Genomic DNA, 56,926 nt, shown 5'->3' on the forward strand with positions numbered 1-56,926 from the left:
ATAGCAGGCCGCTGTATCGGACGAATGTTCCGATCCACAATCCCCACCTGGGCAGGCACTCAGCACCGCCAGCAGATCGACCTCCGCAAAGAGATCGAGGTGATCGCCTTTGCGCACAGGACTGGCCTTCATGAAATACTGGCCCGTATCGCGGGTAAAGCCTGTGCACATGAACACGTTCAGCACATCGTGCACACGCGGTTCGGCCTCGGTCAGGCTCACGCCTTGATCATCTGCCAAGGCACGCGTCAGGTTTGAATGACAGCAATAGTGGTAGTGATCCCCGCCCAAGGCACGGCCCGTGTAGGGGTCGCATCGCGTGCCGATCACGTCATGCACACGCCCACCAAATTCATCCGCGCCATACCATGCAAGGCTGTCCACTACGACGGTCGCCATTGGACGCAGATAGGGGAAACAGGACCAGAGCTGATCGCCTTCGGTCACATGCGTACCGTGGAGTGCGCGCGTTTTCCCAGAATAGAACCGCTCGTCCAGATTCTGCGCGTTGAACAGGTTCAAATCACCGACCTGAGGCCCCTCAGGGCAGCCGATGCGCAGGAACGACCCAGCAGGCACGCGGATCGTCGCGGCATCGCGAGGCGGCACGATGACCACGGGCCCTTCGACAGCCGAGTCGAGCGCCGCGCGATACAAATCCATCGCTGGGCGTGGCAAAGTTTCGGTCGGGTAACAGATTACCGGAGCGATAGCGCGCCGTTTTTCTGCATCTTCTGGGATATTTGACACGTTTTGAACCTATCTGAGTGATCGACCCTCAATATCCCGCCCAATTTGATCCCAATCAAGTTTATTCCCCCGCTTTGGATTCAAATGGCCACAGTTCCCAATTTGGAGTGCCACCCAATGTCTTACGTATCCGAAATTGTTGATCACGTCCGTGAACAGGCGCGCATCGAACAAGATGCCATTAACCCAGATTTGAACGCGGTGAACGAACTGCACCTCACACGTGGTGAAATGCGAAAGATCGCAAACATGCCAGCCGAGCAGGTTGAGCGAATGGAAGCGATGGCTGGGCTTTTTGACGTGAAGGTCGACAGCCTACGCGCCTCTGGTGAACAGATTGAAGTTGCGCGTCGCTGCGCCTATTGCGGCAAAAACGGCGCCTGCAAATCCGCTCTGGCCAAGGGTGCCTCTGCCGAAGATATGACCTTCTGCCCGAACGCGAGCACCTATCGCGCACACCGCAACGGATAAAACAATAAAGCCCCGGATCATCCGGGGCTTTTTAGTCTAAAGTCATGGCTGGATCATGCGTCGTAATAAGCGAACATTTGATCCAATACGGGTAAATTCCGCACAGCTTTGATCTTCTTAGGTTTTTCGTAAGTGTAATATCCAATCCACTGCTCCATCGCGTCAGTCGATAGAACGATTTTTGCAGCAGCCTCTGGATTTCGAATGGCGATGTTCATCATAGGCTCCAATCACTCGATACTCCGCCCTGACCACATCATAGCACTATACGAACGAGTATTAACTTATCTTTTTGCATATGCAGCATGATTACGCTGCATGGCAGAAACGCAAAAGGCCCTGCACATGGCAGGGCCCTCACCTTTAGCGTGCAATCGCTGGCAATTAGCCTTGGCGATCGACCAACATCTTCTTGATGCTCGCAATTGCCTTCGCAGGGTTAAGACCCTTCGGACAGGTTTTTGCGCAGTTCATGATGGTGTGGCAGCGGTAGAGTTTGAACGGATCTTCCAACTCGTCCAGACGCTCGCCGGTTGCCTCATCACGGCTGTCGATGATCCAGCGATATGCGTGGAGCAGCGCAGCAGGTCCGAGGTATTTATCAGAGTTCCACCAGTAGCTCGGGCAGGAGGTCGAGCAGGATGCGCACATAACGCACTCATACAGACCGTCGAGTTTCTTGCGATCCTCGATCGACTGGCGCCATTCTTTTGCCGGCCGGTTGGTTTTGGTTTCCAGCCATGGCATGATCGACGCGTGCTGTGCGTAGAAGTGGGTGAGGTCAGGAATAAGGTCCTTGACCACTGGCATGTGCGGCAGCGGGTTGATCTTAACGTCGCCCTTGATCTCATCGAGACCGTAGATACAGGCCAGCGTGTTGATCCCGTCGATGTTCATCGCGCAAGAGCCACAGATACCTTCACGGCACGAACGGCGGAACGTCAGGGTCGGGTCGATCTTGTTCTTAATGTAGATCAGGCCGTCCAGAACCATCGGACCGCAATCGTCCATATCGACGAAATAGGTGTCGATGCGCGGGTTTTTCCCGTCGTCAGGGTTCCAGCGGTAAATCTGGAACGACCGGAGGTTCGTTGCACCTTCGGGCTTGGGCCAGGTTTTGCCGACGGTCAGACGGCTGTTCTTGGGAAGCGTAAGTTGAACCATGGGTTTAGGCTCCTGCGATTAAGGTCATGCCCCCGCGCCGCCCGTTAGTGCGCGAGACGCACAGGCGGTCGTGGAGGAACGGCTGAGAATATTGGACACCATGTAATTGGTGTCTGCGGTAGGTCCGGTTACGGCCGCTGCGGCAAGAGCCGTCAGTTCTACATCGGTCGAGTTTTCGATGATGCAGGTGGTCATAGCCGTGGCGATGGATTCGGGGATCGTGTGACCTCCGGGCAGTTCGGTGTTCATCACAATGGGGACCACAACAGCGCGAGCGGCGTCAGTTTTTGCCTCTGCCGTCATCTCTGCCATGTTGTCAGTGGTGCATCCTGCCAGAGCGGCAACGATGGTCCCTAGTGCGATAATCCGTTTCATGCCTGTCATCCTTTTCATTCACGCAGGTCCGGCTGTCGGATTGGGTCCTGTCCAGTGAGGTCAACGACACAACGTTCGTAGACCAGCATTGGATCGGCACCGCGTAGGTAATCGGACGAAACCCCGATTGACCCACCAACATAGCCCCCTGTGGACGAGTTTACGCCAAGCGTCAGATGTCCGGTAGGACCTTGCGCCATACGCGCCCGCTCTTCGCATCTTTCCGCCGCCTTTTCGGGCGACATCGGACCACAGGCAGACAAGGCCAGAAGGCAGAGGATCAACGCAGCACGCAATATCCTACCCCCCCTTGCAAGGCCGCCCCACCTGGCAAACAGCTGGTGGACGACGCGACAGGCACAGTCGACGTTTGCGGCGCATCGACGATCCAGACCGCTTCGGGCGTAGCCCCGACAGTCCCGCCAACACGCGCAACACACTGGTTAAACGCGCCCTCGAGGATACCCCGCGAAACCGAACGGCCAAACAGGGCACCAGCGCCAGACGACGAATAGTTCGGACGGTTCAAGGCCGCGTCATATTGCGCTTGGCATTCCGCGACCGAGGTCGCTGGCGTCATCGACAGGACCTGCTCGCCACAACCAGCGAGCAAGGGGCCTGCGACAACAGCCAATGCAACAAACGCGAACCGCATTAGAACGTCCGTGCTTTCGGCGCGATCTTCTTGAGGCTGATACCGCCTTCCGCTTCAGTGGTGAGCGGATCGACGACAACCGGACGATATGTCAGGTCCACCTTGTTCCCATCAACGCGGGAAATGGTGTGCACACGCCAGTTTTCGTCGTCACGGGTCGGGAAGTCCTCGTGTGCGTGCGCACCGCGGGATTCCTTACGTGCCTCAGCGCCATGGATGGTGGCCAGAGCGTTCGGCATAAGGTTTGCCAGCTCGAGCGTTTCCATCAGGTCAGAGTTCCAGACCAAGCTGCGGTCGGTGACCGACAGGTCATCCATTTTCGCAGCGATGGCGGTCATCTTCTCGACGCCTTCTTTCATGGTTTCAGCGGTACGGAACACAGCTGCATCCGACTGCATTGTTTTCTGCATCTCGAGACGCAGTTCCGCAGTTGCCATGTTGCCCTTCGCGTGACGCAGACCGTCGAAACGATCGAACGCTTTGTCGATGGACGCTTGGTTCAGGGTCGGGTTCGCGCTGTCTGGGTTCACAACCTTACCAGCGCGGATCGCAGCCGCACGACCAAACACAACGAGGTCGATCAGAGAGTTCGAACCCAGACGGTTTGCACCGTGAACCGAAGCACAGCCAGCTTCACCAACAGCCATCAGGCCCGGAACAACAGCGTTCGGGTCTTTCGCGGTCGGGTTCAGCACTTCGCCCCAGTAGTTAGTCGGAATACCGCCCATGTTGTAGTGAACCGTCGGCAGAACCGGGATCGGCTCTTTGGTCACATCAACACCAGCAAAGATTTTCGCGGACTCGGAAATACCCGGCAGACGTTCTGCAAGAGCCGCCGCAGGAAGGTGGTTGAGGTGCAGGTGGATGTGATCGCCATCTTTACCTACGCCACGGCCTTCGCGGATTTCCATGGTCATCGAGCGGGAAACGTAGTCACGCGGTGCGAGGTCTTTGTACTGGGGCGCATAACGCTCCATGAAACGCTCGCCTTCGGAGTTGGTCAGGTAACCGCCTTCGCCACGTGCACCTTCGGTGATCAGACAGCCGGAGCCGTAGATACCAGTCGGGTGGAACTGAACGAATTCCATATCCTGCAGAGCCAGACCAGCGCGAGCCACCATGCCGCCGCCGTCACCCGTACAGGTGTGCGCCGAAGTCGCAGAGAAGTATGCGCGGCCATAGCCACCCGTTGCCAGAACGACCATCTTTGCATTGAAGACGTGGAACGTGCCGTCGTCGAGCTTCCAGCACACAACGCCAGTGCACTGACCGTCTTCGGACATGATGAGGTCGATCGCAAAGTATTCGATGTAGAACTCTGCGTTGTTCTTCAGCGATTGGCCGTAGAGCGTGTGCAGGATCGCGTGACCGGTGCGGTCAGCCGCAGCACAGGTGCGCTGAACGGGTGGGCCGTCACCGAATTCAGTGGTGTGACCACCGAACGGACGCTGATAGATTTTGCCTTCTTCGGTGCGCGAGAACGGAACGCCGTAGTGCTCCAGCTCGTAAACCGCTTTGGGGGCTTCGCGTGCGAGGTATTCCATCGCATCGGTATCACCGAGCCAGTCAGAGCCCTTAACAGTGTCAAACATGTGCCACTGCCAGCTGTCCGGACCCATGTTGCCCAGCGATGCCGCGATACCGCCCTGCGCCGCAACAGTGTGCGAACGGGTCGGGAAAACTTTGGAGATACACGCAGTGCGCAGACCCTGTTCGGCCATGCCGAGGGTCGCGCGGAGGCCAGCGCCGCCAGCGCCGACAACTACCACGTCGTATTCGTGAACTTCGTATTCGTATGATGCCATCGGTCGTATTCCTTACAGAGCCAGCTTCGCGAGCGCGAACAGGCCCGTTGCCATCAGAGCATAAGTGAAGGCGGTCATGAAAATAACTGACGCCTTGCGGGCGGTGCCGCGGGCGTAGTCTTCGATCATCATCTGGAAACCAGCGTTAAAGTGTTTCAGGCCGAAAACCAGAACGAGGCCCGTTAGGATCGCAGGGATCGGACGAGCAAAGGTCGCCTGAACAGTCGCATAGTCGCTGCCCAGCGCATGGCCAAAGATATAGAGGAAGGTCGGCACGATCAGCGCGAGGCCAACAGCGCTCACTTGCATGTAGCGGTGATGCTCGGTGCCAGTGCCCGAAGCGCCTTTGCCTACGGCACGTTTACGGTCGGTTAGATAACGCATCCCGTTCTCCTTACACGATCACGATGGTCAGGATGGTCAGAACGACCGACCCGATGATGCAGGCCCAGCCCAGCTTTTCAGCGGTTGGGATGTCCATCCCGTGACCCGCATCAAAGTAGAGGTGACGCAGACCAGCGAGGAAGTGGTACCAGATGCCCAGCGCCGAGAGGGTCATCACAACGTCACCCACGAAAGAGGTCAGGATAGCGTTTGCAAAGTTAAAGTAGCTTTCCGACGTCGCTGCGGCGAACAGCCACCAAACGACCAGAAGCGTCGAAACGATCAGTGCGTTACCGGTGATGCGCGTCAGGATCGACGTCATCGAAGTCAACTGTGGCCGGTAGTACGGGCCGATCATGAAAGGCGAAAGCGGACGTTCAACGCCCTTGGATTTTTCAGCCATGTGGGTCCCCTTTGGATTTGGGCAGCCATGCACGCAGGCGCACACGGGCCATCGCTGTCTGTTCTGACGTATAATTCCCGCTCTGTCACGCTATCCAATCAGGGTGATACCCCAAAAAATGTCTGTTTTAGCGTTAACAGAACGGTTTGTGATCACGTAATTTTAACCTGTGATCACAAAACCAATTCCCGACAGAAACTATAAAGAAACAGAGGCGCGACTCGCGTCACGCCCCTGTTTTGCGTTTTAGATCGGCATCAGCGCCCAATAGTCGAGGTCAAGGAGGACACCTGGAAGATATTTACCATCCTCGCCCTTCAACTGACCAACCGACCCGTCACTGGTCGCAACCAACCGCAGACGAATGGCGCCAACGCCCGGCACATCGGTCTCTGCCTTATCCAGAACTTCGGACCACGCCTTAACCGTTGTCCCCGCGAAACACGGGTTCGCATGAGCGCCACCGTTCAGACCAACGATCATCTGCGCGTTCGCCAGACCATTGAACGACAAAGCCCGCGCCATCGAAATCACGTGGCCGCCGTAGATCAAACGACCTTCGGGGCGGAAGGTCAGGTCAAAGTGGACCTTGGCCGTGTTCTGCCACAGACGCGTTGCGATCATGTGTTCAGCTTCTTCGATGGTCACACCATCAACGTGGTCGATCACTTCGCCGATCTCATAATCACCCCAACGGTGTGCTTCACCAGCAAGGCCAAAGTCATAGTCGTCAAAGGTCAGACCTTCGGGAACGACCAGATCCTCAACCGATAGAACCTTTTTCAGGTCGGGTAGAACAGCTTTGGGCGCTGGTGCATCGAGGTTGCCCTTGCGGACCATGACCCAGCGGACATACTCCAGCACAACCTCGTCGTTTTGGTTGAACCCGCGTGTGCGCACATAGACGACGCCTGTTTTCCCGTTGGAGTTTTCCTTTACCCCGATCACTTGGGATTCCGACCGCAGTGTATCACCCGGATAGACAGGAACCAGCCAGCGTCCTTCGGCATAACCAAGGTTCGCAACCGCATTCAACGATACGTCAGGCACAGTTTTACCAAACACCACGTGGAACGCGATTAGATCGTCCAAGGGCGATCCATCCAGACCGCAATCCGCAGCAAAAGCGTCCGACGAATACAGCGCATGACGCGCTGGGTAGAGCGCGTGATAGAGTGCGCGTTCGCCTTCGGCCACGGTGCGAGGCACCGCATGACGGATCACATCACCGACTTTGTAGTCTTCGAAGAAGCGGCCTGAATTGGTTTTGGTCATAGCTGTCCTAACTTCATGTCTGGGGAATAGTCGGCGTCCACGTCTTTCACGACGGCTTGACCACAGCGCATCACGCCGCGGGCCGCATCAAAGGAATAGGTGGGATCGCCATGCAGGCGCCAACCCTTGGAGAGGGCTTCGGTCACCTTGTGGCAGAAAGCCGAGGTGTCATCCTCGGAGAGAAAACGATAGGCAATCATTGGGTCGCGTCCTGTGCTGGCCGCGACCCGTTAGGCAGCGGCATTAACCGAAGGGCATATAGCCCAGCAGGATATGGATATAGGCGATCACGCCGTAGACCAAGAGTGACCCGAACGCCGCGCCGATCTCTTTGCCCTTGGGCGCAGGTGCTGGTTTTTCCCAAACGGGGTTCTGTGCGTTGATCAGCGCGATGGACACCACCGCCCAGATCAACATGCCGCCAAACAGCACGACCGAGGCCCAGTCGCCATTGGCGAGAAGGTGCGCGACCGACCACAAAATGACGCCGATCAGCATCGGATGACGCATCTTGCGCGCGATGACAGTTTTCATGCCCGATGCCGCAAAGAGATACATCGACACCAGCATCAGCGTGTTGTTCGCATTTTTGCCCCACGCGGGTGGCGCATAGGCCAGATCGGCCCACCACATGCGATAGCCAACAATCATCAAGCCGACAGACACAAAGAGCAGGATCGCGATCGGACCGCGCCCTTTGTCGCCCATAGCCGCCCGCTGTTCGGGTGCCAGTCGTTTGAAGAGATGTGCGCCGCTCCATAGCAATACGCCCAATATCAGTAGAATCATTCCGCCCCCTTTGGGCGGAACGCTCCGCCCGAATTAACTATCCAACGCGGCGATTGCCGCAGCTTTGGCAAGAGTTGCCCGCGCCGTCACAATATGCAGGTTTTCAACGATCTTGCCATCAACAACCGCAACACCAAGCCCCTGCGCCTCAGCTTCTTCAAAGGCCGCAATCTGACGCTGGGCCAGTTCAATCTCGGCTTCGGTCGGGGCAAAGGCCGCGTTTGCGATGTCGACCTGTGCAGGGTGGATGAGCGATTTGCCGTCATAGCCCATGTCACGGCCCTGTTCGCACTCGACCTTTAGGCCTTCGTCATCTTTGAACGCGTTATAGACGCCATCAATGGTGATCACGCCATAAGCCTTCGCCGCCAGTAGCGCAGCTTGCAGCGCATAAAGCAGCGGTTCACGACGTTCAGCCTTGCGGGTGTTGAGGTCTTTGGCGAGGTCATTGGTACCTAGCACGAACCCTTCGATCGACGGGTGCGCTGCAATAGAGGCAGCGTTGATGATCCCCAGCGGGGTTTCCATCATCGCCCAGATTTTCTTATCCCCGATGATCGCGGCCAGCGCGTCAACGTCAGCGGTCGAATTCACCTTGGGAAGTAGAACCGCATCACACTCCATCTCGAGCGTTTCAGCAGCGTCGTCTTTGCCCCATTCGGTATCCAGACCATTGATCCGCACGACACGGTATTTGTTCCCGTAGCCGCCCTGATACAGCGCCTCTTTCAGCGTGTGGCGTGCGTTTACCTTTTCATCGGGCGCAACAGCGTCCTCAAGATCAAAGAGAATTGCGTCGACAGGAAGCCCCCGCGCCTTTTCCAAAGCACGCTCTTTCGAGCCAGGGATATACAGAGCTGAACGGAACGGACGGTCGGTCATGATTCTTCCTCGCAATAAAGTTGCGCAAAGATGACCTCATCCATTCGATTCATTCAACAGGCTTTTTGCCGCATCGCAGCGATACTTTGGGATGAGACGGTTAAATCTGCCCGAACCCGTCCCACAGCAGCTTTACCGAAATCAGCAAAAGCGCGCCCGTTACGATTTTGAAAAACGCCGCATCGGGGAGGATCCGCACCAAACGCGCACCAATCAGAACAGAGATCGCAGCAGGCACCATGAGGAACCCTGCAATCTTTAAGCTGCTAAAGTTCACCTGCCCGAGCATCACGTAAGGGACCATCTTAATCCAATTGATGTAGGCAAAGGCGATGGTCGACGTGCCTGCAAAGGCGAGCTTTGACAGTTTCTGCGGCAGAACCCAAACCTGATAGGGCGGCCCACCTGCGTGGCTCACAAAGCTGGTAAAGCCCGTCAGGACACCCCAAAACAGACCCGATGGCGTATGGGGTGCCTTTGCCGGAACCTCGCGATTACGGCGCCAAATAAGGTTGAGGGCGAACACTAAGCCGATCAAACCCACGAGGATCGTCACCCACCCTTTGGGCGTGATGCTAGCCGTCAAACCACCAATCGCGACCCCGACAGTGGCCCCAGCACAGATGATCACGATGACCCGTTTGTTAAATTCATGCCGATAGGTCCAGACACCAACCACATCCGAGACGATATAGACGGGCAGCAAGAGACCAGCCGCAACCACGGGATCGATAACGAGGGCGAGGAGCGGAACGGCGAGGTTGCTGACGACAGGCAAGCCGCCCTTACTCATCCCGACGGAAATCGCCGAAAGAGTCGCCAAAACCCAAAAAAGAGTCCCGTCCATGCTGTTTTTCCTAGAATCACCCGTGTGATTCCCTGTGAAAATCCGCCACGGCATACCATTGTGTGCCGTTTTTTAGCGCAAACATCCTTTTAACAACAGGCGAAACCCTTTGCCGCATCGCAGCACTCTTGATTGCGGCGTTCCAAAAGACTACCCCTTGCGCCGACCACAACCCCTATCAAGGACGGAAAAATGGCTCGACCCAAGATTGCCCTTATCGGCGCTGGCCAGATCGGTGGCACCCTCGCCCACCTCGCAGCGATCAAGGAACTCGGTGATGTTGTTCTCTTCGACATCGCAGAAGGCACCCCGCAGGGCAAAGCCCTCGACATCGCTGAATCCGGCCCGTCGGAAGGCTTTGACGGCTCTTTCAAAGGCTCGAACGACTACGCTGACATCGCTGGCGCAGACGTTGTTATCGTGACTGCTGGTGTTCCCCGCAAACCGGGCATGTCCCGTGATGACCTGCTGGGCATCAACCTCAAAGTTATGAAATCGGTTGGCGAAGGCATCAAAGCTCACGCACCGGACGCATTTGTAATCTGCATCACCAACCCGCTCGACGCGATGGTTTGGGCTCTACAGCAGTTCTCGGGCCTGCCCACCAAGAAAGTCGTCGGCATGGCTGGCGTTCTTGACTCGGCTCGTTTCAGCCACTTCCTCGCGACCGAATTCAACGTCTCCATGAAAGACGTTACTGCATTCGTTCTCGGCGGCCACGGCGACACCATGGTTCCTTCGGTTCGTTACTCGACCGTTGGCGGTATCCCGCTCCCGGATCTGGTAGAGATGGGCTGGACCACTCAGGACAAACTGGACGCAATCGTTCAGCGCACCCGTGACGGCGGCGCAGAGATCGTTGGCCTGCTGAAAACTGGCTCCGCATTCTACGCACCGGCAACTTCGGCTATCGAAATGGCTGAAGCTTACCTCAAAGACCAGAAGCGCGTTCTGCCTTGCGCAGCATACTGTGACGGCGAAATCGGCGTTAAAGGTATGTACGTTGGCGTTCCGACCGTAATCGGCGGCAACGGCATCGAACGCGTCATCGACATCAAGCTCAACAAAGAAGAGCAAGAGATGTTCGACAAGTCGGTTGATGCGGTCAAAGGTCTGATCGAAGCATGTAAAGCAATCGACCCGTCGCTGTCCTAATCGACACGACATTTGAATTGCAAAGGGCGGTCTTCGGGCCGCCCTTTTTCTATTTGCGACTCTTCACAGTCGAATCCGCCTTTACACGCATGGCGAATGCCGCAACGCAACATTTGTGATCACACCCTTAAAACCTGTGATCACAAATGTCGGATTTTACCGCTCACACTAAAAATAAACGTTCTTTGCACCGTCATCATGTGCTTAGACGGTACAAACCGAAGCACAGCGAGGGACACTCGATGAACATTCATGAATACCAAGCCAAGGCGCTTCTGCGCAGCTACGGCGCTCCCGTCTCCGACGGTCGCCCCGTTCTGAAAGCAGAAGATGCGAAAACTGCAGCTGGCGAACTCGACGGCCCGCTCTGGGTTGTTAAGTCGCAAATCCACGCAGGTGGCCGCGGCAAAGGCAAATTCGTAGAGCCTGAAGCCGGTGAAAAGGGTGGCGTTCGCCTCGCTTTCTCCGTCGAAGAAGCTGCCGAAATGGCAAAACAGATGTTGGGCAAGACCCTCGTCACCCACCAGACCGGTCCGGCTGGCAAACAGGTGAACCGCATCTACATCGAAGACGGTTCCGACATTGAGCGCGAACTGTACCTCGCCCTGTTGATCGACCGTCAGACCTCGCGCGTCTCGTTCGTTTGCTCGACCGAAGGCGGCATGGACATCGAAGAGGTTGCTGCGTCGACCCCTGAGAAGATCCTCTCGTTCTCTGTTGATCCGGCAACTGGCTACCAGCCTTACCATGGCCGTCGCATTGCTTTCGCTCTGGGCCTCTCGGGCACTCAGGTCAAAGAATGCGTTAAGCTGATGGGCATCCTCTACAAAGCTTTCATCGAGAAAGACATGGAGATGCTGGAAATCAACCCGCTCATCGTTCTCGAAGGTTCGGGCAGTCTGAAACTGCTGGACGCCAAAGTTGGCTTCGACGGCAACGCGATCTACCGCCAGCCTGACATCGCAGAACTGCGCGACACCACCGAAGAAGACCCGAAAGAGCTGGAAGCGTCGAAATTCGACCTGAACTACATCGCTCTCGACGGTGAAATCGGCTGCATGGTGAACGGTGCTGGTCTCGCTATGGCGACCATGGACATCATCAAACTCTACGGTGCAGAGCCTGCTAACTTCCTCGACGTAGGTGGCGGTGCGACCAAAGAGAAAGTGACCGAAGCATTCAAAATCATCACCTCTGACCCGAACGTCAAAGGCATCCTCGTCAACATCTTCGGCGGCATCATGCGCTGCGACGTGATCGCAGAGGGCGTTATCGCTGCTGTGAAAGAAGTTGGTCTGAAGGTTCCGCTGGTTGTTCGTCTCGAAGGCACCAACGTCGAAAAAGGCAAAGAGATCATCAACAACTCTGGCCTCGACGTTATCGCTGCTGACAACCTGTCTGACGGCGCAGAGAAAATCGTGAAAGCGGTGAAAGGCTAAAACAATGGCAATCCTTGTAAACGAAAATACCAAAGTGATCTGCCAGGGCTTCACCGGCTCGCAGGGCACGTTCCACTCGGAACAGGCAATCGCATACGGCACCAAAATGGTTGGCGGTGTGACCCCTGGTAAAGGCGGTCAAGAGCACCTCGGCCTGCCAGTTTTTGACTCGGTTCACGAAGCGAAAGCAAAAACCGAAGCAAACGCGACCGTAATCTACGTTCCGCCGCCATTCGCAGCAGACTCGATCCTCGAAGCGATCGACGCTGAAATGGAACTGATCGTCTGCATCACCGAGGGCATTCCGGTGCTCGACATGATGAAGGTAAAGCGCGCGCTGATCGACTCCAAGTCGCGCCTGATCGGCCCGAACTGCCCAGGTATCATCACCCCTGACGCATGTAAGATCGGCATTATGCCGGGCCACATCCACAAGCGTGGTTCGGTTGGCGTTGTGTCCCGTTCGGGCACCCTGACTTACGAAGCTGTGAAACAGACTGCGGACATCGGCCTCGGCCAGTCGACCGCTGTTGGTATCGGTGGCGACCCGATCAAAGGCACAGAGCACATCGACGTGCTGGACATGTTCCTTGACGATCCGGAAACCCAGTCGATCATCATGATCGGTGAAATCGGTGGCTCTGCAGAAGAGGAAGCAGCAGCATTCCTCGCTGAACAGCGCAAAAAAGGCCGTTGGAAACCGACCGCTGGCTTCATCGCTGGCCGCACAGCCCCTCCGGGCCGTCGCATGGGTCACGCTGGCGCAATCGTCGCTGGCGGCAAAGGTGACGCAGAGTCCAAGATCGAAGCTATGAAGTCGGCAGGCATCATCGTTGCAGACAGCCCTGCAACCCTCGGTGAAGCTGTGCTGAAAGCGATCAAGGGCTAAGATGCGCCCGCGTGCTCGTCATATGCAAAACGCAGCGGTCAGCCTCGTGCTGGCCGCTCGTCGCGCATTTTCGGGCAAAGCTATTGGCGGAGGCTGCTGATATGTGCCGCCTTCGCCCCATTTTCGATTTTTCGACCTCGCGCGAAACGCTCGCACCTCGTGTGTTTGTGATGCTGATTGCCGCGCTTGGTCTGATCCTCGTCAGCGCCTTTGCCTATGGCGCGTCGAACGATCCCGATCGCCTCTCTCCTCCGTTCGATACCTGCTACGAAACGCGTGATGGTAAGGTGTCCTACGTCGATGGCCTCGCCTCTGAGGGTTGGATTGATGTGGCTGACCGCGTTGGGGCGATTGCTCGCCTGACTGATGCGTTCTTGCCGATCAACGTGCCCGAACAGCCGTCGGATTGGGCTGGGATCATGGCCTATCGTGCGTCCACCGCCCTGCCCGATGCGAACACCCTGACCGAAGGTCGCGCGATCCTTGAACAAGAAGGCGCTACGCTTTTGCTCGCAGGCTACCGTGCCGACAATGGCGATCTGATGGTTGAGTGCGCGATCGCGCTCCCTGACAGTCGCCTGACCGACAACTTCTTTGACGGTGCCGATCAAGACGACGACCACGAAGTCACCGTGACGGACGGCTACCGCATGATGACCCTCTCGGGCATGCAGGCCGACGGCACCGAAGCCGCTATCTACGTTATTCAACTGGTTCCCGAAACAGAGCCAGTCCCGCCCCTTGCCGCGTCGAACGCTGTGTTGACGCGCCTGACCATTCCCGCCCCCTCGAACTGAGGTTCAAACTATGAACGATCAATCCCCGAACGACGTGTTCCACGCATCTTCCTTCCTGCAAGGCCACAATGCGGAGTATATTGAGCAGCTCTACGCTCGTTATGCTGACAACCCAAATGCAGTCGACGAAAGCTGGCGCGATTTCTTCGCTTCGCTTGGCGACACTCCGTCTGAGGCAAAAGCCGAAGCCGCTGGTGCATCGTGGACCCGCCATGACTGGCCGCCGGTTCCGAACGACGACCTGACCGCTGCGCTGGATGGCCAGTGGCCTGCAGACGCCAAAGCGGCTGGCGACAAGATCAAAGCGAAAGCCGCCGAAAAAGGCGCGTCGATCACCGAAGATCAAGTTCGCCTCGCGGTTCTGGACTCGATCCGTGCGCTGATGATCATCCGCGCCTATCGTATCCGTGGTCACCTGATCGCTGACCTCGATCCGCTGGGCATGCGCGACACCGTTCCGCATCCAGAGCTTGATCCGAAATCCTACGGCTTCACGCCTGCGGACATGGATCGTCCGATCTTTATCGACAACGTTCTGGGTCTCGAAGTTGCGACCATGAACGAAATCATGGCAATCGTGCGCCGCACCTACTGCGGCACCTTTGCCCTGCAATACATGCACATCTCCGATCCCGAACAGGCGGGCTGGCTGAAAGAGCGGATCGAAGGTTTCGGCAAAGAGATCACGTTTACCCAGAATGGCCGTAAGGCGATCCTGAACAAACTGGTCGAAGCAGAAGGCTTTGAGAAGTTCCTTCATGTGAAATACATGGGCACCAAACGCTTTGGTCTGGACGGCGGCGAAAGCCTCATCCCAGCGATGGAACAGATCATCAAGCGCGGGGGCGCGCTGGGTGTGAAGGAAATCGTCATCGGTATGCCACACCGTGGTCGTTTGTCGGTTCTGGCAAACGTGATGTCCAAACCTTACCGCGCGATCTTTAACGAATTCCAAGGTGGTTCGTTCAAACCCGAAGACGTTGATGGCTCGGGCGACGTGAAATACCACCTCGGCGCATCGTCCGACCGTTCGTTCGACGGCAACGAAGTGCACCTCTCGCTGACCGCGAACCCGTCCCACCTTGAGGCGGTGAACCCTGTTGTTCTGGGTAAGGCACGCGCGAAAACCGACCAGATGAACGACCAGACCCGTCACTCGGTTCTGCCGATCCTTCTGCACGGTGACGCAGCATTCGCAGGTCAGGGCGTTGTGGCTGAATGTTTCGCCCTGTCGGGTCTGCGCGGTCACCGCACCGGCGGCACCATCCACATCGTTGTGAACAACCAGATCGGGTTCACCACTGCGCCGCACTTCTCGCGTTCGTCGCCCTATCCGACCGACAACGCACTCGTGGTTGAAGCTCCGATTTTCCACGTGAACGGTGACGACCCAGAGGCTGTTGTTCACGCTGCGAAAGTTGCGACCGAATTCCGTCAGAAGTTCCACAAAGACGTTGTCATCGACATCTTCTGCTACCGCCGCTTTGGTCACAACGAAGGCGACGAGCCGATGTTCACCAACCCGGCGATGTACAACCGCATCAAAAAGCACAAAACCACGCTCCAGCTTTACACAGAGCGTCTGGTCAAAGACGGCCTGATCCCCGAAGGCGAGATCGAGGATATGAAGGCCCAGTTCCAAGCCCTTCTGAACGAAGAGTTCGAAGCAGGCCGCGAATACAAACCGAACAAGGCTGACTGGCTCGATGGCCGTTGGTCGCACATGGACCGTCAGAAGCAGGGCAAATATCAGCGCGGCAAAACCGCGGTGAAAGAAGCGACCCTGAAAGAAGTTGGTAAGGCTCTGACCACCGTTCCTGAGGGCTTTAACCTGCACAAAACTGTGGGTCGTCAGCTCGAAGCGAAAAAGGCGATGTTCGACAGCGGCACTGGCTTTGACTGGGCAACCGCAGAAGCGCTGGCTTTCGGTTCGCTCCAGCTCGAAGGCTACCCCGTTCGTCTGTCGGGTCAGGACGCAACACGCGGCACCTTCTCGCAGCGTCACTCGGCCTTCATCGACCAGCAGACCGAAGATCGTTACTACCCGCTGAACCACATCCGCGAGGGTCAGGCTCAGTACGAAGTGATCGACTCCATGCTGTCCGAATACGCGGTTCTCGGCTTCGAATACGGCTACTCGCTGGCTGAACCGAACGCTCTGACCATGTGGGAAGCCCAGTTCGGCGACTTCGCAAACGGCGCGCAGATCATGTTCGACCAGTTCATCTGTTCGGGTGAATCGAAGTGGCTCCGGATGTCGGGTCTCGTGATGCTCCTGCCGCACGGCTTCGAAGGCCAAGGTCCGGAACACTCTTCCGCACGCCTCGAGCGCTTCTTGCAGCTCTGTGGTGGTGACAACTGGATCGTTGCAAACTGCTCGACCCCAGCGAACTACTTCCACATCCTGCGTCGCCAATTGCACCGCAATTTCCGTAAGCCGCTGGTTCTGATGACGCCGAAATCGCTTCTGCGCCACAAACTCTGCGTCTCGGATATGGCTGACTTTGCCGAAGGTTCGTCGTTCCACCGCGTTCTGTGGGATGATGCGGACACCGAAAAGAAAACCGGTCGTTCGACAGCGAACCTCGTCTCTGACGACAAGATCAAGCGTGTCGTAATGTGTTCGGGCAAGGTCTACTACGACCTCCTCGAAGAGCGTGACGCACGCGGCATCGACGATGTCTACATCCTGCGTCTGGAACAGTTCTACCCGTTCCCAGCACAGTCGATGATGAAAGAGCTTGAGCGCTTTAAAGACGCCGAAATGGTTTGGTGTCAGGAAGAGCCGCGCAACCAAGGTGCATGGACCTTTGTTGAACCCAACATCGAATGGGTCCTCACCCGCATCAAAGCGAAACACAAGCGTCCAGTCTACGCTGGTCGCGCTCCATCGGCATCGCCCGCAACGGGCCTGGCCAGCCAACACAAAGCCCAACAAGAAGCCCTCGTTAACGAGGCGCTGACCATCGAAGGAAAATAACCATGAGCATCGAAGTCCGCGTGCCCACTCTGGGCGAAAGCGTCACCGAAGCCACCGTCGCAACTTGGTTCAAAAAACCGGGTGATGCGGTCGCCGTTGACGAAATGCTGTGCGAGCTGGAAACCGATAAGGTCACCGTCGAAGTGCCGTCTCCGGCAGCTGGCGTGATGGGCGATATCGTCGCAAACGAAGGCGACACCGTTGGTGTTGACGCCCTCCTCGCCCACATCAACGAAGGCGAAGGCGCTGCTCCTGCACCGCAGGCGGCGGCTCCTGCTGCTGCTCCTGCCGCCGCTGCTGCTGCACCTGCTGGCAAAGATGTTGAGGACGCACCGTCCGCAAAGAAACTGATGGCTGAAAACAACATGGCCGCTGGCTCTGTTGCTGGCACAGGCAAAGACGGCCGCGTGATGAAAGAGGACGTTCTGAACGCTCTTAACGCACCTAAAGCAGCGGCTCCTGCTGCGCCTGCCGCTCCGCGCTCTGAAGCAAACGCTGCTCGCGAAGAGCGCGTAAAAATGACAAAGCTGCGCCAGACCATCGCGCGCCGCCTGAAAGAGTCGCAAAACACCGCCGCCATGCTCACCACCTACAACGAGGTGGACATGACCGAAGTGATGGCTCTGCGGAACCAGTACAAAGACCAGTTCGAGAAGAAGCACAAAGTCAAACTCGGCTTCATGTCCTTCTTCACCAAAGCTTGCGTGCACGCTCTGAAAGAAGTGCCCGAAGTGAACGCCGAAATCGACGGCACCGATATCGTTTACAAAAACTACGTAAACATGGGTATCGCTGCAGGCACTCCGACTGGCCTCGTTGTTCCGGTTATCAACGACGCGGATCAGATGTCCTTTGCTGACATCGAAAAAGCGATCGCTGACAAAGGCGCGCGTGCACGTGACGGCAAACTGTCCATGGCAGAAATGCAGGGCGGCACCTTCACCATCTCCAACGGCGGCGTCTACGGCTCGCTGATGTCCTCGCCCATCCTGAACCCCCCCCAGTCCGGTATCCTCGGCATGCACAAAATTCAGGACCGTCCGATGGCCATCAACGGTCAGGTCGTCATCCGCCCGATGATGTATCTGGCTCTGTCCTACGATCACCGCATCGTTGACGGCAAAGGCGCTGTAACCTTCCTCGTTCGCGTGAAGGAAGCCCTCGAAGATCCGCGCCGTCTGTTGATGGACCTGTAAGGCAAAGAGGCCCCGCCTCTTTCACCTCGCACTAACAACTCTCCGGGGGTCCGGGGGGCAGACAGCCCCCCGGCCTCTCAACAAAAGGCACCGATTGAACTCATGACCCCCGAACTCGAAGCCCTCGCATATGCCGCTTTGCTGCAAGGCCTACAGTTTGGCTGGATGTCGATCCGTGCAAACCTCGAACTCGGCGCTGGTGTCACAACAAGCCCCCGTGACCCTGACCGTTTGACCAAACCCTTGATGGAGATGGTCAGCACCAAAACGGGCCGCCTCTTCCGCGCCATGAACAACCACTTCGAGGCGCTGATCATGTTCACCATCGCGGTCCTTGTGGTCGTGCTGGGGGACAAAACAACCGGATTTTCCGCGGCCTGCGCTTGGACCTACCTCGCGGCCCGCGTTCTCTACGTTCCGGCTTACTATTTCGGCTGGCGCCCTTGGCGTAGCCTGATTTGGATGGTCGGATTTCTCACAACAATGGCAATGATTGCATCTGCCATTCTCTTTTGACTACGCTTGCCACACTGGTGGCTACTGAACAGGAGACTGCTATGTCCAGCTATGACGTTATCGTAATCGGCGCCGGCCCTGGTGGCTATGTCTGCGCAATCCGTTGCGCCCAGCTGGGTCTGAAGACCGCAGTTGTCGAAGGTCGTGACACCCTCGGCGGCACCTGCTTGAACGTAGGCTGCATCCCGTCCAAGGCCCTTCTGCACGCGTCGCACTCGCTGCACGAAGCCGAAGAGAACTTTGGCAAAATGGGCCTCAAGGTCGCGAAACCCAAGGTCGATTGGGCAGCGATGCTCGATTACAAACAAGGCGTGATCGACGGCAACACCAAAGGCATCGAATTCCTGTTCAAAAAGAACAAGGTTGATTGGATCAAAGGTTGGGCCTCCATCCCCGAAGCTGGCAAAGTGAAAGTCGGCGACGATATCCACGAAGCGAAGAACATCATCATCGCAACAGGCTCCGAACCTTCTGCCCTACCGGGTATCGAAGTTGACGAAGAAACCGTTGTGACCTCGACGGGCGCATTGGCTCTGAAATCGATCCCAAAATCGATGGTTGTAATCGGCGCTGGCGTTATCGGCCTCGAACTCGGATCGGTTTACAAACGCCTCGGCGCTGATGTGACCGTCGTTGAATTCCTCGACGTGATCACCCCAGGTATGGACGGCGACGTTCAAAAGACCTTCCAGAAGATGCTCGCGAAACAAGGCCTCAACTTTGTCATGGGCGCTGCGGTTCAGGGCGTTGCCAAAGGCAAAGGCAAGAACACCGTCACCTACAAACTGCGTAAAGACGACAGCGAACACAGCATCGACGCCGAAGTCGTTCTGGTCGCCACAGGTCGCCGCCCCTACACCGCAGGCCTCGGCCTCGACGCTCTGGGCGTAGAGATGACCCAGCGTGGTCAGATCGCGACCAACGGTCACTACGCGACCAACATTCCGGGTGTTTACGCCATCGGCGACGCAATCGAAGGCCCGATGCTGGCGCACAAAGCCGAAGACGAAGGCATGGCTGTTGCCGAGGTTATCGCAGGTCAGGCCGGTCACGTGAACTACGACGTGATCCCGGGCGTGATCTACACCGCACCCGAGGTCGCTTCGGTTGGTAAAACCGAAGAGCAGCTCAAAGCTGAAGGTCGCGCCTATAAGGTCGGCAAATTCTCATTCATGGGCAACGGTCGCGCAAAGGCTGTCTTTATGGGCGACGGTTTCGTGAAAATCCTCGCTGACAAGGCAACCGACCGCATCCTCGGCGCGCACATCATTGGACCGGCAGCAGGCGACCTGATCCACGAGATCTGCGTTGCGATGGAATTCGGCGCAGCTGCCGAAGATCTGGCACGCACCTGCCACGCGCACCCGACCTACTCTGAGGCGGTCCGCGAGGCGGCACTGGCTTGCGGCGACGGCCCGATCCACAGCTAAGACTTCCAAAGGGCGGCCCTCGGGCCGCCCTTTTCATTTGCGCTCCTGAAATTCCCCGATCCCGTCCAAACTCCGCCCCAATTCACAGGCACAAATGTCCTCAAGTTTTAACGAGGAGCCTGCGATATGCGCGGAATGATGACCCTGTTTTCGGTCCTATTGACCCTAGCCCTTATACCGTCACAGGCAGAGGCCAAGCGATATTCCATTCCGAACACAGGCTTTGGCGAGAACCTGCGGTTCGTCGCCGAAACGGACCAAGTTGATCCCAACGGCAATCCGATGTCGCTCTGCTATTTTGGTGAAGGCATCGTTCTTTTGTCGGCCCAAATGACCTTTGAGGTTCAGGGCTATGTCCTCGCTGAAAACCGTTGCGAGGCCGATAGCTATTTCGAACTCACGCTCCAACAAATGATTATGGGCAAGGCCGCTGGCCTGTTCCCCGCCGACGTGCCCCTCGTTCCCGAAACCCCTGCTGATATCAAACTGCGCAACTATGGGTTCTATGGTCTGATCGCGTTGATCATAAGTGTCGGCTTGCTCACGAAACTCATCTCTTCCAGGGGTGGTTTGCAGGCCATGACCAGCAAACGCAGGTCGCGTAAGTCCCGCTATAACGACGAAACCGCCGTCCATGCCTTGGCTGCGATGTGCTATGTCGCGACCTGCGATGGTGACTATGACCAACGCGAGATCAAACAGATTTCCCAGACGTTGAGCGCTCTCACAGGTTGCGTTTATACGCCGAAGCAGATCATCGAGATGCTCAACTACACCGCCCAAGACAGCGACGCGGTTTCGGCCATCGGTGCGGACCTAAGCGAAAACGACCGCCATATCGTGATGGAGGCCGCAATGCGCATCGCCTTTGCCGACGGCAAGGTCGAGCAGGTCGAATATGACGCCATCGCCCGCATCGCGACCCTCTTGCAGGTTTCAGCACAGGTGATGCGTGATCTTATCCAGAAAATCGCGAACGCAGGTGCGGGTCAGCCCACGACAGCCTAACCCCTTAGGAGCCGTAGACCTTGGGTCACGTCCGCCCGCACGGCAAGCCGCAGCCCTGGTTCATCCCCTGCCTTGAGCGCTGATAGGATCAGACGGTGATGGGGTGGCGGCTCTTTGCGGTTCAGACGCCCATAGAGCGCCCGCATCGTTGGCCCCATCTGGAGCCATACAGTTTCCGTCATCATCAACATCGCGGGCGCCTGCGCCCGCAGATAGAGCGTGCGGTGGAACTCTAGGTTCATGCGGATATAGCCAATCGCATCATGCCGCGCGACCATCTGACTGACCGCCTGATTGATCGTCTCAAGCCGTTCGATCAGTGCAAAGTGCGCACGCGGCAAAGCGCGGCTCGCCAGTTCGGGTTCAAGCATCGCACGCAGGGCCGCCAATTCCTCGATCCGTTCGTTGGACAGTTCTGGCGTCGAAACGCGCCCCGATGAGGACAGGAACAAGGCGCCTTCGGCGACCAAACGACGGACGGCTTCTCGGGCGGGGGTCATAGACACGTCGAACTGTTTGCCAATGCCGCGCAGGGTGAGCGAAGCCCCCGGCATGATCTCTCCGTGCATTACCTGCATACGCAGGGTGCGATACACCCGTTCATGGGCAGCGGCAGAGGGATCAGTGGGGCGGCTAGACGGTATCATGTGTCGTTTGTGATCACAAAAATTGCGCTCGTCAATCGCTGAACCGCACCCGATGCAGAACCTGACCTTCGGTTTTCAGCCAGTGACGGGGGTCCTCATAGTCGGGGTAAATGTCCGCCACGACATCCCAAAATGCTTGGGAATGGTTCATCTCGACCAAATGCGCGACCTCATGGGCCGCTACGTAATCGAGCACCTCTGGCGGTGCCATAATCAGCCGCCAGCTATACATCAGATCACCCGCAGAGGTGCACGACCCCCAGCGCGACCGTGTGTCCCGTAAGCTCAGACGCCCGTAGCTACGCCCCAGACGGGCCGCATAGCGATCTGACGCCTCGGCCAAGGCATCGCGGGCCTGATGTTTCAGAAAGGCAAGAACGCGCGTCCCTGCCCGATCTGGATCGTTGGGCACCTCCAACACCTCGCCCGTGAACCGCACCCGTTTGCCAGTGGTGCCCACAACGGGCACTTCATCTCCGCGAAACAGGACTGACCCATCGATCCCGACGGTGCGCTCTTCTCCCATCTTGTCCAGATGCGACCGCAGCCAAAGCTCCCGTTCCCGCACAAAGGCGATTCCTTCGCGTTCATCCACGCGGGTCGGCATTGTCAGCGTCACGCGACCATCCAACCGCGAGATTCGCAGCGAAATTCGCCGCGCACGTGCAGAACGGCGCAGATTCACTGAAATCGGGGGGTTGCCAGCAAGCGTTATACGGCTCATATGCCTGTTCCTGATGTAAACCGGTGTCAAAGCCTTTGACACCATGGATGGCTTATGGCAGGTGGCATCATTCCACCGCAAGAGCGTGACAGATTGAAGGGATAGCCATGCCCAATGAAGAATGGGGAACAAAACGGATTTGCCCAACCACAGGCAAGCGTTTTTACGACCTGAACAAAAACCCGATCGTTAGCCCTTACACGGGCGAGGTCGTCAATATCGACTCGTCGAAAACCCGCACCATGATTGCGGACGCAGAAGACGCGCAGACCAAGAAAATGAAGGTCGAAGACGCGGATGATGATCTGATCCTCGACGATGATGACGACGAAGACGTAGATCTGGGCGATGATGTGCTCGACGAAGACGACGACGATACAGTGTCGTTCGACGATCTGGGCGACGTTGCTGCAGGCGACGACGAAGACTAAAAAATTCCGGCTCGGGCGAAATTTGCACTTGCACCCGCCCGAGCCAGCGCATAATCAGCGCAGCACGGCAGAAATGCCTACATTGATGGGGCCTTAGCTCAGCTGGGAGAGCGCCTGCATGGCATGCAGGAGGTCAGCGGTTCGATCCCGCTAGGCTCCACCAAATCCCCCCACTTTTACACCTTGATCACGTAGTCTTTGACCGTTGTTTCAACGACTTCCCACGTGCCCGAAAACCCTGGTCGGATGATAAAGCTATCGCCCGCCTTAACGGATTTCTCTGATCCATCATCCCCGCGCAGGATCGAATGGCCCGCAAGGATGCGGCAGTATTCCCATTCGTCATAATACACCTTCCAAACCCCCGGTGTCGCCTGCCAAATCCCCGCATAGATGCCGTCACGATCTTCGATGTCTCACGAGGTAAAGACGGGATCGCCAGCGATGACCTTGGACGGGTCTGGGCGGCTCTCCACAGGATCAGCGGCGGATTGGGTGATGGATTGAAGTAGCGTCATGGGGGTCCCCTTGTTTGCAGCGATCAAATCCGAACCCATGCGTGATTGCCACATCTTTCTGAACAAAGCCCGTGGCTTGCCGTTATAGGTTGCATGATCGTCCCTGAACGCTAGGGTCGCGCCATATTTTATAACGTTGATCTTGGACTATCGGATGGCTCCCTCTTTTGGCACCAGTGGCTTGCGTGGACTTGTCACTGAACTCACCCCCGAGCTGGTGACAACCTATGTGCAGGCATTTTTGTCGGTCTGCCCCCATGGTGGTGCGCTCTTTGTTGGGCGCGACCTGCGGCCATCGTCACCTGACATCGCGGGCCAAGTGATCGCTGCGGCTCGTGCCGTCGGACTTCGCGCGGTGGATTGCGGTGCAGTGCCGACCCCCGCACTGGCCTTGGCCTCAATGTCCGCAGGCGCGGCAGCCGTGATGGTGACTGGCAGCCATATCCCCGCCGACCGCAACGGGCTGAAATTCTATGTGCCATCGGGCGAAATCAGCAAAGAGGACGAGGCCGCAATCAGTGCAGCCTATGCCGCGAGACAGGCTCCCGCAGCGGGCAATGGCGCGCTCGACCAGGTCGACGCGACTACCCCCTATATTGCCCGCTATGTGACCGCTTTTGGCGCTGAGAGCCTCAATGGGCTGACCATCGGCGTCTACGAGCATTCCTCTGTCGCGCGTGACATCATGGCGGATGTTCTGACAGCCTTGGGCGCGACTGTCGTGCGCTTTGGTCGGTCCGAGGTGTTCATCCCCGTCGATACCGAAGCCGTCGATCCCGAGACGCGTTCCATGCTCGAAACGCTCTGCCGCGAACACGGGCTCGATGCGATCGTGTCGACCGACGGGGACGCGGACCGTCCGATGGTCACGGATGCAAACGGTCAAGTCATTGTCGGCGATGTGCTGGGCGTGATGACCGCGCTCTTGCTCGCGGCCGATACAATTTGCACCCCAGTGTCGTCGAACGACATGGTGCGCCGTATGCCAGAGTTTGGATCGGTCCACCTGACGCGGATCGGATCGCCCTATGTGATCGCCGCAATGGAAGAGGCGCAAAAGAACCCAGCCAATCATGTGGTCGGATTTGAGGCGAACGGCGGGTTCCTGATCGGGTTCGAGGCAACCCTCAAAGGCCCGCTGCCCCCGCTTATGACCCGCGACAGCCTATTGCCGATTATCGCCCCGCTTGCCTCGGCCAACTTGGCTGGCAAATCCTTGGCCGACTGCGTTGCCGAACTTCCGCCGTGCTTTACCGCCGCTGACCGCGTGCAAGAGATCAACCGCGATAAGGCGGCCGTATTCCTCTCGTCCCTGATCGAAGATGCAACCGTGCGCGCGACCTTTTTCGCGCCCTCCGGCAGCATCAACAGCGTTGATCTAACCGACGGCCTACGGGTGAATTTTGACAATGGTCAGGTCGTTCACCTTCGCCCATCGGGCAACGCCCCCGAATTCCGCGTTTACGCACAATCCCAGAGCGCCGCAGACGCGGTCGAACTGGTTGAGACATATATGGCCCGCGTGGCCGCAGAGGTTTTGTAAGAATGACGACGCAACAACGAACCGCACTGGTAACGGGCTCTTCGGGCTTTATCGGGTTTCACCTTTGCCAAAAGCTGCTCGACGATGGGTTCCGCGTGGTCGGCATCGACAACCTGTCGGACTACTACGATGTCGCACTAAAACAGCGCCGCCAGTCGATCCTGCTACAGAACCCGAATTTCCGCGTCATCAACGACAATATCGAAGCGCCGGGCCTGATGATGTCCCTCTTTGCCGAGGAAACCCCCGACGTCATCATCCACCTCGCCGCCCAAGCAGGCGTGCGTTATTCAATCGACAATCCGCGTGCCTATCTGGAAAGCAACATCGTCGGCACCTTTGAAATTCTAGAGGCCGCCCGCGCCTATCCACCCGCACACATGCTGCTGGCCTCGACCTCGTCGGCCTATGGTGCGAACACGGTGATGCCCTATCAGGAAACGGTAAAAGCGGACCACCAGATGTCCTTCTATGCCGCTACGAAAAAGGCGACAGAGGCGATGGCGCATTCCTATGCCCACCTCTACCACCTGCCCGTGACGATGTTCCGCTTCTTTACCGTCTACGGTCCGTGGGGACGCCCCGATATGGCGCTATTCAAGTTCACAAAGGCGATCCTGAACGGCGATCCGATCGACGTTTATAACCACGGCGATATGAAGCGTGATTTCACCTATGTGACCGACCTCGTTGAAGGCATCCGCCTGCTGATTGACGCAGTTCCCGAACGTCTGGACGAAGTACCCGAGGGCGATAGCCTTTCCCCTGTGGCCCCGTGGCGCGTGGTGAACATCGGCAATTCTGACAGCGTGCAACTGACCGATTTCATCGCCGCGATCGAAAAGGCGACAGGCAAAACCGCAACCCGCAACATGATGCCAATGCAGGCGGGCGACGTGCCCGCGACCTGGGCCGATGCCTCGCTTTTGCAGACCCTGACGGGCTATAAACCACAAACGAATGTCCGTGACGGGGTGCAAGCCTTTGTCGATTGGTATCGCGATTACTACGAGGTCTAATATGAAGATTGCCGTTGCAGGACTGGGCTATGTGGGCCTCTCGAACGCTGTGCTTTTGTCGCAGAACAACGAGGTAACCGCGGTCGATATTTCGAAACACCGCGTGCAGATGGTGAACGGTGGCAAATGCCCCATCGTTGACAAAGAGATGGAAGAGTATCTGTCGCGCGGGAACCTCAACCTCTCGGCCACGACCAGCACGGATGCCTATCGCGATGCAGAGTTTGTGATCGTCGCGACGCCCACGAACTACGACCCGCAGAACAACTACTTTGACACTTCTTCGGTTGAGGGTGTCATCCGTGCCGTTATCGCCCAGAACCCCAGGGCTACGATTGTCGTTAAATCGACGATCCCCGTGGGCTTTGTCGAACGCGTGCGCGAAGAACTGAACACGGATCAAGTGATCTTTTCGCCCGAATTCCTGCGCGAAGGACGCGCCCTCTATGACAACCTGCACCCCAGCCGGATCATCGTTGGCGAACGCTCGGACCGTGCCCGCCGCTTTGCCGATCTTCTGCTTGAAGGGGCAATTACCAAAGACGTTGAGGTACTTTTCACTGACCCGTCCGAGGCTGAGGCTATCAAGCTCTTTGCCAATACCTACCTCGCCATGCGCGTCGCGTTCTTTAACGAACTCGACAGCTATGCCCTGTCGCGCGGCATGGACAGCCGTCAGGTCATCGAAGGCGTAAGCCTCGATCCCCGTATCGGCAGCCACTACAACAACCCGTCCTTTGGCTACGGCGGCTACTGCTTGCCCAAGGATACTAAGCAGCTCCTTGCGAACTACTCTGAGGTGCCGCAGAACCTCATCGCTGCGATTGTAGATGCGAACCGCACGCGCAAAGACTACCTGTCTGACCGCATCATCGCGATGAAGCCGAAGCAGGTCGGCGTTTATCGCCTTGTGATGAAAGCGGGCTCGGACAATTACCGCCAGTCGTCGGTGCAAGGCATCATGAAGCGGGTGAAGGCGAAAGGGATCAAGGTCGTGGTCTACGAACCCGTCCTCGATGCGCCTGATTTCTTTGGGTCAGAGGTTATCCACGACCTGAACGCCTTCAAAGACCAATGCGATGTGATCATCGCCAACCGCATGACCGACGATATTCGGGATGTCGCGGATAAGGTCTTTACCCGCGACCTCTTTGGCGAGGACTAAGAGAAACGCCCGCCGAATGTGGCGGGCGTTTTTGTTTATCCAGCGAGCAGGGCCGCGTTGCCCCCTGCGGCTGTTGTGTCGATGCACAGGTGCCGTTCGTGCGTCACATGACCAAGGTCAGGCATATCCGTGATCAGCGGAATGATCGGCCCCTTACGACGCGCCAGTGCCTCCACGTAGGGGCGCGCACCGTTGCCCCACCAGATCGCACCGTAGAACCCGTTCAACGTGGCGAGCGCAGAGGGCGCCAGTTCACCTTGCACCGCGATCGCAACACCGCCCAAGGCTTCGACCGCTGCGACCTGTGCCGCTACAGCCTCTACCCCTGGACCCATACAGAGGATCGGGCCACGCGGCAGGATAGAGAGCGTGTTGGCCTCACCCGTTGGACCGGGGAGTTCGATCTGACGAATGATGCCATTAGACTTGGCCGCGTTGATTGCGTCTTGGGTATCCGACAGGTCCGCAGCCGTTTCCCAATCCGCGCCCTTTGCTGCCGATTTCGGTGCCGCAAATCGATAGAGGTACTGCGGACCGCCAGCTTTTGGCCCAGTGCCCGACAGCCCCTCACCGCCAAACGGCTGGCTACCGACGACTGCGCCGATCTGGTTGCGGTTCACATAGAGGTTCCCGACATGGATGCCGTCCGCGACTTCTTGGACGCGGTTATCAATGCGGGTGTGCAGACCAAAGGTCAGGCCAAAGCCCTTTGCGTTTACCGCATCAATCACCTTTTGCAGGTTCGCCCCCTTAAAGGTCGCGACATGCAGCACTGGTCCGAAAATCTCGCGCTCCAGATCTTCGATCCCGTTCACCTTGATCATGGTCGGCGCGATGAAATTCCCAGCATTCGGCACGGGCAGTTGATGCAGGACGGACCCATTGGCGGCGTCGATATAGGCACCGATTTCTGAATAAGCGTCTTGGTCGATGACTGGGCCGACGTCAGTGTTCAGGCTCCACGGATTGCCGACGACCAGCTCGTCCATCGCGCCCTTGATCATATCGATCACATGCGGGGCGACGTCCTCTTGGATGTAGAGGCAGCGCAGGGCAGAACACCGCTGACCCGCCGATTGGAAGGCCGAGGCCACGACATCGCGCACCGCCTGTTCAGGCAGCGCGGTCGAGTCGACGATCATCGCATTCAGACCACCCGTTTCCGCAATCAGCGGCGCAGACGGAGACATATGCTTCGCCATGGACTTGCGGATGATCAGCGCCGTATCGGTCGAGCCTGTGAACACCACACCCGCAATCCGTTTGTCCGATGTCAGCGCAGCCCCCACCGTGCCACCCTGCCCCGGCAGAAGTTGCAGCGCAGAGGCGGGAACGCCCGCCTCGATCATCAGCCGCACAGCGATGGCCGCAACAACCGCCGTTTGCTCTGCTGGTTTCGCCAAGACCGCGTTCCCGACAGCCAGCGCTGCCGCGATCTGGCCCGTGAAAATCGCCAAGGGGAAGTTCCAAGGGCTGATCGCGGTAAAGATGCCCCGCGGGAAGTGATCCGCCTCTTCGGCCTGATCCGCGTAGTAACGCAGGAAATCGACCGCCTCGCGCACTTCACCAACAGCATCGAGCAACGTCTTGCCTGCCTCTTGGGCAAGGGCCGCAAAGATCAGACCGTAGTTTTCCTCATAGAGGTCAGCCGCCTTGCGCAAGACCGCCGCACGTTCAGCAACAGGCGCATACCACACCTTTGCATCCGCAATGGCGCGTTCAACGGTTGCGCTGTCAGCCTCGACCACGGTCGCGATGGTTTCGCCCGTTGCAGGATTGATCACAGGAACCTCTACGCCTGTCGCTGGCGACACCGTGATTGGGCCAGCGTTGGGCAAGGCCACATCGCGCGCGGCAAAGACCTCTGCCAGCGTTTGTTCATCGCTCAAATCCCAACCCTTAGAGTTTGTACGCCCAGCGCCGAAAATCTCGGACGGGAGGACAAGGCCGGTCGGCGCAGTCGCGGTCTTGACCGCTTCAAACGGGTCGGTCGCGATCAGTTCGGGCGAAACGGCTTCGTCCACGATCTGGTGCACGAACGAAGAGTTAGCACCGTTTTCGAGCAAGCGACGCACGAGATAAGCGAGCAGGTCACGATGTGCACCGACAGGCGCATAAATACGGCACCGGCCTTTAGTGTCCTTGAGCACGATGTCATGCAGACGTTCACCCATGCCATGAAGGCGCTGGAATTCGAACGGACGACCCTCTGCCATTTCCAGAATAGCGGCCACCGTATGGGCGTTATGTGTCGCGAACTGTGGGTAGATGCGGTCGGTGTAATCAAACAGCTTTTTCGCGTTGGAAATATAGCTCACATCGGTCGCAACCTTCGAGGTGAACAGCGAAAACCCGTCGAGGCCCTGCACCTGCGCCAGTTTCATTTCCGTGTCCCAATAGGCACCCTTAACAAGGCGCACCATGATCCGACGGTCGAGGCGTGTTGCGGTTTCATACAGCCAATCCAGCGCCGCCCCTGCCCGCTTACCGTAGGCCTGAACCACAACGCCAAACCCGTCCCAACCCGCGAGGCTTTCGTCGGACAGAACCGCCTCAATCACCTTGAGCGAGAGGACCAGACGATCCTGTTCTTCGGCGTCGATGTTGAACCCCATCCCCGCCGCTTTAGCCTTTTGCGCAAGGCCCAGAACCACGGGCACCAGTTCGGCCATAACGCGGTCCTCGTGGGCGACCTCGTAGCGCGGGTGAAGCGCGGAGAGTTTGATCGAAATCCCAGGGTTCGCTTCAACACTGCCTTTGGTGCACGACGCCGCGATCCCATCGATAGCGTTGGAATAGGCGATCGCATAACGGCGGGCGTCCTCGGCGGTGCGCGCAGCCTCGCCCAGCATATCGTAGCTGTAGGTGTAGCCCTGCGCCTCTAGCTTTGCCGCGCGGTCGAGCGCCTTTGCGATGGTTTCGCCCAGAACGAACTGGCGTCCCATTTCCTTCATCGCACGCCCAACGGCGGTGCGGATCACAGGTTCGCCCAGACGTTTGATCGCGCCACGTAGAACACCAGCCATCCCCGGCTTTTCATCGTCGAGCACGCGGCCCGTCAGCATCAGCGCCCAAGTCGAAGCGTTCACCAGCGACGATGACGCTTCACCCAAATGTTTGCCCCAATCCGACGGCGCGATCTTATCCTCGATCAGTGCGTCGATGGTGTCCGCATCTGGCACGCGCAACATGGCTTCGGCCAAACACATGAGCGCGACACCCTCGCGGGTCGATAGACCGTATTCAGACAGGAAGTGCTCCATCAGACTCGGATCCGCAGAGGAGCGGATATTCCGAACCAAATCCGCCGCACGCGCCGAGATTTTGGTGCGTGTCTCTGCCGACAAATCGGCCTGCTGGATCAGCGATTGAAGCAGGTCAGCTTCGGGAGCGAATTTCATAGAGCGTGTGAACGCGGTCATGGGCCGTGCAGGCATTGCTGTCACCTAGAATGGAAGTTTCAGCTATAATCCTGTTTTGCCGCGAATTTTGAAATGGGTTTTTTGACTGTATTGATGCTAATTTTCAATCTTTTGACCCGCAAATTTATCAATTTTCAAATCATGACCCCTTTCAGTCCACTTATGACAGTGAATTTTCCCATTTGAAATCTGGCCGCCGAGTCTTTCAAATCACTGCTTATTTCTTCTCGAATTTTTAACCATTTCCCAAAATACTCTGCGAAGGTTCCGCACATTTTTATGAAAATGTTTGGAATTTCCGCGCACTTGCTGCGGTTCACTTGCTACATTTACCACACGGCCCTACCACGGCCCCATTGCGACACCTTTGGATAGAAAATGATTACACCGATTATACTTTGCGGCGGTTCTGGCACACGGCTCTGGCCGTTGTCCCGTAAGTCCTATCCAAAGCAGTTCGTGCCGCTCGTTGGTGACAAAACCCTGTTCCAAGGTTCGGCCCTCCGCATGACAGGCACTAATTTCGCAGCACCGATCGTAATCACCAACTCCGATTTCAGGTTCATCGTGACCGAGCAGTTGCAAGAGGTCGGCATCGACCCCGGCGCGATTATGATCGAACCCGAAGGCCGCAACACTGCGCCTGCGGTCCTCGCCGCGGCCCTCTATGTCGCGCGCAAAGACCCTGATGCGGTCCTGCTGGTCGCCCCGTCTGACCACATTATTCCTGATACCAAGGCGTTCAAAGCCGCGATTGAGGCTGGCCTCAGCGCCGTTGACAGCGGTCAACTCGTGACCTTTGGGATCACCCCGACCCATCCTGAAACCGCCTACGGCTATCTGGAACTATCGACCCCATCGGACGGCCAACCCGTTGCGCTCAAACGGTTTGTCGAAAAACCAGACGCCCAACGCGCCGCACAGATGTTGGCCGAGGGGTCGTTCCTCTGGAACGCAGGTATATTCCTCTTCCGCGCTCGCGACATCATCGCAGCCTTCGAAACCCATGCCCCCGACCTGATCGCCCCCGTAACGGCAGCGATTGAAACGGGTCATGTCGACCTCGGCTTCTGCCGCCTCGGGCCTGAGGCTTGGGCGGGGGCCAAAGACATCTCCATCGACTACGCCGTTATGGAAAAGGCCGATAACCTGTCGGTCGTGCCCTTTGACGGCGGATGGTCGGATTTGGGCGGCTGGGATGCCGTCTGGCGCGAAAGCGACGCGGATACCAACGGCGTCGTCACCTCTGGCGAAGCAACCGCGATTGATTGCGCCGACAGCCTGTTGCGGTCTGACAGCGACCGATTAGAGGTCGTGGGTATCGGCCTGAAAAACGTTATGGCCATCGCGATGAACGATGCGGTTTTGATCGCCGACATGTCCCGCGCCCAAGACGTGAAAAAAGCTGTCGACGCGCTCAAGGCCAAAGGATCGACACAGGCGACCACCTTCCCCAAAGATCATCGCCCGTGGGGCTGGTTCGAAAGCCTCGCCATCAGTGACCGTTTTCAGGTCAAACGCATTCATGTGCACCCCGGTGCGGCGCTGTCCCTGCAGAGCCACCACCACCGTGCCGAACACTGGATTGTCGTGACGGGCACCGCCGAAGTTACCATCGACGACAAGGTCCAATTGGTGACGGAAAATGAGTCCGTCTACATCCCCCTCGGCGCGGTACATCGCATGAGAAATCCCGGCAAAGTCCCGATGGTCCTGATCGAGGTCCAGACGGGTGCCTACCTCGGTGAAGATGACATCATTCGATACGAAGATGTCTATGCGCGCGGACAAGGAGCGAAAGGCTAACCTTCATGAAAAAAGCTCTCATTACGGGGGTAACTGGCCAAGACGGCAGTTACCTAGCGGAATTCCTATTGTCTAAAGGCTATGAAGTTCACGGGATCAAACGCCGTGCATCATCCTTTAACACCCAGCGCGTCGACCACATTTACGAGGATCGACACACCGACAATGCGCGCTTCAAACTGCACTATGGCGATCTGACGGACACGTCGAACCTGACCCGCCTGATCCGTGATATTGAGCCCGATGAGATCTATAACTTGGGCGCACAGTCCCATGTGGCTGTGTCGTTCGAAGCACCTGAATACACCGCCGACGTTGATGCGATGGGCACCCTACGTATCCTTGAGGCGATCCGTTTCCTAGGCCTCGAGAAGAAAACGCGGTTCTATCAGGCCTCGACCTCTGAACTCTTCGGCCTCGTCCAAGAAACCCCGCAGCGCGAGACGACACCGTTTTACCCGCGTTCGCCCTACGCGGTGGCGAAAATGTATGCCTATTGGATCGCTGTGAACTACCGCGAAAGCTACGGCATGTATGCCTGCAACGGCATCCTCTTTAACCATGAATCCCCGCGTCGTGGTGAGACCTTCGTGACCCGCAAGATCACCCGCGGATTGGCGAATATCGCGCTCGGCCTCGAAGACTGCCTCTACATGGGCAACATCGACAGCCTGCGCGATTGGGGCCACGCCAAAGACTACGTGCGGATGCAGTGGATGATGCTGCAACAGGACGCACCAGAGGATTTTGTCATCGCGACAGGCGTTCAGTATTCTGTACGCGAATTCATCACGTGGACCGCCGCAGAGTTGGGCATTTCGGTCGAGTTTACAGGCAAAGGCGTCGATGAGGTAGCGACTGTGGCGGGCATAAAAGGAGACTTGGCCCCCGCGCTGAAAGTGGGTGACGTGATCATGCGCATCGACCCGCGCTACTTCCGCCCCGCAGAGGTTGAGACCCTGCTGGGTGATCCGACCAAGGCCAAGAAAGTGCTCGGCTGGGTGCCAGAAATCACCGCCCAACAGATGTGCGCTGAAATGGTCGCCGAGGATCATAAATCCGCGCGGCGTCTGCAACTACTCAGGGAATACGGACTCGAACTGCCTGTGGCGCTGGAGGGCTGACATGACCTACGATCTGACGGGCAAACGCATCTGGGTCGCGGGGCATCGCGGTATGGTCGGTGGCGCGGTCGTGCGGCGTCTAGCGTCCGAGGGCTGCGAGGTCATCACCGCAGGCCGTGAGGTGGTCGATTTGGTGAACCAAAAGGCAGTCCACGATTGGATGGCTGCAACCAAACCCGACGCAATCGTGCTCGCTGCCGCTAAGGTCGGCGGCATCCACGCGAACGCTACCTCCCCCTTGGATTTCCTCTACGAGAACCTGATGATCGAGGCGAACATCCTCCATGCCGCCCACGAGGCCGATGTGGAGCGCCTTCTGTTCCTCGGCTCTTCCTGCATTTACCCAAAGTTTGCGGATCAACCGATCCAAGAGGCCAGCCTCCTCACGGGTGTATTGGAGCCGACGAACGAATGGTATGCGATTGCGAAAATCGCGGGCCTCAAACTGGTTCAAGCCTACCGCAAACAACATGGCCGCGACTGGATTTCGGCCATGCCCACGAACCTCTACGGTCCGGGAGATAACTACGATCTGGCGACCAGCCACGTCCTTCCTGCGCTGTTGCGCAAGTTCCACGAGGCCAAAGAGCGTGGTGACACAGAGGTCGTCGTTTGGGGTACGGGCACTCCGCTACGAGAATTCCTGCATTGTGATGATCTGGCTAACGCTCTGGTGTTCCTCCTGCGCAACTATTCGGGCGACGACCACATCAATGTGGGGTCTGGCGTTGAGGTCACGATCAAAGAACTGGCAGAGACCATTGCAGAGGTCGTCGGCTATGACGCGGCCCTGACGTGGGACACCACAAAGCCCGACGGTACCCCACGCAAGTTGATGGACAGTTCGCGCCTGCACGCGCTGGGTTGGAACAATGCGCGAGACCTCAAAGAAGGGATCGCGCAGACCTACGCGGATTGGATCGCCAATGGCTAGGGTCGCTTCAGACGATGTGATCTATAACGTCCTCGGCGTGCCGATCACCGCAACAAACCTCCAATCCGCCGCTGACCGCATTCATGGATGGAAAGGTGGGCAGTCCCGCTATGTCGGCTGCCGCGATGTGGCGAGCCTGATGGTCATGGCAGAGACACCCGACCTGCTGGCGATTGCGAAAAACGCGGCGATGAACGTGCCAGACGGTGCCCCTGTCGCGCTTCTTGGGCGGATCAAGGGCCATACGGTCAGCCGTACGTGTGGTCCTGACCTGATGGAAAAACTACTCACTGATCCCGCCTATCATGACCTAAAGCACTTCTTTTACGGTGGTAAAGACGGGATCGCAGAGGTGCTCTCGCGAACATTTGCAGCGACGGGTGCCCAGATCGTTGGAACCTATTGCCCGCCCTTTCGCCCTCTGACGCCGACCGAAGACGCGAGGATCATTGCGCAAATCCACAACAGCGGTGCCGACGTCGTTTGGGTCGGGATTTCGTCGCCAAAGCAAGACATCTGGATGGCGGATCACCTTGGGCGCATCAACGCAACGATGATCGGCGTCGGGGCCGCGTTCGATTTCCATTCTGGTGCCGTTGAACGCGCCCCGAAATGGATGCAACGCGTTGGATTGGAATGGTCGTTCCGACTGCTTCAGGAACCTAGCAGACTGTGGCGGCGGTATCTCATCCTCGCCCCGAAATTCGTGTTTCGCGTCCTGACCATAGGCAGAGGGGCGGCATAACGATGTCCAGTCTGTCAGGGTTACGCCTTGTTTTCGCCACCACCGTCCTGCCCGATAAGCGGGCCAATGGCGGTGAGATTTCTTCGCAGGAATTCATCGATGTTCTGCGCGACAATGGCGCCGACGTCATGGTCGTTGGATATGAACGGGTGGGTCGCGGCCCGCTGAAGTCCGACCCATCGGTCTATTCAGCAGGGCCATGGTTTATCGAAATGGCCGATGCAGGATGGCGCCGCATGTTGTGGCTGGCGCGGGCGTTCATCACCTATGCCCCCTTTACCCAGACCAAGTTCAAAAGCACCGCCTATGTCCGCGCGTTGCGAAACGCGATGCGTGAAGGGGCCGATGTCCTGATGATTGACCACGCGCATATGGGTTGGGTCGCGGAATTACCCGACCTGCCCGCTCGCAAACTGTTCATCGCGCACAATTTGGAACATTCGCTCTATAATGATATCGCGCAGAACGGTTCGACGGCAAAACGAGCGATATATGGCCGCGAGGCACAGTTGCTCATGGCCAAAGAGGCGACTCTGGGGGCCGAATGCAGCGCCACCGTCACCCTATCCAACGCGGACCGCGACGGCTTTGCCCATTTGGGCGTCCCCGCCGACAAGATCACCGTCATCGACCTGCCCGGACAAGCGTTCGACTTGACCCAGCCCGCGCCGCCGAAATCCTATGACATCGGCCTCATCGGAAGCTGGCAGTGGGACGTAAACCGCCAAGGCATCCTGTGGTTTCTCTCCAACGTCTTACCCCATCTGCCGAACAACCTGACCGTCGCCATTGCGGGCAGTGGTTCGGAGACGTTGCCAACCAACGATCCCCGCGTGAAGAAACTAGGGCGCGTTCCCGACGCGGGGCAGTTCATGCGCGCTTGCCGTGCTCTCGCCGTCCCGACGGTGGTGGGATCGGGCATCCAGCTCAAAACCATCGAAGGCATTTCGGTTGGCGTCCCGATGGTCGTCACGCCCTTGGCCTTGCGCGGGATCAATGACGTGCCACCGCATGTCCGAGCCGCTCAGACCGGCGTCGAATTTGCGGCGGCCCTTACCGAAGCGATGACCTCCACCCCAACGGAGATCGACCCCAAATGGGCCAGCCGCCGCCGTGAGCGATTCCGCGAAACCCTGCTGTCAGTCTTCGAACAGATCGGAGGCGCCGCATGACGCAGAACGTTCTGATCAATTCGCTCCCAAAAAGCGGGACGCATCTGCTCGAAAAGACGCTCATGGTCTTGGGCGGCGCGGCGCGCGAAAATGGGCGGACCGTTCTCGAACGGGCGGCGGATAAGATCGGCCTCACGCCACCACCCTTCCTCGACCGTCGAACGGCGGGGCGTTGGGGACGGCTTCGCGGCTACGGAAATCGCGAGCAGAGCGTGCATCCCACGGACGTTCCCGTCGGGGTCTTTTCGCCCTATTTCGTTCCCCGCTCCGTGTTCGAAAGCTGGCTCCGAAACCGTCCGCTAACCTCTTTTGGCAAAGCACATGTGCCTTTCAGCCAAAGCGCGATGCAGGCCTTTGACGCCACTCAAACGAGGGCCATCACCATCCTGCGTGACCCTCGCGCTGTAGCGGCCTCGATGATCCCCTATGTCTTGAATGCGCGGAACTGGAACCATTATTTACGCCCCTTTTACGAGACCCTGACCGAGGACGAACGCGTCGATTTCACCATACACGGCGGTTACGCCAATCCGCCAGGACTGGCTGTCAAATCGCTGAATGACGCGCTCGAGAGCGTGCTTAATTGGGGCCAACATGACGGCACTCTGATCATCAAATTCGAAGACCTCGTCGGCCCCCAAGGGGGCGGCACAGCAGACGCACAATTCGCCTGTGTTCAGGCCATAGCCGCGCATCTCAACGTCCCTATGACCGATGATCTCTGGGCAAAGGTGAGCCAAGTCTTTGACCCGTCCTCACCAACCTTTCGCGGCGGGCGCATCGATGCATGGCGGGATCGGCTGACGCCAAGCCAAATCGCGCGAGTTGAGGCCTCTCTCGACCCTGCTTTGATGCAAAGGGCGGGCTATGACGACTGAGAAAACAGCCATTAAGGGCAGCGTGATCCTCGCTATTGCCCGCGTCAGCACGATGGTGCTCGGCTTTGGGATCAATGTGCTATTGGCGCGCATTCTGCCCATCGAGAGCCTCGGCACGTATTTTCTTTTGACGAGCTTTGCTCAGGTGGCAGCCTTGATTGCGCTCGGAGGGTTTAACCAAAGTGCGGTGCCGCTGCTGTCTGGGTCCGATCGTGGATGGCCAGTCCTTCGGGGTAGTGGGTTGTTCCTTATCCTCACACTTAGCGTCATTTGCGGCGTTGCGATTCTGTTCGCGCCTCTAATCCCGATGGCCGACGGGGCCGTGCCCTACATGGCGATCCTGCTTATTTGGATTATCGCACGTGCCACGACCCAAGCCATTGCTCATACACTGCGCGCTTTCGGACGTATGACCGACTTTGGCCTGCACGAAGTGTTTTCGTTCAACCTTATGCTGTTCATCGCCTGCGCTTTGGCCTTCTTCCTCGGGCGAACCCCCGACCTAACGCAGGTCGTGTGGATCACGGCGATTGCTGCTGCGCTCTGTGTTCCGTTGTCCTTCGCCAGCCTAGTCCCTGCCTTGCGGGCGCTGCCGAAAATGTCAGGGATCGACTTTGCACCCGTGGCTAAAACCAGCCTACCGCTCGCGATTATCGTCATCGCGAATACGGCCCTGTCAGAGGCACACCTGTGGATCGCAGGCACATTGGGCGACACGGAAACAGTCGCATTGTTCGGGGCTGCCTTGCGCGTCATGCGGTTGCTGGCGCTGCCGCTCATGGCCGTCAACATGGCCATCGGACCACAGATCGCACACTTCTGGAAGGCCGATGAAACGGCGCCGCTCGAAAGGCTTTTGCGGCAGTCGGCGACGGTGATTATGGCTACTTCGCTTACCCTGATGAGCGGTTTAGCAGTAGCTGGCCCGTCTATCCTCAGCCTCATTTTCGGGGATGCCTTTGCCGCCGCTTGGCCAGCATTCCTCATCCTTTTGGTCGGGCAAGCCGTCAATGCCACGACAGGGTCACCGATGCTCGTCTTGACCGTCACGGACGGTCAGCGGGTCGCCATGATCTTTGCCGTCGTCGCGAGCGTCATTGGTGTCGGCGTGTCTCTCATTCTCGGGCGGATTGACCCACTCTGGGGCGTCGCCATTGGAGCCAGTGTGACGGTGATCGTCCAAAACCTACTGGCCGTTTGGTATTGCGCGACCCGCATGGGGATCAAAACCTACCCCACCCACCGCTTTGGTAAGGAGCTGTTCTGATGGCTGCGACTCCAGTTTTTCTGCTTTCCCTCCCGCGATCTGGATCCACCATGTTGCAGCGGGCTTTGGGGCGGCATCCAAACATCGCGACACTATCAGAGCCGTGGTTTCTGTTGGGCCTGATCCCACCCACCGCGATCGACGAAGCCGTCGCAACCTATGAGTATTCCACCTATCGTAAGGCGATTGAGGACCTCACGGCAGCGCTCCCCAACGGGGAAGACGATTGGAATGATGCTATGCGCAGCGCAGCGCAAGTGATCTATGACCGCCTCTGCCCTGACGATCAGGCGATCTATTTCTTAGATAAAACGCCACGCTATGCCTTAGCACCCAAAGCCGTTACCGCGTTGTTCCCTGATGCCCCCGTGATCATCCTGTGGCGCAATCCATTGGCTATCGCGGCGTCTATGATGACGACGTGGAGCAAAGGACGCTGGAACCTGTTTCGGTTCAAACAGGATTTGGACATCGCGCTCCCCCGCCTCATCGACTTTGCACGGGCCAACGATTCCGCGCTGACGATGCGGTACGAAGAAGCCTCCGCGAACCTCGACGCGGTGACGGCTGCGGTCTGTGATCGTCTCGGCATCGCCAGCGCGAACTTGAGCGAAAACACCGACGTCACGCTCTCGGGGCGCATGGGGGATCCGACGGGTGGGATGAAGCAGGTCGCGGCGAATGATCGATGGAAGGCGATGTATTGCAACCCGCTGCGCCGGTGGTGGGCGCGGCGGTATCTGGATCGGATCGGGCGGGATGGCTTGGCCGTGATGGGCTATGATATCGACACGCTGAAATCAGAGCTGATGACCTGCTCGGGCGTTTTCAGGCACCTCGGCACGGACCTGATATTGATACCTTGGGGGACATTGCGGGCGGTGTTCGTGCTGCCCTTGATTGGGCGACAATTGCGCCGACTGTTCGCGGGCCAGCCCGTGACGGAGGTCGATTGATGCAGGCCGTCCTGACACAGGATCACGCCCCTTCGGTCGGACTTGGGGCGCGGCTGGTTTATACCTCAGTTCTGTTTTTGCTCGCTATGGCCGTAGACCCGACGGATAGCGGTCTGGGCCTGCCGCTGACGTTTCAGTTCCTGCCTGCACTCATCGCGATTTTCGGCGGTGCGGCCTATCTGGCCCAAGGCTTCCGCCCCGTCGGTGGCATCATTTGGCAAGACATCGCCTTTGCCATTTTGATCACCATGATCACCATCGGTGGCGCATCAACGAGCTATATGACGGGCAATACCGCCGACAGTTTCCTGCGCCTCGCGCTCTCTGCAATCAGCTATATTCCGATCCGCATGATGGCGAGCGTGCCTGAGGACCTCGATTGGTTCATGCGCAAACTGACGTGGTCTGTGATTGTCATCGGACTACTGATGTCGGCGCAGCTGTTCTACTGGCAAATCGTCGGCCCGTTTCTGACACAGCGGTCGGGCATTAACCATATTTTCCACGAAGAAGTTTTCCTCATTGGCGTAGCGACAATTGTTGCTGCGATTGGCTTGGTAGATCGCCCTATTCTAAGGGTGACCATCATGGCTACGCTGATTTTTGGGCAGTTTTGTACCTTTAAAATCACGGGCTTCCTGACGGCCTTTGCCACCATCGGCATCCTGCTTTTGATCCCGATCCGTTGGGTGAGCCAAACCCCGAACCGCTCTGTCGTGTTGCGATTTCTCAGCATGATTTACGTGCTGATCGGTGTCGGCGTATTTCTAACTTGCCTCCCCATGATTGTTGATCACCTGCCGTCGGGCAGTCGATCAGTCAGGCTCTATACATACACGATACGCTGGCAAGAATTCCTCGATGCGCCAGTCTTTGGTTCCGCCTTCTACGGCTCCCCGCTCGTGTCAGTTCAGCGGCAAAACCTCATCATCCCGAGCCACAGTGATCTCCTCGACCTCCTCGCTTTTGGCGGTACGGTCGGGATGCTCGCGCTGGCGCTGCCCGTTCTATCGTTTGTTTTCAGTATCTTCCGCCTAAGGCACATGACCTCGGAGCGACTGGTTGCACTTTTCGGCTACGGCCTCGTCGTGATGCTGGTCATTGTGATGGCGTTTAACCCCGTGTGGCTCCAACCCAAGATGGGTGGGTTCTTGTGGATGGGGCTCGCGCTCATGGCGGGGGTTCTGTCGCGTTTACCCTTCAACACGAGGTCCGTTGCGCCATGATCCCTACCATCGCCGTCCTTTTAACCTGTTTTAACCGTCGCGCCAAAACGCTCGCCGCGCTTAAGGCACTGTTCAAACAAGACGGCGCTGGGGCAGCGTTTATGCTGAATGTGTTTCTGGTTGATGACGGTAGCAGTGATGGCACGGGCCATGCGGTGCGTGAGGCATTTCCGCAGGTGCATGTCATTGATGGCACGGGCGACCTTTATTGGAATGGGGGGATGCGGCGGGCATTTGAGGGGGCAATGGAACATTCGTTCGACTATATGCTCTGGCTCAACGATGACACTGATCTGAACAGTGATGCGATCCTTCGGTTGCTGGAGACATCAAAGCGGCTCGCCCAACAGGGAAAAGACAAGACAGTCGTTTTTGGATCGACCTGCGATCCGCAAACGGGGGAGCTCACCTATGGTGGTTTTCAACGGCGAAAGGGGCCGATTTTACGATTGCAGCACGTTGGCCCTGACCAAAACCATCCTCGCGAAGTCACCACGATGGCAGGCAATTGCGCCCTCGTCAGCAAGGCTGCCGTCGATGCGATCGGAAACCTAGAACCACGGTTTTTCCATGCGTGGGGCGATGTGGATTACGGGATGCGGCTGCGCGATGCGGGGGGGAGCGTTTGGCTCGCGCCGGGGTATTTGGCGCAATGCGACCCCAACCCCGCCGCGCAACGGTGGCGCGACGATCCCAGCCTGAGCCTGCGGGATCGCCTAGCGCACCTGAACTCTTTTCGGGGACTTTATCCCCCTGATTGGCTGTTGTTCATGCGTCGACATGGCGGGGTGATGTGGCCCTTGGCGTGGGCCATTCCCTATGTCCAACTCATCACCCGCCACCTGAGGTTCAAGCTATCGGCGTAAGCGTTACACTCTGAATACGACGCGCCGTCGGGGCGAGGTCATAGCCAGCTGCCACCGTCACTCCGTTGCGGGTTTCGACGCCACCGCCGTCATAGGTCAGCACAATGTCATACATCCCGTTCCAACCATTGAGCGTGACACCGTCAGCCGCGCGGGAGGTTGGGACATAGCTCGTGCCTGTCCCGATCTCGACCTGAACACCCAGCGCGACAACGGTTTCGCCTGCAATCGCGCTAAACGGCCCGATGCCAAACTTGCTAGAGGTGCTGCCCGCGTTCGGGGTAAAGGTGTAAGTCACGGTATAGACCCCGCCCCCAAGCGCAGCATTGACGATATCAGTGATCGCCCCTGCAGCAGCACTATGCACGCCCAAGGCGCCGACTGTGCCAGACAGCGAGCTATCGACGCCCGCATCGACATTCCGTAGTGAAAGGAACATCGCGCCCGACGTGCCAGCCATATACCAGACACGCACACGGAGGTTCTGGCCCGCTGACCAGCCGTCCGTATCCGCCTGCAGCCGATGCCACTTTGCCCCGCTGCCAGCGACCGACATACCAGAAAAATACCCCAAGGCATTGAGCGCTAGTGGCGTCGATGTAGACACAAGATCGGCCCAATCGGTGAGGTTCGGCTCTGACCCGTGGACAAGGTTGGTTGACGCGGGTTCGACCAACAATCCCCGTGGGGCGAACGTTTGGGGATCATAGTCGAAACGTGGTTGGTCATTGCCCACAACCTCGAGCGCTCCGGCAGAGTTGATACGCGTGCCCGAGGACGCACGCGAAAGCGCAACGCCCGCGGGGAGGCTTTCGGTCAGAAACGACAGCACGATAGGACCATTACCCGCAATTGCAGGGCGCTGCCCCAATTCAGCGATGGAAAATCCCAGCATGATCAGACCACATAGCCGTGGATGCCAGTGGCCGTTGTTCCCGTCGCGTGGACCTCTTTGATCCCTACAGGCAGGATCGACTTATCGCCAACCGTCACAGTCCGCAGCGTGTCTGCGACGGTTTTCACGACCAGCACACCGCCCGTTTCGACATAAAGCGCGACCGCAACGTCCGCCAATTCAACACCATCAGCAGGCGTCACTGGCACGATGTCTCGCGCTGGACCAGAGAGGGACAACGTGCGGTTCTGAAATGGGTTCGACATGGTTACTCCGTTCTGTCAGCGGGCAAATTCGCCCTGTTGACAGACACAATAGCAATGCCGCGTTAATCCCTGTTCAATCGACCGTACGCTCGGTCATTCGCGGGCACGCAACACCCGTGCAGGTTTCGCCGCGAGGGGGCGCAGGGCAAAGGCCAGCCCCGCCAACAACGTGGTCCCCATACCGCCCAGAACAATCAGCACGGCGTTGGACCAGATCGGGGCAAAGCTCGTCTCCATCACAAAGGTCGTCACGGCCCAACCGCCCACGATCCCAGCGATCAACGCGACGATCCCCGCCGCCAATCCCAAGAGGACCGAGCGGAGCGCGAAGCTGCGTAGGATCAACCGTCGATCCGCGCCGAGCGTTTTCAAGACCGCCGATTCAAACACCCGCGCCCGTTCGCCCGAGGCCGCAGCGCCGATTAGCACAAGGAACCCCGTGACCAACGTGGCAAGCGCACCATATCGCGTGGCCGCTGCGATACCCGCGACAACGATCATGACTTGATCAATGGCATCGCGCACACGGATCGCGGTTATGTTGGGATAGCTATTGGCGAGGTCACGCAGGATCGCTGCCTCAGCTTCGGGTTGGGCGTAGACGGTGCTGATCCAGCTATGCGGCGCACCCGCAATGGCCGCGGGGTTCAGCGTCATGACAAAGCCCATGCCCGCATTGCTAAAGTCCACTTCGCGGAAGCTGGTGATGGTCGCGGTGATGTCACGGCCAAGGATGTTGACCGTGATTTCATCCCCAAGGGAGAGGCCCATCTCGTCGGCTTCTTCGGCGGCAAAGCTGACCTGCGGCGGGCCATCGTAGCCCTCTGGCCACCATAAGCCTTCGGTCACGGTCGTGCCGTCGGGTGGCGTATCGCCATAGGTTATCCCACGGTCACCACGAACAACCCAGTGATCGACCACATCCGTTGCTTTAACCCCGTTGATGCGGGTCACGATCCCGCGCAGCATCGGTGCGGCCTCATAGTCTTTGACCGCTGGATCGGCGTCTAGACGCGCGCGAAATCCGTCGATCTGATCGGGCTGGATGTCGACAAAGAAATAGGAAGGCGCGACATCGGGCAATTCATCCGAGATCGCCGCGCGAAGGTTGCCGTCGATTTGGCCGACCGCTGCCAGAACCGACAAACCAAGGCCGAGGGACAACACGACCGATGTCGCCTCGCCCCCTTTGGCACCGATGGAGGCCAACGCCAATCGCAGGGTCGGACGCCCCCGCGCCGCACGGCGGAACTTACGGGCTAAGGCGCGGACGCCTTGGGCCGATAGAACCAACAACCCCAGCGCAAAGGCAATCCCGCCTGCGGTCCAGATGGTCAAACGCACGGTGCCCGTGAACCAAATAGCCAACCCAATGAGCAGCGCAACCAAAAGCACCGTAATCGCGATATAGCGGGCGGCAGGAAGGGTCGTGCCCGCGTCGCTCGCATCGCGGAACAGGGTCGCCGCGCGGACTTCTTCGGATCGCGCCAACGGCCAGAGGGTAAAGAGCGCTGCCGTGATCAGGCCGTAGATGCCCGCTTCGATCAGGGGGCGGGGATAGACGGCAAATTCAACAGGGATGGGCAGTTGCGCCGCGATCATGGGCGCGAACAAGAGCGGCATCAGAGCGCCCATGAGGATGCCCAAGCCAACGCCGAGCAGTGTCAGAATGCCGATCTGGATAAAGTAGGTTTGAAAGATCACCCGACGTGTAGCGCCAAGGGTTTTCAGGGTCGCGATGACTTCGGTCTTGCCCGTCAGGTAGGACCGCACGGCAGCCGACACACCGACCCCGCCCACGGCCAAGCCCGACAAACCCACCAAGACCAAAAACGACCCAAGCCGATCGACAAAGCGTTCAACGCCCCGCGCCCCATCGCGACTATCGCGCCACCGCATCCCAGTGTCACGGAAACGCTCTTGGGCCACCTGTTCCAGCGCGGCGAGGTCGGATCCCTCAGGCAGTTTGAGGCGGTAGTTCGTGTCCATCAACGTCCCCGCCGCCAAGAGGCCAGAATCCGCGAGGTCACGCGTCAACACAATCGACCGCGGCCCAAGCCCAAACCCACCAGCCGCGTTATCGGGGTATTTCGCGAGGATCGCGGTGAGCACGAAATCTTGGGTGCCGAGGCGGACAGTGTCGCCTGTAACAACGCCCATCCGTTCGGCCAGCACGCGTTCAACCACGATACCCGGCATGCCATCTGCACCCGCAAGCGCCGTATCCAGTGGCATCGCAGGGTCCAACGTGACCGAACCGATCAAGGGATAAGCTGAGTCCACGGCCATGACCTGCGTCAGACCGCGTTCAACCGTGTCCCGTGTCACAACGAGCATGGATCGGAAATCGACCGTTTCTGACACAGTGTCCGCAATGCCCTCCATCCACGCGCGTTCTTCGTCAGAGGCGAAACGGTAGGTCAGCCCGACCTCTGCGTCCCCACCCAAGAGCGCCGCGCTTTCACGCTCTAACCCTGCAGTGATTGAGGACCGAACCGTGCCAACAGCAGCAATCGCCATGACGCCCAGCGCCAGACAAGCAAGGAAAATGCGGAACCCCCGCAGACCACCGCGCAGTTCACGGCGGGCGAACCGATAAGACAATGACAGGCTCATGCGGCGGATCCGTCGATACGACCATCCCGAAGGCGCACCACGCGATCACACCGCGCCGCGAGGTCGTTCGAGTGCGTCACCATCACAAGCGTCGCCCCATGCCGATCACGAAGCCCAAACAACAGGTCAATAATCGCAGCGCCGTTGGTTTCATCCAGATTGCCCGTTGGTTCGTCCGCCAACAGCAGCTTGGGCCGTGAAACAGAGGCGCGGGCCAGTGCGACGCGCTGTTGTTCACCGCCCGACATTTGCGAGGGGTAGTGGTCTGCCCGAGACGCCAAACCAACCGCCGCCAATTCCGCCTCGGCGCGTTCAAAAGCATCACTGACACCCGCCAACTCCAGTGGGGTCGCGACATTTTCCAAGGCGGTCATTGTGGGAATGAGGTGGAAGGATTGGAACACAACCCCCATATTATCTCTGCGGAACCGCGCCAGAGGGTCTTCGCCCATACGGGTGATATCCGTGCCCAGCGCCGTGATCCGTCCCCCTGTGGCGGTCTCGAGCCCGCCCATCAACATGAGGAGCGATGATTTGCCCGACCCGCTTGGCCCGACAAGCCCCAAGGTTTCCCCCTGCGCCACGTCCAGCGTAATGTCGTGCAAAATATCCACTGGTCCCGCATTGCCCATCAATGACAGGGATACATCTAAAAGGGACAACGCTGGTTTGGTCATAAAGAGGGCTTTCCGTTCAATGCTTTCCTATAAATATGGAGCGCTTCGCCGTGCCTGCAACATCGCTGCGGCAATTGTGATCGGCACAGGCGCTGTTCAGGCCGAAACGATTACGATTGCAGCACTTGGTGATAGTCTAACCCAAGGCTACGGGCTGATCCCCGAGGACGGCTTTGTTCCGCAGCTAGAGGGCTGGTTGATTGAAGACGGCGCGGATGTGTCTGTGCTGAACGCGGGTGTGTCTGGGGACACGACGGCTGGTGGGCTCAGCCGTGTTGCGTGGACCATGACGCCCGATGTGGATGCGATGATTGTAGCACTAGGTGGCAACGACCTGCTCCGTGGAATTCCCCCTGAGGTGAGCCGCGCCAATATCGACGGGATTTTGACCGCCGCAAAGGATGCAGGCGTCCCCGTTCTCTTGATCGGGATGGAAGCACCGAACAACTACGGCCCAGACTATAAACTGGCCTTTGACACTCTCTACCCCGACCTCGCGGCGCAGCATGGGGTACTGTTCTATCCCAGTTTCCTAAGCGCACTCTTTCCCGACGGCGACCTGACCGCTGCGCGTGATCTGATCCAAGCGGATGGTGTTCACCCTAATGCCCAAGGCGTCGAGATCATCGTCGATGCCATTGGACCCTACGCCCTGCAACTGATTGAGCAAACCCAATGACCGCCAAAGCCTATTGGGTGGCGCATGTCACCGTCACTGACCCCGAACTCTACGCCGCCTACCGTCAGGCCGCCGCACCCGCGATAGCGGCTGGTGGCGGTGTGATCCGTGTGTTGGCAGGGGAACAGATCACGGGCGCAGGGAACGCGAGGCCCCAAACTGTCGTCGTGGAATTCCCATCCTTCGACGCAGCGCGGACCTGTTATTTCGGCGAGGCCTACCAATCCACCGTCGCCAAACGGGACGCGGGGGCAGAGGTGGACTTGGTCATCGTTGAAGGCGTTATACCGTCGTAGGTTTCGGCCAATACTGACGCGCCGCCGCCAGCGCGAATTGCGCCACGAGGCCCCCACCGACCAGCATCAGATCGGTCCACACATTATCGCCCAGCACGCGACCCACGCCCTGCAGCCAGATGCAAAGCACCGATCCCAAGGCAAACACAGGCAGCGCCTGACAACCCAAGAGGGCAAACGGTGCCATCGCCTTGGTCCCTGTGAGCCAACGCACGCCCCCAAAGGCCGACAGCACGTAGGCCAGCGCCAGAATGTGCAAGAGGCGCGGCACGCTGAGGAATGTTTTGTCGAAAGCGGTGATGAACCACGGCAGGTGGAATGTTTCTTTGGCGAGCCACATCGTTTGGCCAAAGACCTTTGAGAACGGTGGGACTTGGACTGTGAGCACCCCGACGATCAAAAGGAAAATCGCAGGCACCAAGAGCCACCATGTAACGGGCACAAAGCGTTTCCCCTGTTTGTAATAGACCCCCGTCAAAAGCCCGACCACAAAGATCAGCTGCCATGAGAACGGGTTAAAGAACCAGCCACCTGGCATCGGGAAGTTCGGCAAATTGATCCGCCACATCGCCGCCGAAAACCACAGTGCGATGGACACCAGCAGAACGGTCCGCGGCGCACGCCACGCGAAATAGAACGCAATCGGCGAGACAAAAAGCAGCACGAGATAAAGCGGCAGAATATTCACATAGCCGAACTGGTGGGTCATCAGGATCAACCCGACCGAAGTTTCCAGAGGGTTATACCATAGGTGCTTCATCGCGTTGATGAACAGGATCTCTCCATTCCCCATCCACAGCGCCACCGAGGCCGCTGCAGCAACCGCAGCAAAGGTCGTCAAAATATGCACCTGATAAAGCGTCCACGCGCGACGCCACAACCGCGCGAGCCCTGTCCAGAGCCGCATCGAGTTGTCCTTGAAATCCAGCGAATAGGCGAGGCCTGCAGCCACACCAGACATGAACACAAACCCTTCGGCCGCGTCAGAGAACCCGAAGTTTCGGTTCGTGAAGGCTTCGAGCACGTTGCCGGGAACGTGGTTGATGAAAATCATCACAAGGCAGAGGCCACGGAACACATCGAGGCGCGGATCGCGTTGTTTCACAGGGGTCATAACTGGGCCTTATTCGGCGAAAGGGATAGCATCGGCAGAGGCATCGGCCTCTACGCTTGCGGATGGTGCCCACCGCGAAAGCACATCGGCCTGCAGCGCCATGATCGGCGCCGCAGCGATCTCGGTCGGGGTGGTGAAAAGAGTTGGAAAACCGGGGCGTGACAGCCACGCGATCAGCGCGGGCGAGATCACCATCGGTAAGGCGACAGGCAGCAACCACGGCACCAAGACAGGCGACAACATCTGCGCCGCTCCGATGACGGCGGCGCCCGTGAGGACAATCCAGTAGCTCGCGGACCACGCATCGCCGAACGATAGGCTTCCATCACCACGGCTCTGCGCGGGCCAACCGCCGTCCGCGCCACGCAAAACTTGGCTCACCGAGCGGGTCTGGAACATCAAAAAGATCGGTGCAGTGAGGGTCGAGAGCGCCACTTCGGCCAATGTCGACGCAGCAGCTCGTAGCATCCCGCCAAAGCCCACGACCCGTCCATCGAACCCAGCCTTGATCGCGATCAGCACCTTGGGCAGGAACAACAACCCTACGACACCGACCATGAGGCTCAGCGCCTTAGATACCTGCGACACGGGCAAAACAGGGAAAGGCCAGTTTTCGATGGGAAAGTAGTCAATCGGCGGCGCGAACAACGGGGCCGCGATGGAGGCCGTCAAAAACGCCAGCCAAAAGACGGGCGCGATATAGGCAAGTATACCTTGGAGAAAGACAAACCGGCTCCATGGTTTCAGGCCACGGGCTAGCAAAAGGCGACTGTGCTGCAGGTTGCCTTGGCACCAGCGGCGATCCCGTTTCGCGAAATCGACGATGTTTTCGGGGCCTTCTTCATAACTACCGGCCAGATCGTCATCGACCCGCACAACCCACCCACCGCGGGCGAGCAGAGCCGCCTCAACATAGTCATGCGACAAGATATGTCCGCCAAACGGAGGACGCCCCGCCAATTCAGGCAGAGCGCAACATTGAGCAAAGGCACGGGTGCGCACGATGGCATTGTGTCCCCAGAACGGCCCAGTGCGGCCCTGCATCAGGGCCAAGCCGCGGGCAAAGACAGGGGAATAAAAGGTTGCCGCAAACTGCATCACGCGGCCAAAACGGGACCGCGCGTGGATGATATTCGGCAATGTTTGCAAAAGACCCAAATCGGGCGTCGCGATCATACGGCGCACCATCTCGACCATGGTATCGCCTTCCATCAGGCTATCCGCGTCGAGGATGATCATGAACTCATAGGCAGACCCAGAGCGTTTGATGAAGTCCTCGATATTGCCCGCCTTGCGACCCGTGTTTTTCACGCGACGGCGATAGAACAGCCGCCCATCTCCATCGGTCTCATTCAACAGACGCTCAAACCAATGACGTTCTCGCGCAGCAATCGCATCGTCCCGCGTGTCCGACAGGATGGCAAAGTGGAACCGATCGCCGTGCCCCGTTTGATCAATCGACGCCATCATCGCCGCGACGCGGGCATAGGTGGCAACGGGATCTTCATTATAGACGGGGATCACAACGGCGGTGCGTTCGGTGAAATAACCGGCATGACGCGCGGGAGGTTTGGGTTGGCTGAACAACCCCGCAATCGCGGTAAACGCACCCCAAGCCAGCCAGAACGTCGACGCGAAAATCAATCCCGAACGGACGAAATCCATCACATCGATCCCGTCTGCGGCACCAAATTCAAAGAACAGAGAAAACCCACCGTAGGCCGCTAGAATAGCCGCCAACAGCACAATGGTTCGGATGATCATCACCCGAACGGCTGCCCCAATGGGATGTGCCATCGATTACTGACCAGCCCGCGACGGCAAGAGCGTTAAGGCCCGCAACCAGCCCCGAAACGAGACTGTGATCGGTGCAGAGAGGTCTTGTTCAGGCATCGCCATCGGTGCGTCGGGCAAGGTGCCTGCCGCGCTCATCAAACGCTCTTCCAAGGGTGCAAAGTGTCCTGTCGATCGATCCATTATGCGTTGATCCATTGATAGAGCCACACTTCGGTCAGACGTTGGTCAAACCCGTTCACATAGGCGGAAAGCTCTACGACGGCGTCCGCATTCGCGCGCACATCGATCACCAGCCGCCAAATATCCGTTGCGCTGATTTTCTCGAGGGTATGGCCATAGATTTCACCGCCTGTGGCGTTCAGCACAGGTTCAACCTCTGCCTCGCCATCCAAAGCGGCCATCAGGCCACCTTTGAAATCGATAACGAACTTGCGGGTACCCTTTTCGGCCTCGACGCCAGAAATGCCGCCATGGCCCGAACGGGTTTCAAACACCCAAGCCAAATCCGATCCAGCGTCTTGGGCCAAATCACCCCAACGCAAACGATAGGAAAATTCACGATGGTCGCCAGCAACAGCGCGATCTTCGGGGATCCAATAGGCAACGATATTGTCGTTCGCCTCTAGATCAGATGGGATTTCAACGAGCCGAACATGGCCTTTGCCCCAGTCGCCAATTGGCTCCACGTTCAAAGACGGACGCCGTTCATACCGCGCACCAACGTCCTGATAGCTCGCGAAATCGCGGTCGCGTTGATGCAGGCCAAAACTACGCGGGGCGGCTTCGCTGAAATACGAACCCGTCAGGCGTGGCGGGTTGTTCAACGGTCGCCAAATTACATTGCCATCCGCACGTTCAATCCGCAGACCGTCACTGTCATGGACGTTCGGACGATAGTCATCCCAGCCCGCACGGTTCTTTTCCGAAAACAAGAACATTGAGGTCATCGGCGCAATGCCCAGCTCGACCACATCCTGACGGAAATAGAGACGGCAGGTCACATCCATGAGCGTCTCAGCGCCCGGCTCAATGACGAAACGATAGGCACCCGTGACACTCGGGCTCTCTAGCGCGGCATAGATCGTGAGGGCCGGACCACCGTTCGGATCACGCTCCATATAGAATCGTGAGAACCGCGGGAATTCTTCGCCCTTTTGGGTGCCCGTGTTGAGCGCCAAACCTCGCGCCGACAGTCCATAAGCCGACCCGCGACCCAACGCGCGGAAATAGGACGCCCCCAAGAACGCGGCGACTTCATCCCATTTATCGGGGCGATTGAGTTGCGCATTCAAACGGAACCCAGCCACACCAGGCAAAGCATAGTGATCGGGAACGCGGTCTTTCAGATCGTTGAGGTATTCGAAATCATCGGTCGAAAAGACCATTTCGGTCGCGACACCGTCAGCGACTTCGAAGATGCGGACCGGTTCAGGGAACAGCCAGCCCATGTGAAATGCAGCGAGTCGGAAATCAGACCCGCTGTCCTGCCAACGCGCCGCTTTGTCGTTGAACCGGATTTTCCGATAATCGTCGTAATTCAACCCGTCGATGAAACCTTCGGTCACAGGATGGGGTTCATACACGCCACGCGAGAGCTCTCGCATCTGTTCGGACAATAGATCGAACGAAAATTGCTGCACAGCAGCAACAGAATTCCCCTCAACAGCATCCGCCTCTTGGGCATTGGCAGGAACAGGCATCCCGAGGAGGGTTGCAGGAACAAGCCCAGCAACAAGAGCCAAGAGATCACGACGCGAAACAGACGCATCAGTCGGGCGCAAGGAGGCCATTTTCGTTTTACATCTCAATAGTTTTGCCGGAATCAAGGTCGCCAGCGTTTTTCAAGCTCCCAATTAGTGCCTCGCCCAGATTCTCCGCAAGAGGCAATGTAACAAACCTGTGGCACAAGCGTGTTATCGCCTGAAATCGACTGCGAAATAAGCAGGTTTTCGCACCTCTGGTTGCTGCAATTGCAAACACATCATAGCCGCAATGCAGCCAACGCAGATCAGCCCATACGTGCATGGGCGGTCAGTGCGATTTTGAGTAGCCAAAACAGTTGGCACGCGATGGAGCCGACGAAAAAGTCAGAAACGGCTGCTCGTCAAAGAGCGCATCGATTTATCTGACAGGGTTTTAAATGGTGCCCAGGGGCGGATTTGAACCACCGACACGAGGATTTTCAATCCACTGCTCTACCCCTGAGCTACCCGGGCACCGGTTAGCAAGAAACTCTGTTCCTCGCTGGGTAGCGGCGTTCTAGACAGGTAGCGCGGGGGTGTCCAGAGGCATTTTGACCGATTTTGAATTTGTTTTCCGAATTTTCGCGGAAAGAGGGTATTCCTCTTTCTAGCCCCTACCCGAGAGGTGATAGGAACTGCGGAAGCCTTTGCTGTAACGGGCAACCACATCGCGATCACGCATGTAACCGATCATTCGAGCCAAAGCACCACGTGCGAAACCGCGCAGATGCGGATGCGGCATCAGCATCTTTGCGAGAATCGGACCAACGCGCCAGTAGGTCCAGATAAAGGCCCGACCGAATCTGTTGTGAACGAGGATTTCGTCCCGAACACGGCGCAGGTAGTTCACATCTGGGTGGTAAGTGTCGCCGTAAGCAGCCGTTGCAACAAAGCACGAGCCAGCGCCACCGTCCAAGGTCATGTCGGACACGTCTTCGCCGCTGTAAGGCGTGGTGTCTTCTTCCTCGATCGGCTGGTTCATCGCTTGGATGATTTCGTCGACAGACGGAATGACAGTGGCGTTGGCTTCATATTCGTCGGCCAGCAACGCTTTGGTATCAAGCTCGAGGTCTACACTCTCATCAAGCGGGAATGCCTCGGCGATCCGCATCAGGTAGTCGTCGAGAATATCAGGGTCGAGTGCTGCCAACATAGCGTCAGCTGCATCGCCCGCATTTTCGAGGTGATCGAGCAGCGCTAGCGGATCAGCGTCCTCGAGGAAGGCATCAAGGTCGGCCTGATCGAAAGCATTCAACAGCAGCGGGAGGTTCTCTGCTGGAATGTTTTCAAGCAGCGCATTGACGTCGGTGGTTTCCAAAAGATCTGACAGTTCGTCTGCGCTAAGACCCGACAGGTAATCCGCAACGTCTTCTGGCGATGCCGTCGTCAGGAAGTCTGCGAATTCGGTATCGCCACGCATGTTCTCAACCCGGTCGAGCGTTGCAGCAACACCTTCGGGATCGGTGAAATCAACGAGCGAATTGGTCAGGTCACCCAACTGCCCAGCAGCGCCAAGCAACTCAGTGGTGCCGCCATCAGCATGCAAGAAGATCAGGTCTTCGTCCTGAACGGTGACCGCGCTCATGAGGTCATCAACGGTTTCGTAAGCGCCCATGAAGCTGAGCGTATGCCCCGCAGTCGCATCAAAGCCCGTCACAACGGTATCGCCCGTGGTGTCGATGAACAGATGTGCGCCTTCGCCTTCGATGGTGACGTCGTTTTCGCCTGCCCCTGTGATGACGGTATCTGTGCCTTCACCTGTGGTGACGATGTCATTACCTTCGCCCGTGACAAGCGTGTCATCGCCCGCGCCACCGTCGATGGTGTCGTTGCCTTCGCCACCGAAAATGGTGTCGCGGCCAGCTTCGCCCATCAGCGTGTCATCGCCGAGGTTGCCAGCAATGGTGTCAGCGTGGTCCGTACCGATCAGACGGTCAGAGTAGTCGGCATAGCGGTCAACTTTCGCATCGTTGCCCCACATATCAACGCCAGTGCCGATCGAGAATTCCAGCTTAACGATGTCATAGCCGTCGAGGGACAGATGAATGTCACCATCGCTTGCTGTCACTTCGTCACCCATAAAGGTCTCGGTGAACGGGCGCGACAGATAGGAAAGCGGATCGCCTTCGTCCAAGGTGCTCGAGAACGGGTTATCGATGGTCGAAAGCTGCTGAACCCACAGGTGATCATAGTCGCTGACGAGGTCACCAACGTTCAATTCGATGTCGATCCCATCAGCGGACCGCGATGCGAGGAAGATGACGACCTTTTCGTCATTGCCAAAGGCGTTGATATCCACCTGGTCTTGCGCGGTATCATCGCCGATATCGCTAAAGAACCGCTGCGGATACGACACGTCGATCACCTGCGTATCAACGAGGCTGCGCGACATCATCCGCATCACTTCGCCAGCGGGCGTCAGTTCGCTTGCCGTGCCACCAGGTGCGTCTGCGTCGTTATAAATACGGCCAAGGCGGGTGTAGAGCGCCTTGTAGGTCGTGCCCCAAACAGACGCCTGATCGACACCGTGGACGGCCATGTCCTCGAACATTTCGATGATGTTCGACGCCTGCTCCATCCCGAATTCGTTGCCGACGCGGTTCTGAACGTTCCATTCCGAAACATAGTATTCAACGTCGCCAAAGCCTTTTGCGTAGGCAATATCGTCGAGACGATCAAAGACGCTGCCGCTGGATTGAATCTCAGCGTAGTCATCGGGGTAGTAGTGAGTTTCGATCACATCGATGGCGGCACGGGCCTCCATGTCCATCTCACCGATGATCTGAGGAATATCGTCGCGGTCCCAAGGCAATGCAGTCTGCATCGCAATTTTGGGAGCAACCCAATCCGGATCGCCAATTTCAACACGATACTGTTCGAACAGATCATCCAGCTTTTTGGCCATCAGGTTGACCATCTTGCCGTATTCGGCAGGGGTCTCACGGGCGCCGTTGTTCACCCAGTATTCGTTACCAATGGTGACGGTGTCGAGTTTGGCCTCGCCGTAGAGCCCGTGGATCAGGTCATCGATGTGCGCAAGCAAACCATCAACCGCAGCCTCGTCAGGCAAATGGTTGCCAGCGGCGTCAGTGGCCGCGGAATAGAAATGCTCGGTCGGCAGAACCCAGTCGATTGTCGCGCCTTTGTCAGCGGCGTAAGCGACGAATTCTTTTGCGGTGACAAAATCATCTTCGAGGTTGGCTGGAGCGGTCAAAGACCAGAATTGCTGCGAGGTCGCATTATCTGGTTCGAAAAGTTTTTCGGTAACTGTGCCGCCCGGAAAACGAAAAGACGTCGTGCCCAGTTGGTCGACAAACGTATCGTATTGACCGCCATCAATGGTTCCGTCTTTGGTAAACAGCGCATTAATGCCGAACATCTCGGACGATAATACGTCAGAAGCGTATCCGTCATTTCCGATGATCATTTGCTGTACGATAGCCACGACAAACCCAACCGATGCGAGATGAAGAGAACGGCACCCGAACTCTGAGGACGCTTGTGCGCCTCAACTCAATCATCGCGGGAAAAGCAGTGATACTTAAGGAAACAGAGGTCTAACCAACGGTCACGACAGGAGAGTGACCTGACCAAATTTCACATTTCTGACCCTTAATAAGAGTCAAAAATATTCATTCGTATACTTCATGTATTTTTAAGGATAAAAATTTTTGCCACCTTCAGGCGCAAACATAAGCCGTCGGATACACCCAGAAATCACCTTAAGGTTGTTTAAAATTCTAAAAAATGATGATTTGAGAATCTAAAACAACTTTAATCAGAAGTTTGCTTTCCGATTCGCCTCGGCTGAAAATGAAAAGGCCTCCCAAATGGCGGCCTATTTCGTCACTTTTCTCCGATTGCGACTAATGCCGCAGTGGGGGCATTTCATCTTCTGGGATATCTGACTCATCGATCGGTTCGGCGGACGGAATGGCGTAAGAACCCGACAACCACTTAGCCAAATCGATGTCCGCGCACCGCTTGGAACAGAACGGGCGGTATTTCTGATCCGTCTCTTTCGCGCAAATCGGACAGGCCATTACAGCCCCCGCAGGATCGCAGCCAAAGGCAGACGTTCGCGTTTGCGCTGCAACTCGAACAGGCCCATCGTCGTCCAACCCACAAGGCTCGTCTCAATAGCGTCGTTGCGGAACGATGCGCGCAAGGACTGTTCGACCTGCTTGCGATGCGCCTTTGAGATCGGCGCGAAATCGACGGCAAGCTGGCCACCTAGGCCACGCAGACGCAAGGCACGCGGCAACATACGGCTCGCAGCCAAGTTCGCCTTGAGAGCAGCAGCAGGCGAGGTATCCCCGCCCGTATTCACATCGACCGCCACCAAGGCTCGGGTCGCTTCGACATACATGTGGCCTTCGCCCAGATCGATGAACGGCGATTTCAGCGCTTCGATCTGATCCATGACGCCGTGATCTTCGAAACAGCCTTCGTCGGTTACGACCTCAGCCGCAGACACCCATTCACGCCACGCGAGGACATGCGGACCATCCCCTTCGGTCAGAGCTTCAGGCTCCGTTCCTTCAAGGTCATTCAAGACGGCGTTCGCCAGATCAGCCATCGCTGCGATGTCCTCCGCGATATCGTCGTCATCGGCACCAGCACAGGACGACCGCAGGATCAGACCGTGTTCGATCCCTTCCATGACGGCGTGACCGATGGCACTGATACGTGCGCGGTCTTCTTCGTCGTCGATAGAGCGGCTGACGTTCACGCCCGGCTTGCCCGGTGTGACGATCGCATAGCGGCTTTTGAACAGAACGCGGTCGGTCACAGGAACGGCCTTACCCGCCTCGGTGTAGCCAGTAACCTGAACCAGCATCGGCTGACCAGGACGCAGACCCTTGCTCTGACGTAGGAACGCTGTCTCGCCCTCAGGTAGACGCAGCATCATACCGCCCTGCCCCTTGAGCGGACGATCACAGATCGCGCGGAAAATCGCACCGGGGCGCGGCTGGCTATCATCGTCGATCAGCAGATCTTCGAGCTTGCCATCCACCATCAGCGCGGCAGCTTCGCGCTCGCCGACGTGGTCCAGAAGGATCGAACGTCCCTTCATTGTTCTACTCCGTATAAAGGAAAGCCCGCAGCGGTCAGTAAACCAGCGGTTTCGGCCAGCGGAAGGCCGACGACGCCCGTAAACGACCCGTTGATCCACGGGATAAAGGCGCCC

55 protein-coding genes, 2 tRNA genes and 1 pseudogene (1 of these 58 only partly in view) are annotated in these 56,926 nt (G+C 57.8%); 27 read left to right on the forward strand and 31 right to left on the reverse strand.

Features of this window, described 5'->3' with window-relative positions; all coding sequences use genetic code 11:
- Window positions 1–750 (reverse strand): urea carboxylase-associated family protein (locus AC07ED_RS11855; RefSeq protein ID WP_478242231.1); only part of this gene is annotated, 750 nt, incomplete at its 3' end.
- A 117-nt stretch (window positions 751–867) separates the two neighbouring features.
- Between AC07ED_RS11855 and AC07ED_RS11860 the strand changes: the two genes are divergently transcribed.
- A complete protein-coding gene (locus AC07ED_RS11860) occupies window positions 868–1,221 on the forward strand; it encodes a DUF6455 family protein (RefSeq protein WP_105234313.1) in 354 nt (117 codons plus the stop codon).
- Window positions 1,222–1,274: 53 nt separating this feature from the next.
- Here AC07ED_RS11860 and AC07ED_RS11865 read toward each other — a convergent pair whose 3' ends face one another.
- The 13 genes from AC07ED_RS11865 to AC07ED_RS11925 form a co-directional block, all read right to left on the reverse strand.
- Entirely contained in the window at window positions 1,275–1,439 is a 165-nt protein-coding gene (locus tag AC07ED_RS11865) for a hypothetical protein (protein ID WP_158664470.1), read from the reverse strand.
- Window positions 1,440–1,605: 166 nt separating this feature from the next.
- Complete coding sequence (locus tag AC07ED_RS11870; protein WP_105234312.1) at window positions 1,606–2,385, reverse strand: succinate dehydrogenase iron-sulfur subunit; 780 nt, start codon at window positions 2,383–2,385, stop codon at window positions 1,606–1,608.
- A gap of 24 nt (window positions 2,386–2,409) precedes the next feature.
- Window positions 2,410–2,760, reverse strand: a complete 351-nt coding sequence (locus AC07ED_RS11875) for a hypothetical protein (protein ID WP_105234311.1) — start codon at window positions 2,758–2,760, stop codon at window positions 2,410–2,412.
- A gap of 14 nt (window positions 2,761–2,774) precedes the next feature.
- Window positions 2,775–3,056, reverse strand: coding sequence for a hypothetical protein (locus AC07ED_RS11880; RefSeq protein ID WP_105234310.1), 282 nt, complete (start codon window positions 3,054–3,056; stop codon window positions 2,775–2,777).
- Complete coding sequence (locus tag AC07ED_RS11885) at window positions 3,041–3,415, reverse strand: hypothetical protein (RefSeq protein WP_105234309.1); 375 nt, start codon at window positions 3,413–3,415, stop codon at window positions 3,041–3,043. Before AC07ED_RS11885 ends, AC07ED_RS11880 begins: the two co-directional genes overlap by 16 nt.
- The gene (gene sdhA, locus AC07ED_RS11890; protein ID WP_067550676.1) at window positions 3,415–5,220 is read right to left on the reverse strand and encodes a succinate dehydrogenase flavoprotein subunit; all 1,806 of its coding nucleotides are present in this window, start codon (window positions 5,218–5,220) and stop codon (window positions 3,415–3,417) included. Before sdhA ends, AC07ED_RS11885 begins: the two co-directional genes overlap by 1 nt.
- A 12-nt stretch (window positions 5,221–5,232) precedes the next feature.
- Window positions 5,233–5,604, reverse strand: coding sequence for a succinate dehydrogenase, hydrophobic membrane anchor protein (sdhD, locus tag AC07ED_RS11895; protein WP_067550677.1), 372 nt, complete (start codon window positions 5,602–5,604; stop codon window positions 5,233–5,235).
- 10 nt (window positions 5,605–5,614) lie between these two features.
- Window positions 5,615–6,007: a succinate dehydrogenase, cytochrome b556 subunit gene (gene sdhC / locus AC07ED_RS11900; RefSeq protein ID WP_105234308.1), complete on the reverse strand. Its 393-nt coding sequence runs from the start codon at window positions 6,005–6,007 to the stop codon at window positions 5,615–5,617.
- 246 nt (window positions 6,008–6,253) lie between these two features.
- Window positions 6,254–7,282, reverse strand: a complete 1,029-nt coding sequence (locus AC07ED_RS11905; protein ID WP_105234307.1) for a MaoC family dehydratase — start codon at window positions 7,280–7,282, stop codon at window positions 6,254–6,256.
- Window positions 7,279–7,482 carry a DUF1737 domain-containing protein gene (locus AC07ED_RS11910; RefSeq protein ID WP_105234306.1) on the reverse strand — a complete coding sequence of 68 codons (204 nt, stop codon included), beginning with the start codon at window positions 7,480–7,482 and terminating at the stop codon, window positions 7,279–7,281. Before AC07ED_RS11910 ends, AC07ED_RS11905 begins: the two co-directional genes overlap by 4 nt.
- A gap of 43 nt (window positions 7,483–7,525) precedes the next feature.
- The gene (locus AC07ED_RS11915) at window positions 7,526–8,071 is read right to left on the reverse strand and encodes an NnrU family protein (RefSeq protein ID WP_105234305.1); all 546 of its coding nucleotides are present in this window, start codon (window positions 8,069–8,071) and stop codon (window positions 7,526–7,528) included.
- A 33-nt stretch (window positions 8,072–8,104) separates the two neighbouring features.
- A complete protein-coding gene (locus AC07ED_RS11920) occupies window positions 8,105–8,953 on the reverse strand; it encodes an HpcH/HpaI aldolase/citrate lyase family protein (protein ID WP_105234304.1) in 849 nt (282 codons plus the stop codon).
- A 100-nt stretch (window positions 8,954–9,053) separates the two neighbouring features.
- Window positions 9,054–9,800, reverse strand: coding sequence for a sulfite exporter TauE/SafE family protein (locus AC07ED_RS11925; protein ID WP_105234303.1), 747 nt, complete (start codon window positions 9,798–9,800; stop codon window positions 9,054–9,056).
- Window positions 9,801–9,992: 192 nt separating this feature from the next.
- Between AC07ED_RS11925 and mdh the strand changes: the two genes are divergently transcribed.
- From mdh to AC07ED_RS11970, 9 genes are all read left to right on the forward strand, one after another.
- Complete coding sequence (gene mdh, locus AC07ED_RS11930; RefSeq protein ID WP_067550684.1) at window positions 9,993–10,955, forward strand: malate dehydrogenase; 963 nt, start codon at window positions 9,993–9,995, stop codon at window positions 10,953–10,955.
- Window positions 10,956–11,197: 242 nt separating this feature from the next.
- The gene (gene sucC / locus AC07ED_RS11935) at window positions 11,198–12,394 is read left to right on the forward strand and encodes an ADP-forming succinate--CoA ligase subunit beta (protein ID WP_067550685.1); all 1,197 of its coding nucleotides are present in this window, start codon (window positions 11,198–11,200) and stop codon (window positions 12,392–12,394) included.
- A gap of 4 nt (window positions 12,395–12,398) precedes the next feature.
- Entirely contained in the window at window positions 12,399–13,283 is an 885-nt protein-coding gene (gene sucD / locus AC07ED_RS11940) for a succinate--CoA ligase subunit alpha (RefSeq protein ID WP_067550686.1), read from the forward strand.
- A gap of 101 nt (window positions 13,284–13,384) precedes the next feature.
- Entirely contained in the window at window positions 13,385–14,080 is a 696-nt protein-coding gene (locus tag AC07ED_RS11945; RefSeq protein WP_105234302.1) for a hypothetical protein, read from the forward strand.
- Between the two features lie 10 nt (window positions 14,081–14,090).
- Window positions 14,091–17,060: a 2-oxoglutarate dehydrogenase E1 component gene (locus AC07ED_RS11950; RefSeq protein WP_105234301.1), complete on the forward strand. Its 2,970-nt coding sequence runs from the start codon at window positions 14,091–14,093 to the stop codon at window positions 17,058–17,060.
- Window positions 17,061–17,062: 2 nt separating this feature from the next.
- Entirely contained in the window at window positions 17,063–18,256 is a 1,194-nt protein-coding gene (odhB, locus tag AC07ED_RS11955) for a 2-oxoglutarate dehydrogenase complex dihydrolipoyllysine-residue succinyltransferase (protein ID WP_105234300.1), read from the forward strand.
- A 102-nt stretch (window positions 18,257–18,358) separates the two neighbouring features.
- On the forward strand, window positions 18,359–18,772 hold the full coding sequence (locus AC07ED_RS11960; protein ID WP_105234299.1) for an MAPEG family protein: 414 nt from the start codon (window positions 18,359–18,361) through the stop codon (window positions 18,770–18,772).
- 41 nt (window positions 18,773–18,813) lie between these two features.
- Entirely contained in the window at window positions 18,814–20,202 is a 1,389-nt protein-coding gene (lpdA, locus tag AC07ED_RS11965) for a dihydrolipoyl dehydrogenase (protein ID WP_067550690.1), read from the forward strand.
- 126 nt (window positions 20,203–20,328) lie between these two features.
- A complete protein-coding gene (locus AC07ED_RS11970; RefSeq protein WP_105234298.1) occupies window positions 20,329–21,210 on the forward strand; it encodes a tellurite resistance TerB family protein in 882 nt (293 codons plus the stop codon).
- Here AC07ED_RS11970 and AC07ED_RS11975 read toward each other — a convergent pair.
- Window positions 21,207–21,857, reverse strand: a complete 651-nt coding sequence (locus AC07ED_RS11975) for a GntR family transcriptional regulator (RefSeq protein ID WP_105234297.1) — start codon at window positions 21,855–21,857, stop codon at window positions 21,207–21,209. The genes AC07ED_RS11970 and AC07ED_RS11975 overlap by 4 nt on opposite strands.
- Window positions 21,858–21,888: 31 nt before the next feature.
- Window positions 21,889–22,581, reverse strand: a complete 693-nt coding sequence (locus tag AC07ED_RS11980) for a M48 family metallopeptidase (protein WP_105234296.1) — start codon at window positions 22,579–22,581, stop codon at window positions 21,889–21,891.
- 107 nt (window positions 22,582–22,688) lie between these two features.
- Here AC07ED_RS11980 and AC07ED_RS11985 point away from each other — a divergent pair, with 107 nt between their 5' ends.
- Window positions 22,689–23,012: a TIGR02300 family protein gene (locus tag AC07ED_RS11985; protein ID WP_067550694.1), complete on the forward strand. Its 324-nt coding sequence runs from the start codon at window positions 22,689–22,691 to the stop codon at window positions 23,010–23,012.
- 87 nt (window positions 23,013–23,099) lie between these two features.
- Window positions 23,100–23,175: transfer RNA gene (locus tag AC07ED_RS11990), tRNA-Ala, on the forward strand.
- 13 nt (window positions 23,176–23,188) lie between these two features.
- Here AC07ED_RS11990 and AC07ED_RS11995 read toward each other — a convergent pair.
- Window positions 23,189–23,530: pseudogene (locus tag AC07ED_RS11995) on the reverse strand (cupin domain-containing protein).
- 154 nt (window positions 23,531–23,684) lie between these two features.
- On the opposite strand from AC07ED_RS11995, the gene AC07ED_RS12000 reads away from it, so the two are divergent.
- The 3 genes from AC07ED_RS12000 to AC07ED_RS12010 are packed head-to-tail and all read left to right on the forward strand — an operon-like array spanning window position 23,685 to window position 27,257.
- Window positions 23,685–25,073: a phosphomannomutase gene (locus AC07ED_RS12000; protein ID WP_105234295.1), complete on the forward strand. Its 1,389-nt coding sequence runs from the start codon at window positions 23,685–23,687 to the stop codon at window positions 25,071–25,073.
- Window positions 25,074–25,075: 2 nt separating this feature from the next.
- A complete protein-coding gene (locus tag AC07ED_RS12005; protein WP_105234294.1) occupies window positions 25,076–26,092 on the forward strand; it encodes a GDP-mannose 4,6-dehydratase in 1,017 nt (338 codons plus the stop codon).
- 1 nt (window position 26,093) lies between these two features.
- A complete protein-coding gene (locus AC07ED_RS12010; RefSeq protein ID WP_105234293.1) occupies window positions 26,094–27,257 on the forward strand; it encodes a nucleotide sugar dehydrogenase in 1,164 nt (387 codons plus the stop codon).
- Between the two features lie 35 nt (window positions 27,258–27,292).
- Here the strand turns inward: AC07ED_RS12010 and putA are convergent, their stop codons facing one another.
- Complete coding sequence (putA, locus tag AC07ED_RS12015; protein WP_105234292.1) at window positions 27,293–30,694, reverse strand: bifunctional proline dehydrogenase/L-glutamate gamma-semialdehyde dehydrogenase PutA; 3,402 nt, start codon at window positions 30,692–30,694, stop codon at window positions 27,293–27,295.
- Between the two features lie 363 nt (window positions 30,695–31,057).
- Here putA and AC07ED_RS12020 point away from each other — a divergent pair, with 363 nt between their 5' ends.
- Genes AC07ED_RS12020 through AC07ED_RS12065 form a run of 10 tightly spaced genes read left to right on the forward strand, consistent with a single transcriptional unit; the run spans window position 31,058 to window position 41,653 of the window.
- Window positions 31,058–32,485, forward strand: a complete 1,428-nt coding sequence (locus AC07ED_RS12020; RefSeq protein ID WP_105234291.1) for a mannose-1-phosphate guanylyltransferase/mannose-6-phosphate isomerase — start codon at window positions 31,058–31,060, stop codon at window positions 32,483–32,485.
- Window positions 32,486–32,490: 5 nt separating this feature from the next.
- A complete protein-coding gene (gene gmd / locus AC07ED_RS12025) occupies window positions 32,491–33,609 on the forward strand; it encodes a GDP-mannose 4,6-dehydratase (RefSeq protein WP_105234290.1) in 1,119 nt (372 codons plus the stop codon).
- Window position 33,610: 1 nt separating this feature from the next.
- Window positions 33,611–34,543, forward strand: coding sequence for a GDP-L-fucose synthase (gene fcl, locus AC07ED_RS12030; protein WP_105234289.1), 933 nt, complete (start codon window positions 33,611–33,613; stop codon window positions 34,541–34,543).
- Window positions 34,536–35,288, forward strand: coding sequence for a WecB/TagA/CpsF family glycosyltransferase (locus AC07ED_RS12035; RefSeq protein WP_158664469.1), 753 nt, complete (start codon window positions 34,536–34,538; stop codon window positions 35,286–35,288). Before fcl ends, AC07ED_RS12035 begins: the two co-directional genes overlap by 8 nt.
- 2 nt (window positions 35,289–35,290) lie before the next feature.
- On the forward strand, window positions 35,291–36,460 hold the full coding sequence (locus tag AC07ED_RS12040; protein ID WP_105234287.1) for a glycosyltransferase: 1,170 nt from the start codon (window positions 35,291–35,293) through the stop codon (window positions 36,458–36,460).
- Window positions 36,457–37,338, forward strand: a complete 882-nt coding sequence (locus AC07ED_RS12045) for a sulfotransferase domain-containing protein (RefSeq protein WP_105234286.1) — start codon at window positions 36,457–36,459, stop codon at window positions 37,336–37,338. Before AC07ED_RS12040 ends, AC07ED_RS12045 begins: the two co-directional genes overlap by 4 nt.
- Complete coding sequence (locus AC07ED_RS12050) at window positions 37,328–38,605, forward strand: lipopolysaccharide biosynthesis protein (protein WP_105234285.1); 1,278 nt, start codon at window positions 37,328–37,330, stop codon at window positions 38,603–38,605. The genes AC07ED_RS12045 and AC07ED_RS12050 overlap by 11 nt, the downstream gene beginning before the upstream one ends.
- Window positions 38,605–39,561, forward strand: coding sequence for a sulfotransferase family protein (locus AC07ED_RS12055; RefSeq protein WP_105234284.1), 957 nt, complete (start codon window positions 38,605–38,607; stop codon window positions 39,559–39,561). The genes AC07ED_RS12050 and AC07ED_RS12055 overlap by 1 nt, the downstream gene beginning before the upstream one ends.
- A complete protein-coding gene (locus AC07ED_RS12060; RefSeq protein WP_105234283.1) occupies window positions 39,561–40,787 on the forward strand; it encodes a hypothetical protein in 1,227 nt (408 codons plus the stop codon). The genes AC07ED_RS12055 and AC07ED_RS12060 overlap by 1 nt, the downstream gene beginning before the upstream one ends.
- Window positions 40,784–41,653, forward strand: a complete 870-nt coding sequence (locus AC07ED_RS12065; protein ID WP_105234282.1) for a glycosyltransferase family 2 protein — start codon at window positions 40,784–40,786, stop codon at window positions 41,651–41,653. Before AC07ED_RS12060 ends, AC07ED_RS12065 begins: the two co-directional genes overlap by 4 nt.
- Here AC07ED_RS12065 and AC07ED_RS12070 read toward each other — a convergent pair.
- The 4 genes from AC07ED_RS12070 to AC07ED_RS12085 all read right to left on the reverse strand — a co-directional run bounded on the left by AC07ED_RS12070 (window position 41,637) and on the right by AC07ED_RS12085 (window position 46,107).
- Window positions 41,637–42,548, reverse strand: coding sequence for a phage head spike fiber domain-containing protein (locus AC07ED_RS12070; RefSeq protein ID WP_105234281.1), 912 nt, complete (start codon window positions 42,546–42,548; stop codon window positions 41,637–41,639). The two genes, AC07ED_RS12065 and AC07ED_RS12070, sit on opposite strands and share 17 nt — an antisense overlap.
- A gap of 2 nt (window positions 42,549–42,550) precedes the next feature.
- Window positions 42,551–42,814, reverse strand: a complete 264-nt coding sequence (locus AC07ED_RS12075; protein ID WP_105234280.1) for a spike base protein, RCAP_Rcc01079 family — start codon at window positions 42,812–42,814, stop codon at window positions 42,551–42,553.
- 93 nt (window positions 42,815–42,907) lie between these two features.
- Complete coding sequence (locus AC07ED_RS12080; RefSeq protein ID WP_105234279.1) at window positions 42,908–45,430, reverse strand: ABC transporter permease; 2,523 nt, start codon at window positions 45,428–45,430, stop codon at window positions 42,908–42,910.
- Complete coding sequence (locus AC07ED_RS12085) at window positions 45,427–46,107, reverse strand: ABC transporter ATP-binding protein (protein ID WP_105234278.1); 681 nt, start codon at window positions 46,105–46,107, stop codon at window positions 45,427–45,429. The genes AC07ED_RS12080 and AC07ED_RS12085 overlap by 4 nt, the downstream gene beginning before the upstream one ends.
- 19 nt (window positions 46,108–46,126) lie before the next feature.
- Here AC07ED_RS12085 and AC07ED_RS12090 point away from each other — a divergent pair, with 19 nt between their 5' ends.
- Window positions 46,127–46,786 (forward strand): arylesterase, encoded by a 660-nt coding sequence (locus AC07ED_RS12090; protein WP_105234277.1) that lies wholly within the window; start codon window positions 46,127–46,129, stop codon window positions 46,784–46,786.
- Window positions 46,783–47,082 carry a DUF1330 domain-containing protein gene (locus AC07ED_RS12095; protein WP_105234276.1) on the forward strand — a complete coding sequence of 100 codons (300 nt, stop codon included), beginning with the start codon at window positions 46,783–46,785 and terminating at the stop codon, window positions 47,080–47,082. Before AC07ED_RS12090 ends, AC07ED_RS12095 begins: the two co-directional genes overlap by 4 nt.
- Here AC07ED_RS12095 and AC07ED_RS12100 read toward each other — a convergent pair.
- The 9 genes from AC07ED_RS12100 to AC07ED_RS12140 form a co-directional block, all read right to left on the reverse strand.
- Window positions 47,069–48,196, reverse strand: coding sequence for an OpgC family protein (locus tag AC07ED_RS12100; protein ID WP_105234275.1), 1,128 nt, complete (start codon window positions 48,194–48,196; stop codon window positions 47,069–47,071). The two genes, AC07ED_RS12095 and AC07ED_RS12100, sit on opposite strands and share 14 nt — an antisense overlap.
- A 9-nt stretch (window positions 48,197–48,205) precedes the next feature.
- Entirely contained in the window at window positions 48,206–49,993 is a 1,788-nt protein-coding gene (gene mdoH / locus AC07ED_RS12105; protein WP_105234274.1) for a glucans biosynthesis glucosyltransferase MdoH, read from the reverse strand.
- A 3-nt stretch (window positions 49,994–49,996) separates the two neighbouring features.
- Window positions 49,997–50,188 (reverse strand): hypothetical protein, encoded by a 192-nt coding sequence (locus AC07ED_RS12110; protein WP_158664468.1) that lies wholly within the window; start codon window positions 50,186–50,188, stop codon window positions 49,997–49,999.
- A complete protein-coding gene (locus AC07ED_RS12115) occupies window positions 50,173–51,783 on the reverse strand; it encodes an OpgD/OpgG family glucan biosynthesis protein (RefSeq protein WP_105234273.1) in 1,611 nt (536 codons plus the stop codon). The genes AC07ED_RS12110 and AC07ED_RS12115 overlap by 16 nt, the downstream gene beginning before the upstream one ends.
- A gap of 351 nt (window positions 51,784–52,134) precedes the next feature.
- Window positions 52,135–52,209 (reverse strand) — tRNA-Phe (locus tag AC07ED_RS12120).
- Between the two features lie 133 nt (window positions 52,210–52,342).
- Complete coding sequence (locus AC07ED_RS12125) at window positions 52,343–55,180, reverse strand: calcium-binding protein (protein WP_211096420.1); 2,838 nt, start codon at window positions 55,178–55,180, stop codon at window positions 52,343–52,345.
- Window positions 55,181–55,601: 421 nt separating this feature from the next.
- Window positions 55,602–55,778: a DNA gyrase inhibitor YacG gene (locus AC07ED_RS12130; RefSeq protein WP_105234271.1), complete on the reverse strand. Its 177-nt coding sequence runs from the start codon at window positions 55,776–55,778 to the stop codon at window positions 55,602–55,604.
- Window positions 55,778–56,812 (reverse strand): ribonuclease E/G, encoded by a 1,035-nt coding sequence (locus tag AC07ED_RS12135; protein WP_105234270.1) that lies wholly within the window; start codon window positions 56,810–56,812, stop codon window positions 55,778–55,780. The genes AC07ED_RS12130 and AC07ED_RS12135 overlap by 1 nt, the downstream gene beginning before the upstream one ends.
- Window positions 56,809–56,926: the end of a Maf family protein gene (locus AC07ED_RS12140; RefSeq protein WP_211096419.1), read on the reverse strand. Its footprint extends 461 nt past the window's final position; only the last 118 of its 579 coding nucleotides appear in the window; its start codon lies off the right edge, out of view; the stop codon is at window positions 56,809–56,811. The genes AC07ED_RS12135 and AC07ED_RS12140 overlap by 4 nt, the downstream gene beginning before the upstream one ends.

It is taken from the genome of Aestuarium zhoushanense, assembly GCF_056431045.1.

Bases quoted from the DNA above. Each gene is read 5' to 3' on its own strand.
- AC07ED_RS11860 (WP_105234313.1), top strand. From the start codon at position 868: ATGTCTTACGTATCCGAAATTGTTGATCACGTCCGTGAACAGGCGCGC.
- AC07ED_RS11865 (WP_158664470.1), bottom strand. From the start codon at position 1,439: ATGAACATCGCCATTCGAAATCCAGAGGCTGCTGCAAAAATCGTTCTA.
- AC07ED_RS11870 (WP_105234312.1), bottom strand. From the start codon at position 2,385: ATGGTTCAACTTACGCTTCCCAAGAACAGCCGTCTGACCGTCGGCAAA.
- AC07ED_RS11875 (WP_105234311.1), bottom strand. From the start codon at position 2,760: ATGAAACGGATTATCGCACTAGGGACCATCGTTGCCGCTCTGGCAGGA.
- AC07ED_RS11885 (WP_105234309.1), bottom strand. From the start codon at position 3,415: ATGCGGTTCGCGTTTGTTGCATTGGCTGTTGTCGCAGGCCCCTTGCTC.
- sdhA (WP_067550676.1), bottom strand. From the start codon at position 5,220: ATGGCATCATACGAATACGAAGTTCACGAATACGACGTGGTAGTTGTC.
- sdhD (WP_067550677.1), bottom strand. From the start codon at position 5,604: ATGCGTTATCTAACCGACCGTAAACGTGCCGTAGGCAAAGGCGCTTCG.
- sdhC (WP_105234308.1), bottom strand. From the start codon at position 6,007: ATGGCTGAAAAATCCAAGGGCGTTGAACGTCCGCTTTCGCCTTTCATG.
- AC07ED_RS11905 (WP_105234307.1), bottom strand. From the start codon at position 7,282: ATGACCAAAACCAATTCAGGCCGCTTCTTCGAAGACTACAAAGTCGGT.
- AC07ED_RS11910 (WP_105234306.1), bottom strand. From the start codon at position 7,482: ATGATTGCCTATCGTTTTCTCTCCGAGGATGACACCTCGGCTTTCTGC.
- AC07ED_RS11915 (WP_105234305.1), bottom strand. From the start codon at position 8,071: ATGATTCTACTGATATTGGGCGTATTGCTATGGAGCGGCGCACATCTC.
- AC07ED_RS11920 (WP_105234304.1), bottom strand. From the start codon at position 8,953: ATGACCGACCGTCCGTTCCGTTCAGCTCTGTATATCCCTGGCTCGAAA.
- AC07ED_RS11925 (WP_105234303.1), bottom strand. From the start codon at position 9,800: ATGGACGGGACTCTTTTTTGGGTTTTGGCGACTCTTTCGGCGATTTCC.
- mdh (WP_067550684.1), top strand. From the start codon at position 9,993: ATGGCTCGACCCAAGATTGCCCTTATCGGCGCTGGCCAGATCGGTGGC.
- sucC (WP_067550685.1), top strand. From the start codon at position 11,198: ATGAACATTCATGAATACCAAGCCAAGGCGCTTCTGCGCAGCTACGGC.
- sucD (WP_067550686.1), top strand. From the start codon at position 12,399: ATGGCAATCCTTGTAAACGAAAATACCAAAGTGATCTGCCAGGGCTTC.
- AC07ED_RS11945 (WP_105234302.1), top strand. From the start codon at position 13,385: ATGTGCCGCCTTCGCCCCATTTTCGATTTTTCGACCTCGCGCGAAACG.
- AC07ED_RS11950 (WP_105234301.1), top strand. From the start codon at position 14,091: ATGAACGATCAATCCCCGAACGACGTGTTCCACGCATCTTCCTTCCTG.
- odhB (WP_105234300.1), top strand. From the start codon at position 17,063: ATGAGCATCGAAGTCCGCGTGCCCACTCTGGGCGAAAGCGTCACCGAA.
- AC07ED_RS11960 (WP_105234299.1), top strand. From the start codon at position 18,359: ATGACCCCCGAACTCGAAGCCCTCGCATATGCCGCTTTGCTGCAAGGC.
- lpdA (WP_067550690.1), top strand. From the start codon at position 18,814: ATGTCCAGCTATGACGTTATCGTAATCGGCGCCGGCCCTGGTGGCTAT.
- AC07ED_RS11970 (WP_105234298.1), top strand. From the start codon at position 20,329: ATGCGCGGAATGATGACCCTGTTTTCGGTCCTATTGACCCTAGCCCTT.
- AC07ED_RS11975 (WP_105234297.1), bottom strand. From the start codon at position 21,857: ATGATACCGTCTAGCCGCCCCACTGATCCCTCTGCCGCTGCCCATGAA.
- AC07ED_RS11980 (WP_105234296.1), bottom strand. From the start codon at position 22,581: ATGAGCCGTATAACGCTTGCTGGCAACCCCCCGATTTCAGTGAATCTG.
- AC07ED_RS11985 (WP_067550694.1), top strand. From the start codon at position 22,689: ATGCCCAATGAAGAATGGGGAACAAAACGGATTTGCCCAACCACAGGC.
- AC07ED_RS12000 (WP_105234295.1), top strand. From the start codon at position 23,685: ATGGCTCCCTCTTTTGGCACCAGTGGCTTGCGTGGACTTGTCACTGAA.
- AC07ED_RS12005 (WP_105234294.1), top strand. From the start codon at position 25,076: ATGACGACGCAACAACGAACCGCACTGGTAACGGGCTCTTCGGGCTTT.
- AC07ED_RS12010 (WP_105234293.1), top strand. From the start codon at position 26,094: ATGAAGATTGCCGTTGCAGGACTGGGCTATGTGGGCCTCTCGAACGCT.
- putA (WP_105234292.1), bottom strand. From the start codon at position 30,694: ATGCCTGCACGGCCCATGACCGCGTTCACACGCTCTATGAAATTCGCT.
- AC07ED_RS12020 (WP_105234291.1), top strand. From the start codon at position 31,058: ATGATTACACCGATTATACTTTGCGGCGGTTCTGGCACACGGCTCTGG.
- gmd (WP_105234290.1), top strand. From the start codon at position 32,491: ATGAAAAAAGCTCTCATTACGGGGGTAACTGGCCAAGACGGCAGTTAC.
- fcl (WP_105234289.1), top strand. From the start codon at position 33,611: ATGACCTACGATCTGACGGGCAAACGCATCTGGGTCGCGGGGCATCGC.
- AC07ED_RS12035 (WP_158664469.1), top strand. From the start codon at position 34,536: ATGGCTAGGGTCGCTTCAGACGATGTGATCTATAACGTCCTCGGCGTG.
- AC07ED_RS12040 (WP_105234287.1), top strand. From the start codon at position 35,291: ATGTCCAGTCTGTCAGGGTTACGCCTTGTTTTCGCCACCACCGTCCTG.
- AC07ED_RS12045 (WP_105234286.1), top strand. From the start codon at position 36,457: ATGACGCAGAACGTTCTGATCAATTCGCTCCCAAAAAGCGGGACGCAT.
- AC07ED_RS12050 (WP_105234285.1), top strand. From the start codon at position 37,328: ATGACGACTGAGAAAACAGCCATTAAGGGCAGCGTGATCCTCGCTATT.
- AC07ED_RS12055 (WP_105234284.1), top strand. From the start codon at position 38,605: ATGGCTGCGACTCCAGTTTTTCTGCTTTCCCTCCCGCGATCTGGATCC.
- AC07ED_RS12060 (WP_105234283.1), top strand. From the start codon at position 39,561: ATGCAGGCCGTCCTGACACAGGATCACGCCCCTTCGGTCGGACTTGGG.
- AC07ED_RS12065 (WP_105234282.1), top strand. From the start codon at position 40,784: ATGATCCCTACCATCGCCGTCCTTTTAACCTGTTTTAACCGTCGCGCC.
- AC07ED_RS12070 (WP_105234281.1), bottom strand. From the start codon at position 42,548: ATGCTGGGATTTTCCATCGCTGAATTGGGGCAGCGCCCTGCAATTGCG.
- AC07ED_RS12075 (WP_105234280.1), bottom strand. From the start codon at position 42,814: ATGTCGAACCCATTTCAGAACCGCACGTTGTCCCTCTCTGGTCCAGCG.
- AC07ED_RS12080 (WP_105234279.1), bottom strand. From the start codon at position 45,430: ATGAGCCTGTCATTGTCTTATCGGTTCGCCCGCCGTGAACTGCGCGGT.
- AC07ED_RS12085 (WP_105234278.1), bottom strand. From the start codon at position 46,107: ATGACCAAACCAGCGTTGTCCCTTTTAGATGTATCCCTGTCATTGATG.
- AC07ED_RS12090 (WP_105234277.1), top strand. From the start codon at position 46,127: ATGCTTTCCTATAAATATGGAGCGCTTCGCCGTGCCTGCAACATCGCT.
- AC07ED_RS12095 (WP_105234276.1), top strand. From the start codon at position 46,783: ATGACCGCCAAAGCCTATTGGGTGGCGCATGTCACCGTCACTGACCCC.
- AC07ED_RS12100 (WP_105234275.1), bottom strand. From the start codon at position 48,196: ATGACCCCTGTGAAACAACGCGATCCGCGCCTCGATGTGTTCCGTGGC.
- mdoH (WP_105234274.1), bottom strand. From the start codon at position 49,993: ATGGCACATCCCATTGGGGCAGCCGTTCGGGTGATGATCATCCGAACC.
- AC07ED_RS12110 (WP_158664468.1), bottom strand. From the start codon at position 50,188: ATGGATCAACGCATAATGGATCGATCGACAGGACACTTTGCACCCTTG.
- AC07ED_RS12115 (WP_105234273.1), bottom strand. From the start codon at position 51,783: ATGGCCTCCTTGCGCCCGACTGATGCGTCTGTTTCGCGTCGTGATCTC.
- AC07ED_RS12130 (WP_105234271.1), bottom strand. From the start codon at position 55,778: ATGGCCTGTCCGATTTGCGCGAAAGAGACGGATCAGAAATACCGCCCG.
- AC07ED_RS12135 (WP_105234270.1), bottom strand. From the start codon at position 56,812: ATGAAGGGACGTTCGATCCTTCTGGACCACGTCGGCGAGCGCGAAGCT.